The sequence below is a fragment of the Streptomyces sp. NPDC090022 genome (genome assembly GCF_044748145.1).
Classification (GTDB): Bacteria; Actinomycetota; Actinomycetes; order Streptomycetales; family Streptomycetaceae; genus Streptomyces.
The window spans coordinates 55938-100984 of record NZ_JBIVFN010000007.1; the positions used below are offsets into that span (position 1 = coordinate 55938).

Sequence of the window (45047 nt, forward strand, 5' to 3'; positions counted from 1 at the left end):
ACCAGGCCAGGCGGCTGAACGCGCGCGTGCACGTGCTGCACCTGTCCTCCTCCGACGCGCTGCCGCTGATCGCCGCGGCCAAGGCCGAGGGCGTGGCGGTCACCGTCGAGTCGTGCCCGCACTACCTCACCCTGACCGCCGAGGAAGTGCCCGACGGCGCCAGCGAGTTCAAGTGCTGCCCGCCCATCCGCGAGGCCGCCAACCAGGACCTCCTGTGGAACGCGCTCGCCGACGGCACCATCGACTGCATCGTCTCGGACCACTCGCCCTCCACCGCGGACCTCAAGACCAGCGACTTCTCCACCGCCTGGGGCGGCATCTCCTCCCTCCAGCTGGGCCTGCCGGCCATCTGGACCGAGGCCCGCCGCCGCGGCCACTCGCTGGAGGACGTCGTCCGCTGGATGTCCGCCGCCCCGGCCGCCCTCGCCGGGCTGGCCCGCAAGGGTGCGATCGAGGCCGGCCGGGACGCCGACTTCGCCGTGCTCGCCCCCGAAGAAACGTTCACCGTGGACCCGGCCGAGCTCCACCACCGCAACCAGGTCACGGCGTACGCGGGCAGGACCCTGCACGGCGTCGTGAAGTCCACCTGGCTGCGCGGCACGCGGATCGCCGACCACGGCACCCCCACCGAGCCCACCGGCCGACTCCTCGAAAGGCAGAACTGACTGTGACGGCGCTTCCCTCCTTCACCGGTAACGCGAACCCGTACGGAGGCGGCGACCCGTACGCCGACTACCGCACCGCGGACTTCCCGTTCACCCAGTACGCGAACCTCGCCGACCGTCAGCTCGGCGCCGGGGTCGTCGCCGCCAACGACGAGTTCTTCGCCCAGCGCGAGAACCTCCTGGTGCCCGAGGCCGCCCACTTCGACCCGGAGCACTTCGGGCACAAGGGCAAGGTCATGGACGGCTGGGAGACCCGCCGCCGCCGCGGTACCGGCGCCGACCAGCCCTGGCCCACGGCCGAGGACCACGACTGGGCGCTGGTACGCCTGGGCGCCCCCGGCGTGATCCGCGGCATCGTCGTCGACACCGCCCACTTCCGCGGCAACATGCCGCAGGCCGTCTCCGTCGAGGGCACCAACTGGGAGGGCGCCCTCGCGCCGACCCCCGAGGAGCTCCTCGGCGACGACGTGAAGTGGACGACCCTCGTCCCGCGCACCCCGGTCGGCGGCCACGCGGCCAACGGCTTCGAGGTGAGCGTGGAACAGCGCTTCACGCACCTGCGCGTCAACCAGCACCCGGACGGCGGCATCGCCCGGCTCCGCGTCTACGGCGAGGTCCTCCCGGACCCGAAGTGGCTGGCCGCCCTCGGCTCGTTCGACGTCGTCGCGCTGGAGAACGGCGGCGCCGTCCAGGACGCGTCCAACCGCTTCTACTCCCCGCCGACCAACACCATCAACCCGGGCCGCTCCCGCAAGATGGACGACGGCTGGGAGACCGCCCGCCGCCGCGACAACGGCAACGACTGGATCCGCTACCAGCTCGTCGCCGAGTCCGAGATCCGCGCCGTCGAGATCGACACCGCCTACCTCAAGGGCAACTCGGCCGGCTGGGCCTCGCTGTCGGTCAGGACCGGCGAGGAGGGCGAGTGGACCGAGTTCCTCCCGCGCACCCGCCTGCAGCCCGACACCAACCACCGGTTCGTCCTGGACGCCCCGGCCGTCGGCACCCACGTACGGATCGACATCTTCCCGGACGGCGGCTTCTCCCGCCTGCGCCTGTACGGCTCGCTGACCGAGGCCGGCGCCGCCGCCCTCACCGCCCGCCACCAGGAGCTGGGCGGCTGATCCGGCCGGCACCGAATTCCGCGCACAGCACACCGCGCACCGCCCCGGGGACCGGCACCCCCGGGGCGGTGGCCCGTTCACCGGCCGGACGAGACGGCCTACGCCGCGTGACCGCCGTCCACCGAGAACTCGGCGCCCGTGATGTACGCCGCCTCGTCACCCGCGAGGAAGGAGACCATCGCCGCGATCTCCTCCGCGGTGCCGAACCGGCCCAGCGCCGTCAGCGACACCTGGCCCGCGGCCATCGGGCCGCCGGCCGGGTTCATGTCGGTGTCGACGGGACCCGGGTGGACGAGGTTCGCGGTGATGCCCCGCCCGCCGAGCTCCCGCGCCAGCGCCTTGTTCAGGCCCGTCAGGGCGGCCTTGCTCATCGCGTAGAGGGTGCCGCCCGGGCCCGGCACCCGCTGGGTCATGCAGCTGCCGACGGTGATGATCCGCCCGCCGCGGCCCAGCTGGGCCGCGGCCGCCTGCGCGGTGAGGAACACCCCGCGCACGTTGACGTCCAGGACCCGGTCCACGTCGGCCGCGCCCAGGCTCTCCAGGGGGCCCAGGACGCCGATCCCCGCGTTGTTGACGAGCACGTCGAGCCGCCCGAAGGCCTCGACCGTACGGGCCACGGCCTCCGCCGGGGCCTGTGCGTCACCGGCGTCCGCGCGGACGGCGACCGCGCGCCGCCCGGTCGCCCCGATCTTGGCGACGACCTCGGCCGCGGCCCGCTCGTCGCTGACGTAGCTGATCGCCACGTCGGCCCCGTCCTGGGCCAGCCGCAGCGCGGTCGCCGCGCCGATGCCCCTGCTGCCGCCCGTGACCAGTGCCGCCCTGCCGTTCATGGCTCCTCCTTCATTGGTTGCGTGTTCAATGAAATCCCGTGGCGGGCGGACGTGCTGGCGGTAATCCGACCTCGCGTTCCGCGGGGCTCCCGTCGCGTGGCGGACCGATGAGTTCCGCGCGCTCCGGGAGTCTGAACCCGTGCAACGGCTCGGACACCGCACGCGTCACCTCCAAGGAGCGCAGAACCATGGGCAAGCTGACCCTGACCACCTTCGTGACCCTCGACGGCGTGATGCAGGCGCCGGGCGGCCGGGACGAGGACACCAGCGACGGCTTCGAGTACGGCGGCTGGACGGTCCCGCTCTGGGACGACGAGGCCGGGCAGTTCGTGACCGAGGTCTTCGAACGCGCCTCGGCCTTCCTGCTGGGGCGGCGCACCTACGACATCTTCGCGGCCTACTGGCCCGAGCACGACGACCCCGCGGACCCCGTCCCGCACAAGCTCAACACCCTGCCCAAGTACGTGGCCTCCACCACCCTCAAGGACCCCTCGTGGGCGCCGACGACCGTCCTGGACGGCGAGCTCCAGGCCGAGGTCACCCGGGTCAAGGACGCCATCGACGGGGAACTCCAGGTGCACGGCAGCGGCATGCTGGCGCAGTACCTGCTCGCCCGTGACCTGGTCGACGAGTTCAACCTGCTCGTCTTCCCGGTCTTCCTGGGCCGCGGCCGGCGCCTCTTCCCCACCGGGGGCCTGCCCACCACCTGCGACGTCGTGCAGTCGCGCACCACCGAGAGCGGCACGGCCATCCACACCTACCGCCCGGCGGGCCGCGCCACCTTCGGCACGTTCGGCGAGTAGGGGCGAGCGGGAACGGGCGGGAACGAGCGAGCGGGAACGGGCGGGAACGAGCGAGCGGGAACGAGCGGGAACGAGCGAGGGGGAGCCGGGCGGGAACGAGCGAGGGGGAGCCGGGCGGGGCCCTCCTGCCCGGCCGCGGGCAAACCCCTCGACCCCGCAAGATCGCCTCCGGTACGTTGACCCGCGACCCGTGTGAGCCGCCGCCGTCTCCACCCGCACCAGCCGCCGGAGATCGCCAGGTGTCCTCGCTCGCCACGCCCGCCCCCGCGCCCGCCCTCGTCAGCCGCCGGGCCCGGCTCGCCGATCTGCCCGTCCTGCTCGTCGCGGTCGTCTGGGGCGGCAGCTACCTCGCCGCCAAGGGGATCACCACCACCCACACCGTGATCGCCGTGCTCGTGCTGCGGTTCGCGGTGGTGCTCCCCGTCCTGGTGGCCGCCGGATGGCGGCGGCTGCGGGCGCTGCGCCCCGACCAGCTGCGCGGAGCCGGGCTGCTGGGACTCGTACTCGGCGGGATCTTCCTGCTGGAGACCTACGGCGTCGTCCACACCTCCGCCACCAACGCCGGTCTGATCATCAGCCTCACCATGATCCTCACGCCGCTCGCCGAGGCCGCGGTCCGCCGGGTGCGCCCCTCCGGGGCCTTCCTCGCCGCGGCCGGGCTCTCCGTCACCGGCGTGGCGCTGCTGACCCAGTCGGGCGGCTTCACCACACCCTCCCTCGGTGACCTGCTGATCCTCGGCGCCGCCTGCGCCCGGACGGTGAACGTGCTGCTCACGGCCCGGATGAAGGCCCTGAGGGACGCCGACGCGCTGTCGCTGACCACCGTGCAGCTCGGCGGCGCCGTCCTGGTCTTCGCCCTGCTCGCCGCCCTGCCCGGTACCGGGGCGAGCCCCTGGGAGGCCGCCCTCGGCTTCGGCCCCGCCCAGTGGGCCGGGCTGGCCTTCCTGTCCGTCTTCTGCACCCTGTTCGCCTTCTTCGTCCAGACGTGGGCCGTCCGCCGTACCTCGCCCTCCCGGGTCAGCCTGCTGCTCGGCACCGAACCCCTGTGGGCCGCGGCCGCCGGTATCGCGCTGGGCGGCGAGCGGCTGGGCGCCGTCGGCCTCGCGGGCGCGGCCCTGGTCCTCGCCGGCACCGCCTGGGGCCGCCGCGCCTGCCCTTGACCGCCGCCCCGCGGCCGCACACCGACCGGACCTGAACGCGTGTCCGGATCCCGACCCCGCCCGGTGACCGCCGTCCTACGCTGGCCGGAACGACGGGGGAATACGGGGAAGGGGCACGTCCCATGCCGGTCCTGGACATCAGCTCGTACGCGGAGGACTTCAACGCCGATCCGTATCCGTACTACGCGCGCCTGCGCGAGGCCGGACCGGTGCACCGGGTCACGCTCGTCGGAGAGGGCGGCGGCGACGTCTGGCTCGTCGTCGGCCACGAGGAGGCCCGCGCCGCCCTCAACCACCCCGGCCTGTCCAAGAACTGGCAGGCCTCGGAGTACTTCGAGCAGATCGCCGCCAGCGCGGTCAACAACCACATGCTGGAGGCGGACCCGCCCCGCCACACCCGGCTGCGCAAACTCGTCGCCCGCGAGTTCACCGCCCGCCGCGTCGAGGCGCTGCGCCCGCTCGTCCAGCGCGTCACCGACGAACGGCTCGACGCCATGGCGGCCGACGGGGCCCGCCGCGCCGATCTGATCCGGTCACTCGCCTTCCCGCTGCCGATGACCGTCATCTGCGAGCTGCTCGGCGTCCCCGACCTCGACCGCGAGGCCTTCCGTACCTGGTCCAACGAGGTCGTGGCGCCCACCACCGCGGCGAACTCCTCCTGGGCCCTGTCGGAGACGGCCCGCTACCTCACCGCGCTGATCGAGGACAAGCGCGCCCGCCCCGGCGAGGACCTGCTCAGCGGGCTCATCCGGGACAGCGACGAGGACGGCGACCGGCTCACCCAGGACGAGCTGATCGCCATGGCCTTCCTGCTGCTCGTCGCCGGCCACGAGACCACCGTCAACCTGATCTCCAACGGCGTACGGGCCCTGCTCGCCCATCCCGACCAGCTCGCCGCCCTGCGTGCCGACTGGAGCCTGCTCGACGGCGCGGTCGAGGAGATGCTGCGCTACGACGGCCCGGTCGAGGGCGCCACCTTCCGCTTCGCGAGCGAGGACCTGGAGATCGGCGGCGTGCCGATCGGCGCCGGCGAGGCCGTGCTGGTCTCGCTGGCGAGCGCGGACCGCGACCCGGAGCGCTTCCCCGACCCCGACACCTTCGACATCCGCCGCGCTCCGCAGGGCCACCTCGCGTTCGGGCACGGCATCCACTTCTGCCTGGGCGCGCCGCTGGCCCGGATGGAGGGCCGGATCGCCGTCCGCTCCCTCCTGGAGCGCTTCCCGGACCTCGCGGCGGACCCGGACGCCGGCCCCCACGAGTGGATCCCGGGCACGCTGATACGCGGGGTCAAGCAGCTGCCGGTCCGCTGGTAGCGGCCAGTGCCCCCACACGTCCCGGTGGCCTCACACGTCACGGTGCTTTCACGGGTCGCGGTGCCCTCACAGGTCCGGCACGGACGCGAGCGGCACCGCCCGGGCCTCGCGCCGGGACATCTCGCACGCCTCCGCGATCCGCAGCGCGGCCAGCGCCTCCCGGCCGTCGCACGGGTTCCCGCCCTCGCCGCGCACCAGGTGGATGAAGGCGGCCAGCTCCGCCTCGTAGGCGGGGCCGAACCGCTCCAGGAAACCCGGCCACGGCTTGCTCGCCGGGGGCGGGCCGTGCGGCTCGGTCGACGCGATCGGCGTACGGTCGTCCAGCCCGGCGGAGACCTGGTCCAGCTCCCCGGCCAGCTCCATGCGTACGTCGTACCCCGCGCCGTTGCACCGGGTGCCCGTGCAGGTGGCCAGCGTCCCGTCGGCCAGCGTCAGCACCGCCGCCGCCGTGTCGACGTCCCCGGCCCGGCGGAACTGCGCCGGACCCGCGTCCGAACCGGTGGCGTACACGTGCGTGACCTCCTGCCCGGTCACCCAGCGGACCATGTCGAAGTCGTGCACCAGACAGTCGCGGAAGAGGCCGCCCGAGGTCTCCAGGTACCCGGCGGGCGGCGGCGCGGGGTCGGCGGTCATGGTCCGCACCGTGTGCAGCCGGCCCAGCGCGCCGGAGCGCACCAGCTCGCGCGCCGTGCGGTAGCCGGCGTCGAAGCGCCGCATGAAGCCCAGCTGGAGCACCCCGCCCACGGCGCCCACCTCGCCCAGCACCCGCAGGGTTCCCGCCAGGTCCACGGCCAGGGGCTTCTCGCAGAACACCGGCAGCCCCGCCCGTACCGCCCGCACCACCAGCTCCGCGTGCCCGTTCGTGGCGCAGGCCACCACCACCGCGTCGACGCCCCAGGTGAACACCTGGTCCACCGACGGAGCGGCCGTCGCACCCAGCCGGTCGGCGACCAGCGCGGCGCGCGCGGGGTCGGCGTCGGCGAGCACCAGCGACCCCGCCTGCGGGTGGCGGCTGAGCGCCGCCGCATGGAACGAGCCGATCCGGCCGGTTCCGATGAGCCCGATGCGCATGCACTCAACGTGAACCCCTACGCGACCCCTGTCAATCCGCCCACGCCTGTCGACGATGGCCCCGATGACCGTCACTGGGACCGCCGTGGCGGATACTGGGCGGCTGGAACCGGAATGACCGGTTTTGATTTTCTGCTCTGGGAAGGGATGGCACACCGACGTGTCTAGGGTTGGGACAGGGGCGCGCTGGGCCGGCGCCGTGCTCGCGGCGGTGCTGGGAGCCTCCCTCGTGGGGTGCAGCGCCACGGGCGGCAAGCGCGCCGAGGAGCGGGCGAAGGCCGCCGAGGCGGGCCGCCCGGCCGTGTCCACCCCGCGCTGGACCTTCGCGATGGTCACGCACGCGGGCGACGGCGACACCTTCTGGGACATCGTCCAGAAGGGCGCCAAGGAGGCCGCGGCGAAGGACAACATCAACTTCCTCTACTCCCACGACGACCAGGCTCAGCAGCAGGCCCAGTTCGTCCAGAACGCCATCGACCAGCGCGTGGACGGCATCATCGTCAGCCTCGCCAAGCCCGAGGCCCTCAAGGACGTCCTCGGCAAGGCCGCCAAGGCGGGCATCCCGGTGATCACCGTCAACTCCGGATCCGCCCAGTCCAAGGAGTACGGCGCCCTGGCCCACATCGGGCAGGACGAGGAGATCGCGGGCGAGGCCGTCGGCACCGAGCTGACCGAGCGGGGCCGCAAGAAGGCGGTCTGCGTCCTGCACGAGCAGGGCAACGTGGGCCACGAGCAGCGCTGCGCCGGGGCGAAGAAGACCTTCGGCGGCACGATGGAGAACCTCTACGTCGAGGGCACGAACATGCCCTCCGTCCAGGCGGCCGTCCAGGCCAAGCTCCAGGCCGACCCCACGGTCGACGCCGTCGTCACCCTCGGTGCGCCCTTCGCGCCGACCGCGATCAAGGCCAAGGAGGCGGCCGGCAGCAAGGCCGAGATCGACACCTTCGACCTCAACGAGTCCGTGGCCCGTGACCTGAAGTCCGGCGCGCTCGGCTTCGCCGTCGACCAGCAGCCGTACCTCCAGGGCTACGAGGCCGTGGACCTGCTGTGGCTCTACCGCTACAACCTCAACACGCTCGGCGGCGGCCGCCCGGTCCTGACCGGACCGCAGATCGTCACCGCCGCCGAGGCGGCGAAACTGGAGGAGTTCATCAAGCGGGTGACCCGATGAGCGCCGCCACCGCCCCCGCGGACGAGCGCCTCGCGCCGGTCTCGCCGCTGCGGCGGCTGCTGGGCCGTCCCGAGCTCGGCGCGGTCGTCGGCGCCGCCGCCGTCTTCGTCTTCTTCTCCTTCGCCGCCGACAGCTTCCTGCGGGCCGCGAGCCTGTCGACCATCCTCTACTCGGCCTCCACCATCGGGATCATGGCCGTCCCCGTCGCGCTGCTGATGATCGGCGGCGAGTTCGACCTCTCGGCCGGAGTGATGGTCACCACCTCGGCGCTGGTCAGCTCGATGTTCAGCTACCAGATGACCGCCGACGTGTGGGTGGGCGTGGCGGTGTCGCTGCTGGTCACCCTGGCCATCGGCCTCTTCAACGGCGTCATGCTCATCCGTACCAAGCTGCCCAGCTTCATCATCACGCTCGGCACCTTCCTGATGCTGACCGGCCTGAACCTCGGCTTCACCAAGCTGATCAGCGGCTCGGTCTCCACCAAGAGCATCGCCGACATGGAGGGCTTCTCCTCCGCGCGGGCCCTGTTCGCCTCGCAGTGGAACATCGGCTCGGTCACCCTGAAGGTCACCATCCTGTGGTGGCTGGGGCTGGTGCTGCTGGCCACCTGGATCCTGCTGCGCACCCGCGCCGGGAACTGGATCTTCGCGGTGGGCGGTGACGCGGACGCGGCCCGCGCGGTGGGCGTGCCGGTCGTGCGGACCCGTATCGGCCTGTACATGGGCGTCGCGCTGTGCGCCTGGATCTCCGGCCAGCACATCCTGTTCTCGTTCGACGTCGTCCAGTCCGGCGAGGGCGTCGGCAACGAGTTCCTGTACATCATCGCGGCCGTCATCGGCGGCTGTCTGATGACCGGCGGCTACGGCTCGGCCGTCGGCGCGGCCGTGGGCGCCTTCATCTTCGGCATGACCATCAACGGCATCGTGTACGCCCAGTGGAACCCCGACTGGTTCAAGTTCTTCCTCGGCGCGATGCTGCTCCTCGCGACGCTGCTGAACGCATGGGTGCGCAAGCGGGCGGAGGCCAGCAAATGACGGCCCTGGTGAAGCTGACGGACGTCAGCAAGTACTACGGCAACATCCGCGCCCTCGAAGGGGTCTCCCTGGAGGTCGACGCGGGCGAGATCACCTGTGTCCTCGGCGACAACGGCGCGGGCAAGTCCACCCTCATCAAGATCATCTCGGGGCTGCACCGGCACGACGCCGGCAGCTTCGAGATCGAGGGCGAGGAGACCGTGCTGGCCAACCCCCGCGCGGCCCTCGACCGCGGGATCGCCACCGTGTACCAGGACCTCGCGGTGGTCCCGCTGATGCCGGTGTGGCGCAACTTCTTCCTCGGCTCCGAGCCCACCCGGGGCCGCGGCCCCTTCCGCCGCCTGGACGTCGATCTCATGCGCGCGACCACCCGCTCCGAGCTGCTGCGGATGGGCATCGACCTGCGCGACGTCGACCAGCCCATCGGCACCCTGTCCGGCGGCGAGCGCCAGTGCGTGGCCATCGCCCGCGCCGTGTACTTCGGCGCGAAGGTCCTCGTCCTGGACGAGCCGACCGCGGCGCTGGGCGTGAAGCAGTCCGGTGTGGTCCTCAAGTACGTCGCCGCCGCCCGCGACGCCGGGCTCGGAGTGGTCCTCATCACCCACAACCCGCACCACGCCTACCTGGTCGGCGACCGGTTCGTGCTGCTCAAGCGCGGTGCGATGGCCGGCAGCCACACCCGTGACTCGATCACCCTGGACGAACTCACCCGCCAGATGGCGGGCGGCTCCGAGCTCGACGAGCTGAGCCACGAGCTCGCCCGGGTGGCAGAATCGACGACGCGGACCGACCCGCAGGCCCCCACGACCACGGACAGGGACGGCACGACTCGATGAGCACGTACCGGGACTTCACGCTCGCCCACCGGGGCTCGGCGCGAGGCACCGTCCTGCGGACCATCGGCACCCGTGAGCGCCGGTCGCACCTGACCGCCCCGCGCGTCCCGACCGTCGGCATCGACATCGGCGGCACCAAGGTGATGGCCGGCGTCGTCGACGCCGACGGCGTCATCCTGGAGAAGATCCGTACCGAGACCCCCGACAAGTCCAAGAGCCCCAAGGTGGTCGAGGACACCATCGTGGAGCTGGTCCTGGACCTGTCCGACCGGCACGACGTGCACGCGGTGGGCATCGGCGCGGCCGGCTGGGTCGACGCCGACCGCTCGCGGGTCCTCTTCGCCCCGCACCTGGCCTGGCGCGACGAGCCGCTGCGGGACGCGCTGCAGTCCCGGCTCGCGGTGCCGGTCATGGTGGACAACGATGCCAACACCGCCGCCTGGGCCGAGTGGCGCTTCGGCGCCGGCCGCGGCGAGGACCACCTCGTCATGATCACGCTCGGTACCGGCATCGGCGGCGCGATCCTCGAGGGCGGCCAGGTCAAGCGCGGCAAGTTCGGCGTCGCGGGCGAGTTCGGCCATATGCAGGTCGTGCCCGGCGGGCACCGCTGCCCCTGCGGCAACCGCGGCTGCTGGGAGCAGTACAGCTCCGGCAACGCCCTGGTCCGCGAGGCCCGCGAGCTCGCCGCCGCCGACTCCCCGGTCGCGCACGACATCATCGCCCGGGTCGGCGGGAACGTCCACGAGATCACCGGGCCGCTGATCACCGAGCTGGCCCGCGAGGGCGACGCCATGTGCGTCGAGCTGCTCCAGGACATCGGCCAGTGGCTCGGCGTCGGCATCGCCAACCTCGCCGCCGCCCTCGACCCGTCCTGCTTCGTCATCGGCGGCGGCGTCAGCGCCGCCGACGACCTGCTGATCGGCCCGGCCCGGGACGCCTTCCGCCGCCACCTCACCGGCCGCGGCTACCGGCCCGAGGCGCGGATCGCGAAGGCGCAGCTCGGCCCGGAGGCGGGTATGGTCGGGGCCGCCGACCTCGCCCGGCTCGTCGCCCGGCGCTTCCGCCGCGCCAAGCGGCGGCGCGTCGAGCGGTACGAGCGCTACGCTCAGCTGGGCCGGCGCGACACCCCCGGCCCGAAGGACCAGGAACAGCAGTGAACCCGCCCCCCACCCTGCCCCGCCAGATGTCCGCCCCCGACGAGGGCGCGGCCCGCCCGCCCGAGGACCGGCGGCGCGTCGTCCTGCGCCGCTGGCTCACCGCGATCATCATCGTGCTGCTCATCGGCGTACCGGCGGGCTACCTCGTGATCTCCGCGCAGCAGAGCCGGGAGAGCGGCCGCGACAAGGCCGCCAAGGTCGGCGCGACGCACGTGCGCCCGGGCTGGCCCTCGCGCGTGCAGCGCAGCGTGTACGAGGTGCCGATCCCGGACAAGGCGTGGCGCGTGGGGTACCTGGAGACCAACAACTGGCGCACCAGCCGGCTCTTCGTGCAGTTCGCCGTCACCTCCGAGGACCTGGACGGCTTCCTCGCCGGGTACGGCGTCCAGCGCGACGACCTCACCCGCGGCGTGACCATCGGCCACCGCGACACCGAGACGGCCGGCTGGAACTGGAACCCGAAGAACGCCTGGTACGGCACCACCCACGACCAGACCGACCCGCGGCCCACCCAGGACATCACCGTCGACCTGTCGGACCCGGAGAAGCCGAAGGTCTACGTGGTCTCCACGGCCGTGCCGTAGGCCGTCTCCTCCTGGCCGGGCCCAGCGCCTAGCCTGGGGATCATGAAGCTCACCAAGAGGCTGCACTCCTGCGTCCAGTTGGAGAAGGACGGGCGCGTGCTCGTCATCGACCCGGGCGCCTTCAGCGAACCGGACGCGGGCCTGGGGGCCGAGGCCCTCCTCGTCACGCACGAGCACCCCGACCACTTCGACGAGGGGCGGCTGCGCGCCGCCCTGGACGCGAATCCGGCCGCCGCGCTGTGGACCCTGCGCAGCGTCGCCGAGCGGCTGGCCCCGGCCTACCCGGGCCGAGTCCACACCGTCGGCCACGGGGACACCTTCAGCGCCGCCGGATTCGAGGTCCAGGTGCACGGCGAGCTGCACGCCGTGATCCACCCCGACATCCCGCGGATCACCAATGTCGGCTACCTCGTGGACGGTTCGCTCTTCCACCCCGGCGACGCGCTGACCGTGCCGCAGGCCCCGGTGGACACCCTGATGGTCCCGGTGCACGCGCCCTGGAACAAGGTCGCCGAGGTGATCGACTACCTCCGCGAGGTCAAGCCGCGCCGGGCCATCGACATCCACGACGCCTACCTCGCGGACCTCGCCCGCCCGATCTACGACGCGGCGCTGGGCAACCTGGGCGGCACCGACCACGGCCGGCTGGCCGCGGGGGACGCCACCGACCTGTGACACCGGGTGGCTGTCGGTGCCGGGCGGTAGGTTGGGACGTATGCGTATCGCCACGTTCAACGTCAACTCGATCACCGCCCGGCTGCCCCGGCTGCTGGCCTGGCTGGAGAGCTCGGGCACGGATGTGCTCTGTGTCCAGGAGACCAAGTGCTCGGCCGAGCAGTTCCCCCACGAAGCGCTGCGCGAGCTGGGCTACGAGGCCGTGGTCAACGCCACCGGCCGGTGGAACGGGGTCGCGCTGGTCTCCCGGGTCGGCCTGGAGGACGTCGTGTCCGGCCTGCCCGGCGGCCCGGACTACGAGGGCGTGCAGGAGCCCCGCGCGATCTCGGCGACCTGCGGCGGAGTGCGCCTGTGGTCGGTCTACGTGCCCAACGGCCGCGAGGTCGAGCACGACCACTACGGCTACAAGCTGGACTGGTTCCGCGCGCTGGCCACCGCCGTCGCCGAAGACGCGGCCGGCCCGCGCCCGTTCGCCGTGCTCGGCGACTTCAACGTGGCGCCCACCGACGAGGACGTCTTCGACCCGGCCGTCTTCGCGGGCCTGACCCACGTCACCCCGGCCGAGCGGGCCGCGCTGGAGGCCCTGCGCGCCGCCGGACTGTCGGACGTCGTGCCGCGGCCCCTGAAGTACGACCGCCCGTACACGTACTGGGACTACCGCCAGCTGGCCTTCCCCAAGAACCGCGGCATGCGCATCGACCTGGTCTACGGCAACGAGCCGTTCGCCAAGGCGGTCAAGGACGCGTACGTCGACCGCGAGGAGCGCAAGGGCAAGGGAGCCTCGGACCACGCGCCGGTCGTTGTCGATCTGGACGTGTGATGCGACGCTGGACAGTATGAACATCCCTTTCCTGGGCAACTGGCTGAATCGGCACGAGACCGGACAGGGGGCGGCGCTGGCGACGGCCTTCGCGGAGGATCCCGAGGGCGTGACCGAGATGTTCTCGGAATGCGAGATGCTGCGCGTCCACGCGAGGGCGGCCGGGCTGGAACTCGACGAGAGCCCGGCGTCGTTGGAGGCCCTGGACCAGCTGATGCCGCGCTGGCGGCGGGACCCGGAAGCGGTCCCGTGGCTGGGCAACGACGCGGGTTTCTACCTCGGCACGGTGATCATCCGTACCGTGCCGGGGACCGGCTGGCAGATCTGGCCGAACGGGCAGCCGGTGATCGTGCTGCCCTCGGGGCGGGAGCTGAACGTGGTGGAGTCGGGGGTGTCCTGGGCGATGACGGGGTCCCCCGAGCTCTCCCAGGCCTACGCGGAGGCCTCCGAGGGCTGACCCGGGGGCGGTCGCGGGCCGGCCGAGCGGCCATCGCGGGCCGGGCAGGTGCCCATCGCGGGCCGGCCGCGTGCCCATCGTGGCGGATTGATACTTATGCCCTCTTTAGGCGTGTCGAGGTGAAGTGCCCTTCCCGGCTGGATAGTTTGCGCTGACTCGACACAGCTATAAGTGGGGCAGCGTATGGCCGTCGATCCGTTGATCGAGCTGCGGGACGTCAACAAGCACTACGGGCAACTGCACGTCCTCAAGGACATCAACCTCACCGTCGGTCGCGGCGAGGTGGTGGTGATCATCGGCCCCTCCGGCTCCGGGAAGTCGACCCTGTGCCGGACCATCAACCGCCTGGAGACCATCGAATCGGGCGAGATCTTCCTCGACGGCAAGCCGCTGCCCGCCGAGGGCAAGGAACTCGCCGCCCTGCGCGCCGAGGTCGGGATGGTCTTCCAGTCCTTCAACCTCTTCGCCCACAAGACCGTCCTGGCCAACGTCTCCCTGGCGCAGGTCAAGGTCAGGAAGCGCAAGAAGGACGAGGCCGACGGGCGCTCGCGCGAGCTGCTGGACCGGGTCGGTCTCGCCGACCAGGCCGCGAAGTACCCCGCCCAGCTCTCCGGCGGCCAGCAGCAGCGCGTCGCCATCGCCCGCGCGCTGGCCATGGACCCCAAGGCGCTGCTGTTCGACGAGCCCACCTCCGCCCTCGACCCGGAAATGATCAACGAGGTGCTGGAGGTCATGCAGCAGCTCGCCCGCGACGGCATGACCATGGTCGTCGTCACCCACGAGATGGGCTTCGCGCGCTCCGCCGCCAACCGCGTGGTGTTCATGGCCGACGGGCGGATCGTCGAGGACCGCAGCCCGGAGGCGTTCTTCACCGCCCCCGAGAGCGATCGGGCCAGGGACTTCCTCTCCAAGATCCTCAAGCACTGAGGGGCGCCGCGATGACCACGATCCCCGCGCGCCCGCGCGTGCTGCTGCGCCTCGTCCTGCGTCTTCTCCTGCGTCTCCTCCTGGGGGCGGCCCTGCTGCTGGCGGTCGCCGGCTGCGGCAAGGAGGGCAGCCCGCCGGTGAAGGGCCCGCAGCCCGAGGACCTGCCCGTCTACCAGGTCGACACCGCTTTCCAGCTGCCCGCCTCGCCCACCTGGGAGCGGGCCGAGCGGCGCGGCCACTTGGTGGTCGGGGTCAAGGAGGACCAGCCGTACATGGGGGAGAAGGACCCCTCCAGCGGCCGCTACTCCGGCTTCGACATCGAGATCGCCAAGATGATGTCCGCCGCGCTCGGTTTCGACCCCAAGACCATCGAGTTCAAGACCATCGCCTCGGCCAACCGCGAGACGGCCCTGCAGAACGGGCAGATCGACTACTACGTGGGCACGTACACGATCAACGACAACCGCAAGCGGCAGGTCGGCTTCGCCGGTCCCTACTTCATCGCCGGCCAGTCCCTCCTCGTGCGCAAGGACGAGAAGGACATCAACGGCCCCGAGGACCTGAAGGGCAAGAAGGTCTGCTCGGCCACCGGCTCCACCCCGTACCAGCGGCTGGAGAAGGAGTACCCCGAGGCGGACCTGGTCGCCTACGACACCTACTCGGTGTGCGTGGACAACCTGCTGACCTACCAGGTGGACGCGGTCTCCACCGACAACACGATCCTCATGGGGTACGCGGCCAAGGTCCCCGAGGAGCTCAAGGTCGTCGGCACACCGTTCTCCAAGGAGCCGTACGGCATCGGCGTGCCCCGCTCGGACAACGCGCTGCGCTTCGCCCTCGACGACGCGCTCGCCGCGATCGAGAAGAACGGCGACTGGAAGAGGGCCTACGACGCCACGCTCGGCCTGTCGGGCGTACCCGCCCCGCCGCCACCGCCCATCGACCGGTACCCGGCGAGCTGAAGGGGAGAGCGCACGCCATGGACGTACTCATCCAGAACTTCTCCCTCTACGCGCAGGGTTTCCTCGGCACCGTCGAACTCACCGTCTACTCCTCCCTGCTCGCCCTGGTCCTCGGCTTCGTCATGGCCTCCTTCCGGGTCGCGCCCGTCGGCTCCCTGCGGGTCTTCGGCACGGTGTGGGTGACGGTGCTGCGCAACACCCCGCTGACGCTGCTCTTCTTCGCGGTCCTGCTCGGGCTGCCGCGCTTCGGCGTGGTGCTGCCCTTCCAGGTCTTCGCCGTCCTCGCGCTCGGCTGCTACACCTCCGCCTTCATCTGCGAGGCGCTGCGCTCGGGCATCAACACCGTGCCCAAGGGGCAGGGCGAGGCGGCCCGCAGCCTGGGGATGACCTTCACGCAGACGCTGGGCACGGTGGTGCTGCCGCAGGCCTTCCGGTCCGTGATCCCGCCGATCGGCTCCACCCTGATCGCCCTGGCCAAGAACTCCGCCATCGCGGGCGCGTTCAGCGTCACCGAGCTGCTGGGGACGTACAAGACACTCAACGAGCTGGGCTACAGCATCATCTGGACCTTCGTCTGGATCGCCGTCGGCTACCTGATCATCACCCTGTCCATCAGCGCGCTGTTCACCGTGCTGGAGAAGCGCTGGGGAGTCGCCCGATGACCGCCCACTCCCTGTACGGGGACCTGGAGTCGACCGCGCTGTACGACGTGCCCGGCCCGCGGACGCGGCGCCGGCACCTGGTCTACGGCATCGTCTCGACCGTGCTGATCCTGGCGCTGGTGGTGTGGATCGTCTATCTGCTCTTCGACACGGAGCAGTTCACGGCCGCCAAGTGGAACCCCTTCACGTACGAGGGCATCCAGGAGCTGCTGCTGCGGGGCCTGGGCAACACGCTCAAGGCGTTCGCGTACGCCTCGGTGCTCTCGCTGCTGCTCGGCGCGGTGCTCGCCGCCGGCCGGCTCTCGGTGCACCGGCCGCTGCGCTGGCTGGCCACGCTGTTCGTGGAGTTCTTCCGGGCCATGCCGGTGCTGGTGATGATCTTCTTCATCTTCGTGGCGCTCAAGGCGCAGCCGCTGCCCGCGCTGGTGGCGGGCCTGACCCTGTACAACGGGTCGGTGCTGGCGGAGGTCTTCCGTACGGGCATCAACGCGGTGGACCGCGGGCAGCGCGAGGCCGCGTACGCGCTCGGCATGCGCAAGACCCAGGTGATGACCCACGTCCTCGCGCCGCAGGCGGTCCGGGCGATGCTGCCCACCATCATCAGCCAGCTGGTGGTGGCACTGAAGGACACCTCGCTGGGCTACCTGATCACGTACGAGGAGTTCCTGCACGCGGGCAAGCTGATCGCCTCCAACCTCGACTACGACCTGCCCTTCATCCCGGTGGTGATGATCATCTCGCCGATCTACATCGGGATGTGCATGCTGCTCTCCTGGTTCGCCACCTGGGTGGCCAGGCGCGAGCGCCGCAGCGTGAAGACCAGGGCCGTCGAGGTCGCTCCTGCCGAACCCGCGTCGCTGCTGCCGGGCCAGGGCGGGCCGGGATGAGCCAGCCCCGTCCGGCAGCAGTCGGTGATCACTGCTCGCGCAAGGGGACCGAGAGGTACGAGGGATCGGTCCTCGGCGAGGAGAAGGTCAGCTGCGCGCCGGTGGGGTTGTGCTCGATGTACAGCGGGTCGACGGTGTCGATCACCAGCGCCAGCCGGTGGCCCGCGGGCACGTCGTAGGCGGTGGAGAAGAGCTCCAGGTCCACCGCGAAGGGCCGGCCGGGGGTCTTGCCGTGGAAGGTGTACGGGGCGTTGCTGACGAGTCTGCCGATGCCGAGGGGGCCGACGTCGTAGAGGTAGGCGACGAAGGTGCCGTCGGACTTCGTGGGCGTGACCGTGGTGTGCAGCCTGGCGGTGCCGCGCACCCGCCGGTCCTCGGCGTAGCGCCCGGACTGCCACACCGCGGCGAAGGAGCGGGGCAGCAGCGGGATGGAGGCGGTGGGCGGCGCCTTGACGAACTGGTCCAGGACGCTGGAGAGGAACAGGACGCCGCCGTTGGCGCCGGAGTCGACGCCCGCGAAGACGTGCTCGGAATCGTTCAGCTCCAGCCGCTCGGTGCCCGCCGCGCCCACCGACTTCCAGTCGGCGTAGCCCTCGTAGCCCCCGGTGCTGCGGGACTTGATCTGGACCGGCCGCTCGCGGTCGATGCCGTTGTCGGTGCCCTTGAGGTAGCGGTCGAACCAGCGGTGCGCGCTGGTCCAGGTGTCGTTGGGCAGGCCCAGCAGGCCTGTGCCCTCGGCGGTGGCGTGGTCGCCGGGGCGGAACTCCAGCCGCTTGGGCCCGGTCAGCCGCTCGTAGAACGCGGCGTACTGGTTCGGCGGGAAGATGGTGTCGCCCCAGGCGTTGCCCAGCATGACGGCGGCACCGCCCGCGTTGATGCGCTCGACCTGGGCGGCGGGGGACCGCTTGCGTCCCCACTCGATCATGTCCGCCTCCTTGGCCAGGTTCGAGCCGAGGAAGTCCCCGAGGATCTGCTTCAGTTCGGGGCCGGGGCGGCCGGTGAGGTAGCCGGCGGCGCCCAGCATGCCGGCGGCCTGGAGGTGCTGGGTGCGGCCGGAGTAGATGGACTCGATCAGGTCGGCCCAGCCGCTGAGGGCGACCACGGCCTTGATACGGCTGTCGTACGCGGCGGCCAGCAGGCTGATGCCCGCGCCGTAGCTGACGCCGCCGACCCCGACGCGCGCGGCGTCGGCGGGGGTGCGGGCGAGGGCCCAGTCGATGACGGCGGAGACGTCGGCGATGTCGGGCGGGCCCGCGACCTCGATCTGTCCGCCGGAGAGCCAGAAGCCGCGGGAGGTGTAACTGACGACGACGTAGCCGGAGTCGGCGAGTTTTCTGGCCTGCGCGATGTATTCGATCTGGGGCATGCCCCAGCTGGTCGGCAGGACGATCAGCGGGTACGTCCGGCCGGGCTGGGCGCCGGCCGGTGTGAAGACATTGCCCTTGAGGGTGATCCCGCCGGAGCCCGGGATGTCGTGGAAGGTGACCGCCGGCGAACCGGTGGCGGAGGCTGCCGGGACGGCCGGCGTCGCAGCTTGGGCCTGGTGGGGGGCCAGGCCCAGCGCGGCGACGGCCAGCACGGCCGCCACGGCAGCGGCGGTGGTGGTGCGGTCCATCAATCGCTCCTCGTGTGCGCCGGGTTGTCAAAGTGACCCGACGGTAACGGGAGCGGGTTACTGAAGGTAACCCATCGGTAAGTTACGCGGTGGTAACGATTGGCCGAACGGAGGCCGTCCGAATCAGCCGTTCTGCGGGGTGCCGCCGAGGGCGCTCTTCGCCTTCCACTGCTCCCAGGTCAGGTTCCACTCGCCGTAGCCGTTGCCGATCTCGGCCTGGCCCTTGGAGCCGTCGCCGGTCACCTCCACCAGGTCACCGACCTGCGCCTCGGCGAACAGGGCCTTGGCGTCGGCGTCGCTCATGCCCACGCAGCCCGAGCTGGTGTTGGCCCGGCCGAAGACGCCCGCGTTCCAGGGCGCGGCGTGGATGTACATGCCCGACCAGGTCACCCGCATCGAGTAGTCGACCATCTTGTCGTAGGAGTCGCCCAGGCCCACCGTCTGGGAGTCCATCCGGATGGTGCCCTCCTTGGTCATCAGGACCATCTTCCCGGACCAGGAGGCCTTCTTCCCGCCCGGCGTGCCCGCCGAGACGGGGATCGTCTTCACCGTCCTGCCGTCCTCGGTCACCGTCATCTTCTTGGTGTCGAGGTCGACCGTCATCCGGCGGTCCTTCCCGATCTTGAACTCGGTGTTGTAGTCCCGGACGAAGTACCCGCCGCCGGGGCCGGAGTCGACACCGTTGAGGTTCATCTGCACCTTCACGTCGGTGCCGGACTTCCAGAACTCCTTGGGCCGCCAGTCCACCCGGTCCGCGCCGGTGTAGTCCTTGAACCAGCCCCACGAGCCCTCGGTGCCGTTCGAGGTGGTGACCTTGAGCTGCTTCTCCACCTCGGCCTTGTTCTTCACCGGGTTGTCGAACACCAGCGAGATCGGCTGGGCGATGCCCACCGTCCCGCCGCTGGCCTTGCCCGGGACGATGGTGACCTTGTTCACCTTGTCGGCCGCGGTGGTCTTGAACTGGGCCGTGGCGCTCTGGCTGTCGGTGTTCTGCGCCTCGACCTTGTAGTCCGTGCCCGGGGCGGCGTTGCGCTCGGAGGTCCACGTCCTGCCGTCGGCAGCTATCTGGCCCGGCAGTTCGCCGCCCTTGCCGTCGACCACCTTGACCAGCGAGAACTTCCCCTCGGCCAGCGACACCTTCACCGGCTCGCCCGCCTTGACCTGCTCCCCCGTCAGGTTCACGGAGATGGCCATGTCCTTCTTCTTCATCTCGCCCTTGGCGTCACCCGATCCGCCGGACCCGCCGGCACCGCCGGAACACGAGGCGGTCAGGGCGGCGGCCAGGAGTGCGGCCCCCGCGACGGCGGCCTGGCGTGCGGTGCGGCGTGTGCGGCTCAACGAAAACCCCTCCGAAGCAATGATGTTCCGCAAAGAAGGATGCGGACGCCCCGACTTTAGGTTGCGCATTCCTCGGAAAATATCGGCACATTCGGTTGTGACATGGACCGCAGCAAAACGGTCATCATCCGGTCACAATCGCCGCGCACACCGGTCACGGGCGGCTGTGAGAGTCCTTTGACGATCCGGAACCAGAGGAAGGCCGACAGCCGTGTGCGCTCTGCTCGTGACCCCCGCCCAGCAGCATCAGGACCCGCGCGAGGGCCAGGAGCTCGCCGTGCGCACCCTGCCGGTCCCGGAGTACCTCGCCCTGCTCGCGCGGCACGGCCGGGCGAGCTTTCTGCAGTACCCGTCCTGGGCCGGGGTAAAGGACCTCTGGCGCTCGGAAAGGGTCGGATGGCACGTGACGTCGGGGGAACTCGCCGGGGGCGCCCTCGTTCTCTATCGCCAATTCCCCGGCACCCGCAAATACTTCGCCTACCTTCCCGAAGGGCCCGTCGCCGACTGGACCGACCCGCACGTCGACCGCTGGCTGGACCCGCTGCTGCGCCACCTGCGCGCCGCCGGCGCCTTCGCCGTACGCATCGGTCCCACCCCCGCCTACCGGCGCTGGGACGCGGCCACCGTCAAGGCCGCCGCCGGGCCCGGGCGCCGGCTGGCCGACGTGCTCGCCAGCGAGGTGGACCCGCTCGGCAGCGCCGTCGCCGACCGGCTGCGCGCCCGCGGCTGGCAGCGCTGCGGCGGCGAGTCCGACGGCGACGCCCAGCCCCGCCACGTCTTCCGCGTCCCGCTCGCCGGCCGCACCGTGGACGGCCTGTGGACCGGACTGAACCAGGAGTGGCGCCGTAACGTCCGCAGGGCCGAGAAGGCCGGTGTCGAGACGGTCCTGGGCAGCGCCGCCGACCTGCCCGAGTTCTACCGGCTGCTGCGGATCACCGAGGAGCGCGACGGCTTCCGGCTCGGCCGCTCCCTGGGCTACTACCAGCAGCAGTACGAGGTCCTCAACGCCGAGGCGCCCGGCCGTATGCGGCTCTACCTGGCCAGGCACCAGGGCGAGATCCTCGCCGCGCACACCATGATCGTGGCCGGGAAGCGGGTCTGGTACCAGACCGGCGCCTCCGCCGACCACCGCCGCGAGGTCCGCCCCAGCAACGCCCTGCAGTGGCGCATGCTGTGCGACGCCCACGCGCTGGGCGCCGACGAGTACGACATGCGCGGGGTACCCTCCACCCTTGACCCCGACGAACGTTCATTCGGTTTGCTGCGCTGGAAGCTCGGCACCGGCGGGCAGGTCGTCGAGACGCTCGGAGAGTGGGAGACCCCGATGGACGGCTACGCCAACACGGCGCTCTACAGGGCCTTCCAGGCCTACCTCGCCCGCCGGTGACGGCCCCCGCCCCCGCCCCCGCCCGGTCCGCGGCCACTTCCGATTCCGCCGACGCCACCGACATCGCCCGCGCCACCGACACGGCCGGCGCGAGCCCGGCGAGGGCCCCGGCGAGGAGCTCGGTGCTGCGCAGCGGCGCCGTCATGGCGGCCGGCTCGATCGTCTCCCGCGCCACCGGATTCATCCGCTCCGCCGTCGTGGTCGCGGCCCTCGGCACCGGCCTGCTCGGCGACGGCTACGCCGTCGCCAACACGGTGCCCAACATCATCTACATGCTGCTCATCGGCGGCGCCCTCAACGCCGTCTTCGTCCCCGAACTGGTCCGGGCCGCCAAGGAGCACGCCGACGGCGGCGCCGCCTACACCGACCGGCTGCTGACCGCGTGCACGGTCGCCCTGGTGGCGCTCACCGCCGTCGCGGTCCTCGCGGCTCCGCTGATCGTCTCGGCGTACACCGACTACACCGGCGCCCAGGCGGACACCACCGTGGCGCTGGCCCGCTACTGCCTGCCGCAGATCCTCTTCTACGGCCTGTTCACCCTCCTCGGGCAGGTGCTGAACGCGCGCGGCCGGTTCGGCGCGATGATGTGGACGCCGGTCCTGAACAACCTGGTGATCATCAGCGTCTTCGGGCTGTTCCTCCTGCTCGCGCACGACACCGCCGACGGCCTGAGCGCGGCCGACACCCGGCTGCTCGGCTGGGGCACCACCGCCGGCATCGTCGTCCAGGCCCTCGCCCTGATCCCCTCGCTGCGCGCCGCCGGCTTCCGCTGGCGCCCCCGCTTCGACTGGCGCGGGAGCGGCCTGGCCCGCCCGCTGCGCAACGCCGGCTGGACGGTCCTGCTGGTCCTCACCAACCAGATCGCCTACTGGGTCGTCACCCGCCTGTCCACCACCACCGGCCGGGTGGCCGCCGAGACCGGGGTCGCGGGCGGCGCGGGCTACACCGCCTACAGCAACGCGTACCAGCTGTTGATCGTCCCCCAGGGCATCATCACCGTCTCCCTCGTCACCGCCCTCATGCCCCGCATGAGCGCCGCCGCCACCGACGGCGACCTGGGCGCCGTACGCCGCGACGTCTCCTCCGCGCTGCGCTCCAGCGCCGCCCTCGTCGTGCCCGCCGCCTGCGTCTTCGCGGTGCTGGCCCCCTGGGTGATCGGCAGCGTCTTCGAGTACGGGCGCACCGGCGCCGCCGACATCGAGGTCATGGCGGGCATCCTGGTCGCGTTCGCGCCCGGCCTGATCGCCTTCTCCGGCCAGTACGTGCTCTCGCGCGGCTTCTACGCCCTCTCCGACACCCGGACCCCGTTCCTCCTCAACCTGGTCATCGCAGGCTCGAACGCGGCGCTCTCGGCCGCCGCGTACGCCGTGCTGCCACCGCGCTGGGCGGTCACCGGCATGGCCGCCGCCTCCTCCGTCGCCTTCGCCGCCGGCATGGCCGTCACCGCGTACACCCTCGCCCGCCGCCTGGGCCCGCGCGGCGCCGCCCGCGCCGGGCGCCGGGCCACGGCCGTGGGCACCCACCTGCGGCTGCTGGCCGCCTGCCTGCCCGCCGGCGCCGCCGGGTACGCCGCCGCGCGCGCCGCCGCCGGCGGGGGCGACCTCGCCGCGGCCGGCGCGGGAACCGTGGTGATCGCCGCCGTCGTCGTACTCCTCGCCCGGCCCCTGAGGCTGGCCGAGATCACCGAACCGCTGGACTCCCTGCGCCGCCGTATCGGCCGACGGCGCCAGGAAACGCCATGACCACCTGGGGACACTGACCGGATGCCACGCGTACTGCTCATCGAGGACGACCCGTCCGTACGGGAAGGAGTGGGCCTGGGCCTGCGCCGCCGCGGCCACGACGTGAGCGCGGCCGAGACCGGCGAGGAGGGCCTGGCGCGGCTCGCCGCGTTCCGCCCCGAACTGGTCCTCCTCGACCTCATGCTCCCCGGGATCAACGGCGTCCAGGTCTGCCGCCGCATCCGCGAGACCAGCCAGGTGCCCATCATCATGCTGACCGCGCGCGGCGACGACTTCGACATCGTCGTCGGCCTGGAGGCCGGGGCCGACGACTACATCGTCAAGCCCGCCCGCACCGAGGTGATAGAGGCCCGGATCAAGGCGGTCCTGCGCCGCCTGTACGACCCGGCGGCCCGGCCCGGCATCGAGTTCCACGGCGAGCTCGCCGTCGACCGCGCCGGACTGACCGTCGCCAAGAACGGCGACCGGGTCGCCCTCGCTCCCAGCGAACTCAAGCTGCTCCTGCACCTGTCCGCCTCGCCCGAGCAGGTCTTCAGCCGCCAGCAGCTCCTCGAGTACGTGTGGGAGCACAGCTACCACGCCGACGCCCGGCTCGTCGACGCCTGCGTGCGGCGGCTGCGCCACAAGATCGAGGACAGTTCCGGCAGCCCCCGCTACATCCAGACGGTGCGCGGCTTCGGCTACCGCTTCGGACCGCTGTGAGGCGCCGCCCGTGCCCCGCATAGCCCCGCTCGGCCTGCGCACCCGCCTGGTCGCGGCGTTCCTGCTGGTCGCCGCGATCAGCGCGGTCACCACCGCCGCCCTGACCTACCGGGAGGCGCGGACCGCCATCCTCAAGCAGAGCCAGGACACCGCGGTGGGCACCCTGCGCGACCTGACCGGGAGCCTGTCGGTCCAGCTGCCGTTCGACCAGCAGTCGCTCCAGCGCGAGACCTCCGAGATCGGCCGGCGCGGCAAGCCCAATCCCTGGGTCGTCTACGGCGAGTACGGCGGCCTGCGGGCCACCTCCAACGTCGGCGGCCCGACCACCTCCCGGCACATCAGCGACGCCCTGCGCACCCAGGTGCTCACCCATCCGCACGGTGTCTTCCAGCGGGTGCGCAGCGACGCCGGAACCCCCGTGCTCGTCGTCGCCATGCCCGCCGTCTTCACCGTCGACGCCGGCACCCGGCCCACCGGACTCGTCTTCTACGCCGTCATGCCGATGCAGACCGAGAAGCGGACCGTCGACCTGATGGTCGACGCCGCCCGCACCGGGGCCCTGCCGGGCCTGGCCATCGCGCTCGTCCCCGCCCTGCTCGCCGCCCGCAGCGTGCTGCGCCCCGTCCGTGACCTGCGCAAGGCCGCGCAACGGCTGGGACTGGGCCGGCTGGACACCCGGATCGAGGTCCGCGGCGCCGACGAACTCGCCGGGCTCGCTCGTACCTTCAACGAGACCGCGGGCGCCCTGGAGACGTCCGTCGAGGACCTGCGGCAGGCCGAGGCCCGGGCCCGCCGGTTCGCCTCCGACGTCTCCCACGAACTGCGCACCCCGCTCGCCGGGATGCTCGCCGTCACCGAGGTCCTCGACGAGGAGGCCGACGCCCTCGGCCCCGACACCGCCAAGGCACTGCGGCTGATCAGCACCGAGACCGGCAAGCTGGCCGTCCTCGTCGAGGACCTGATGGAGATCTCCCGCTTCGACGCCCGGGCCGCCGAGCTCAACCTCGACGACGTGGACGTCGCCGAGGCGGTGGGCAAGACCCTGGAGCGGCGGCACTGGAACGACGGGCGGGTGGTGACCGACCTCCCGCAGGGGGTCCGGGCCCGGCTCGATCCGCGCCGCTTCGACGTGGTCCTCGCCAACCTCGTCGGCAACGCCCTCAAACACGGGGACGCCCCGGTACGGGTCTCCGCGCGCGCCGAGTTCCGGCCCGGCGGGCCCTGGCTGACCCTGCGGGTCGCCGACAGCGGCCCCGGGATCGCCGACTCGGTCCTGCCGCACATCTTCGACCGCTTCTACAAGGCCGACGCCGCCCGGACCCGGTCCGCCGGGTCCGGGCTGGGGCTGGCGATCACCAGGGAGAACATCCACCTGCACGGAGGCACCGTCCGCGCCGGCAACGCGCCGGCCGGGGGAGCGGTGTTCACCGTGGAGATGCCGCTGGAGGCCGGCCCATGACGAGCTTGCCCACGCGCACGCGCACGCGTCTCCGGAAGCGGGCGGCCGGCGAGCGCGGCGGGAGGGCCGCCGTGGCCGCCGCCGGTGCCGCCGCCGGTGCCACCGCCGGTGCCACCGCCGTGGCCGTCGCACTGGCCGGGGCACTGCTGTCCGGCTGCGGCATCAAGCCCACCAGCGCGGTCGAGGCCGGTGCCCCGGCCACCGTCAGCGTGCCCGTGGGCCCGGAGACCGCCTTCGTGTACTTCCTCTCGCCCGAGGGCCGGCTGATGCCCGCCGCACGCCGGAGCACGCTGCCGATGCCGGCCTCCGAGGTGCTGTACCGGCTGCTGCGCGGCCCCACGGACGAGGACCGGGCCGCCGGACTGCACACCGAACTGCCCCCGGTGGACACCGTGGCCGGTGCCTCCTGGGGCGTGGAGACCATCGACCCCGCCACCATGCGGGTGCGGCTGTACTTCCCGGTCGGGCCGCTGTCCTGGCCGGCCCGGCGCCAGCTGGTGTGCACGGTCGCCCACGCCGCACGGCCGGGTCAGGACACCGAGGTCGTGCTCACCGGCCCGGACGGCGATCTCGACGCCGAGCGCTGCCGGCTCTGAACGTCCCCGGCGTGCCGTCGGCGTGCCGTCTGCGTGCCGTCTGCGTGCCGTCGGCGTACGCGGCCTTGCGCGCGGTGCGTCCCGCGCCCCACCGTGGCCCCATGGATCACGTCGCACCGGATGCCGGGGCCCCCGCCGACGCCGTACCCGCCGCACCGCCCTTCGCCGCGGACGATGCCGACGATGCGGACGTGCCGGACGTCTTCGACCCGCGTCTGTACGCCGAGGGCCTCCCGCTCGCGCGCTACCGGCGGCTGCGCGAGCGGCACCCCGTCGCCCGGCAGGCCGAGCCGGAGGTGCTGGGCTGGCCGGCCGGGCCCGGGTTCTGGGCGGTGACCCGGCACGCCGATGTGGTCCGCGTCCTGCGCGACCACCGCACCTTCTCCTCCCACCTGGGCGCGACCCAGATCCGCGACCCCGACCCGGCCGACCTGCCCTTCATCCGGCGCACCATGCTCAACCAGGACCCTCCCGGCCACGGGCGGCTGCGCCGGCTGGTCTCCCGCGCCTTCACCCCCGCGCGCGTCGACGCCTTCGAGCACCGGGTGCGCGAACGGGCCCGTACCCTGCTGCGTGCCGCCCGCGACGGGGCCGAGGACGGCAGCGCCGACGTGGTGCGCACCGTCACCGACGAGTACGCCCTGCTCAACCTCGCCGACCTGATGGGCGTACCGCCCGCCGACCGGGGCCTGCTGCTGGAGTGGACCGTACGGATCATCGGCTACCAGGACCCCGAGGACGCGCCCGCGCCCCCGCTCGGCCCCGACGGCAAGCCGCTGAATCCGCGCTCACCCGCCCTGCTGGGCGAGATGTTCGGCTACGCCCGCGAACTGGCCGCCCACAAGCGGGACCACCCGGGCGACGACCTGATGACCGTGCTGGCCACGAGCGGGCTGGACGAGGCCGAACTGGAGATGTTCTTCTTCCTGCTCACCGTCGCGGGCAACGACACCGTGCGCAGCGCCGCCCCGGGCGGGCTGCTGGCGCTGGCCCGCCGTCCCGATGCCCACCGGCTGCTCGCCGACGGCCGGGTCCCCGTCGCACGCGCCGTCGAGGAACTCCTGCGGGTCCACCCGCCGGTGCTCAGCTTCCGCCGGACCGCCGCCGTCGACACCGAACTCGCCGGCCGGACCGTTCGCGCCGGGGACAAGGTGGTCGTCTTCCACGCCGCCGCCAACCACGACGAACGGGTCTTCGCCGACCCCGAACGCCTCGACCTGGCCCGCACCCCCAACCCGCACGTCTCCTTCGGCGACGGACCGCACGTCTGCCTCGGCGCACACTTCGCCCGGCTTCAGCTGCGCGTCCTGCACGAGGAGTGGACCGCCGCCATGCCCGCGCCGGAACTGGCGGGTCCGCCGCGCCGGCTGGTGTCCAACTTCATCAACGGGATCACACGGCTGCCGCTTCGGGTGTCCGGGCGGCCCGGGTGACGTCCGCGACCAGCTCGGTCACGTCCGGGCCGTACGCCTGCGAGTTGACCACCTTGAGCACCAGCGCGAAGGAGGCCCCCCGGTGGCGGTGGGCCAGCCGCTCGTGGTGGCGGGCCAGGTAGCGGGCGGCCGCCTGGTTGCTCACCGCGGTCTGCCCCGAGATCAGGAACACCGGGCGGGCGCCCTCCGTGTTCGTCAGCCGCGCCAGCAGCACGTGCTCCACCGTGCCCTTCTCCCAGCGGTACGTCTCCCCGCCCACGTGGATCGCGCCCCGGTCCGGCCCCGGCTCGGTGTCGAGGTTGACGCGCACGCCCGGCAGCATCGAGGCCAGGTGGGCGGTGGTGCGCGCGTTGGAGGCCGGGCCGCCGACGCAGAACTCGGCGCGCTCGCCGAAGCCCTGGCGCGCCCCGTCGTGCGTGACGATCTGCACGGTGGCCCCGCAGTCCTTGATCAGGGCCGATATCTCCAGCAGCGCGAACGCGTCGTGGCGGTGCACCGACCCCTCCGTGCCGCCCATCTGGCGGTTGACGACGAACAGGCAGTCCGACCCTGTCGGCAGCCCGAAGAAGGCCTGCTTGCGACGGAGCCCCCGGCGCCACAGATAGGTCCGGGCGAACCAGCCGAACCCGCCGCTGATCGCGGTGGCCACCACCCCGAGCACGATGTTGCGCACGTCGTCGTTCATGCGGCGGATGCTAGCCGCAACCACGCGCTCCTGACGCGGGGGGTGCGGTGAAGTTACAGTGCCGAGCCTAGGCCCCGGCTGTCGACTGGGAGGTACGGGATGCGTCGTCCCGCCGCACGTCAGTTAGCGCTCGTCGCCCTCGCCGGCGCGCTCGTCTCCACCGGGGCCGCCGCGCCGCCGTCCGCGGGCACCCCGCCCAAGGTGCCGGTCGCCGCCGGCTACGGCGGGGCCGTCGCCAGCGCCGACGCCGACGCGTCGGCGGCCGGGATCGCCGTCCTGCGGTCCGGCGGCAATGCCGTGGACGCGGCTGTCGCCACCGCCGCGGCGCTCGGCGTCACCGAGCCGTACTCGGCGGGCATCGGCGGAGGCGGCTACTTCGTCTACTACGACGCCTCCTCCCGCCGCGTGCACACCATCGACGGCCGCGAGACCGCCCCCGCCACGGCCACCGAGACCCTCTTCCAGGAGAACGGCGTCCCGATCCCCTTCGCGGAGGGCCAGACCAGCGGCCGTGCCGTCGGCGTCCCCGGCACGCCGGCCACCTGGAAGACGGCGCTGGAGGCCTGGGGCTCGCGGCCGCTGGCCCCGCTCCTGCGCCCCGCCGAGAAACTGGCCCGCGACGGCTTCACCGTGGACGCCACCTTCCGTGCCCAGACCGCGGCCAACGAGGCCCGCTTCCGGGACTTCCCGGACACGTCCCGGCTGTTCCTGCCCGGGGGTCAGCTTCCCGTCGTCGGCTCCACCTTCAAGAACCCCGACCTCGCCGCCACGTATGCCGAGATCGCCCGCAAGGGCACCGGCGCCATGTACCGCGGCCCGATCGCCGACGACATCGTCCGTACGGTCCGTACGCCGCCCGTCGACCCGGCCGCGACCCGCATCGTCCGCGCCGGTGACCTGACCGCCGGGGACCTGCGCGCCTACAGCACCAAGCGGCAGCAGCCGACGCGGATCCGCTACCGCGGCCTGGACGTGTACGGCATGGCTCCCTCCTCCTCGGGCGGCACCACCGTGGGCGAGGCGCTCAACATCCTGGAGCGTTCCGACCTCTCGCGGCTCTCCGAGACCCAGTACCTGCACCACTTCATCGAGGCCTCCCGGATCTCCTTCGCCGACCGCGGCCGCTGGGTCGGCGACCCGGCCTTCGAGGACGTGCCCACCCAGGCCCTGCTCTCCCAGCGGTACGCCGACACGCGCGCCTGCCTCATCTCGCCCGACCGGGCGCTGACCAGCCCGCTCGCGCCGGGCGATCCGCGCAACCCCGTCCCCTGCGCCACCGCCGGCCGGGCGGCCCCGACCACCTACGAGGGGGAGAACACCACCCACCTCACGGTCGCCGACCGCTGGGGCAACGTGGTCTCCTACACCCTCACCATCGAGTCCACCGGCGGCAGCGCCATCACCGTGCCCGGCCGCGGTTTCCTCCTGAACAACGAGCTGACCGACTTCTCCTTCGCCCCGGCCGCCCCCGGCGTGCCGGACCCCAACCTGCCCGGCCCCGGGAAGCGGCCTCGCTCCTCGATGTCCCCGACCATCGTCCTGGAGGACGGCCGCCCGCTCCTGGCCGTCGGCTCCCCGGGCGGCGCCACCATCATCACCACCGTCCTGCAGACCCTGACCGGCCATCTGGACCGCGGCCTGCCGCTGGTCGAGGCGATCGCCGCACCCCGCGCCAGCCAGCGCAACCAGACCACCACCGAACTGGAACCAGGCCTGTGGGACAGCCCGCTGCGCGCCGAACTGGAGGCCCTCGGGCAGGGCTTCCGGCAGAACCCGGAGATCGGGGCCGCCACCGGCGTCCAGCGCCTCCCGGACGGCCGCTGGCTGGCCGCCGCCGAGAAGACCCGCCGGGGCGGCGGTTCGGCGATGGTCGTCCATCCGTACGGAAAACCGTGACCGGCGGGCAGACCTGACCGCCCGTCGGCCGTGACCGTGGCCGGCCTGACCGTCCGTGAGGCCGGCCCGGCCGGTCACAGGGCGGTCAGGATCCGCGGACCGTCGGCGGTGATCGCGACCGTGTGCTCCGCGTGCGCGGCGCGGCTTCCGTCGACCGTCCGCAGGGTCCAGCCGTCCCCGTCGGTGCGGTAGTCGTCGGTGCCGCCCGCGATCACCATCGGTTCGATCGCGAGCACCATGCCGGCGCGCAGTCTCATACCGCGCCCCGCCGGCCCCTCGTTGGGGACGCCCGGGTCCTCGTGCATGCTGCGGCCGATCCCGTGTCCGCCGAAGCCGTCGGGTATGCCGTACCCCGCGGACCGGACGACCCTGCCGATGGCGTGCGCGATGTCCCCGATCCGCCGGCCGGGCCGGGCCTGCTCGATACCGGCCGTCAGGGCGGCCTCCGCCGTCCCGATCAGCCGCAGGTCGGCTGGGCGGGCCGTGCCGACGGTGAAGCTGACGGCGGCGTCACCCGCCCATCCGCGCAGCCGGGCGCCGCAGTCGACGCTGACCAGGTCGCCGTCGCGCAGCCGGTAGCCGTCCGGGACGCCGTGCACGATCGCGTCGTTGACGGAGGCGCACACGACCGCCGGGAAGGGGACGGGGGCGAACGACGGCCGGTAGCCGAGGAAGGGCGAGCTCGTGCCCGCCTCCCGCAGCACCGCGCGGGCCGTCCGGTCCAGGTCCAGCAGGGAGCTGCCGACCCGCGCGCTCGCGCGGACGGCTGCCAGGGCGCGCGCGACGACCCGGCCGGCCTCGCGCATCGCGTCGATCTCGTGATCCGTCTTGAGTTCCACCATGCCAATAACTATACCGGTATAAGAATCCCGGGCGACCCTTGTGGACAACCGGACCGGTATTAGAATGGGGCGCATGGTCCGTACCCCCCTGACTCCCGAGGAACGCGAGCGCGGCGAGCGGCTGGGCGCCCTGCTGCGCCAGGCGCGCGGCGGCCGCAGCATGGTCGAGGTCGCCGCGGCCGCCGGGCTCTCCGCCGAGACGCTCCGCAAGATCGAGACCGGCCGGGCGCCCACGCCCGCCTTCTTCACGGTGGCCGCCCTCGCCCAGGCCCTCGCCCTGTCGATGGACGAGATCGTGAGCCACTGCGCCTGCGCGCCCGCCTGACGGCCGCCCGGCCCGCCCGGACCGCCGGTAGGCCCAGCCCCCGGCCCGCCCGCCCCGGCCTCGCCGTCCCGCCGATCGGCCCAATCGGTGATCGGCGGGCCCCGGCGCGGGGCAGGGGTGAGGGGGTGTCAGCCAGGAACGCATCCCAGCAGCTCGGCATCGGCCTCCTCGGCGCGCTCCTCGCCGGCGGGCTGCTGCTCGCCACCTGCGCGGTGCCCGAGGGCCGCACCCCGCCCCGGGGCGGCACCCCGGGCGACGCCGGGGAACCCGCGGCCCGCCCCGAGCGGCCCCCGGCGCCCGCCCCCGGCCGCTCAACCCTTCCCGGGCTCGGCCCTTCCCGGACTCCGGGAGGCGTCGACCGGCGAGGGCTACCCTCGCGCCATGAGTCTTGAGAACCTGGGCCGGAGCCGTTACGTCAGCCTCACCACCTACCGCAAGGACGGCACACCCGTGGCCACCCCCGTGTGGGCGGTCGCCGAGGCGGGCGAGCTCTTCGTGTGGACCCGTACCCACACGTGGAAGGTCAAGCGGATCCGCAACAATCCCCGCGTCACCGTCGCCGCGTGCGACGTGCGCGGACGCCTCGATGAGGGCACCCCGGTGCTGGAGGGGCAGGCCCGGCTGCTGGACCAGGCGGGCCTGAAGCGGGTGCGGCGGATGATGTCGCGCAAGTACACGTGGCAGTACTGGATCGTCGACGTCCCGGCCACCATCGCCCGCGGTGGGAAGCGCCCGCACACCGCGATCGCCGTCAAGCTTTGAGGCTCTCGTAGTCCGCCCGTAACACGGATGGGATGCAATGCCGTCCATGGAGACGGCGATGAGTGAACTGGCCGCGTACATGCGCGGGTTGACGGCGCTGCTCGACCCGGCCGCAGGATGGTACGGCGAATTCCTGCGGCGGGACCCGGACGGAGTGCGGGCCTGTCTGGACGGCTCCGCGATCCCCCCGTGGGACGTCGTGGAGTCGCTGCTCCAGGACCTGGCGGCGACCCGCGGCACCGACCTCGCACAGCGGCACTCCCACCGGATCGCGGACCTGCGGCGGGCGGCGGTCACGGCCTTCGACCGCCGGCCGGGCGGCGCGGCGGACCTCCATGCGCTGCTCGCTTCGGCAGCCGCCGAGCGCGCGGCCGCCGAGGCCGCCGTCCGCACCCTGACCGCCCGGCTCTCGGCCGCCGCCCCCTCGGGCCCGGCCGGGCGGCCCCGCGCGGACCGGCCCGAGGCCGCGGACCAGGAGCTCCTGGCCCACGAACTGTCCTGGACCCGCGACGACCTGGCCCGCGCCGCCGCCCGCGTGGCGGACCTGTCGGACCGGCTGCGCGTGCTGGCCGCGGCGCCCGAACCCCCCGCCCGGACCCTCGCGGAAGCCGCCGCCCAGGCACCGGCCGACTCCGCGCAGCTGCCCGGCGTCCCCCGGCAGCGTGCGGCCGCCCCGGGCGAGGCCGTCGGCGTTCCCGAACCCGCGGTGCGTTCGCTGGGGGCCGCCCGGCGGCTGCGGGCCGGCCGCCGCTCCGGGGGAGCGCGGTACGCCGGCACCGACAGCCACGCACAGGCACCCACCGGCCCGCCCGCCGTCGTACCGCCACCGGCGACCGGACCGCGCGGCGCCCGCTTCGGCCACCCCGCCGCGGCAGCCGACCGTACCGGCCCCGGCCACTCCTCCGGCGCGTACCCGGAAGCGGGGCAGCCGGCACCGGATACCGCCCCGCAGCAGGCACCCCGGCATGCACCCCGGCAGGCGCCGCAGCCAACACCCCAGCAGGCTCAGCAGCAGGCACCGCAACCGGCACCGGAACTGGACGGTGCCGCCGCCCGGAGCACCGGCGAGCTCGTCGCCGAACTCATCGCCCTGCGCTCCCAGGGCCGCACCGGAGAGGCCCACGCCGTGCTCTGCGAGGCGGCGGCCTGGCCCGCCGGCCGGCTGCCGGGCCTGGCCGGGGAACTGGAGCGGGCCGGGCTCGGCGCGGACTGGGGACTGCTGCTGTGGGAGGCGGCCTCGCTGCCGCCCGAGCGGCTGGCCGCGGCCGCCGCCGCGCTCGGCGAGGCGGGCCGTCTGGACGACTGCGGGAGGCTGCTGCGCCAGGGCATCGCACGCCCGGCCGACGAGATCGCCGACGCCGCCCTCGCGCTGGCCGAGGCCGGCCGGGAACGGGAGGCCGGCCTGCTCCTGGACGCGTTCGTCCGCGTCCGCACCGCCGAGGAGGCCGCCCGCCTGGCCCGGCGCGACCCGCGGTGGTTCGCCCCGCGCCTGCTGAGCGCCGCGCGCGCGGTGTCCGACGTACGGCACCGCGACCTCCAGTACGCCCTGCGCGTGGTCAGAGACTGACCGCAACCCGGCGCAGCCGGACCTAACTTGATCGATTGCGCCATCCGTGCGCGGTGGTCTTGCCCGGAGGTGTGACGGGGCTTACGGTCTCGTACCTACGCAGATCGTCTACGTGCGTAGAGGCCGGCGTCCCGTCGCAAGGAGCAGCTCATGGCCCACATCGTCCGCGCCGCGCTCGTCCAGGCCACCTGGACCGGCGACACCGACTCGATGATCGCCAAACACGAGGAGCACGCCCGCACCGCTGCCGCCCAGGGCGCGCAGATCATCGGTTTCCAGGAGGTGTTCAACGCCCCCTACTTCTGCCAGGTCCAGGAGCCCGAGCACTACCGCTGGGCCGAGCCCGTCCCGGACGGCCCGACCGTCCGCCGGATGCAGGAGCTCGCCCGCGAGACCGGCATGGTGATCGTCGTCCCGGTCTTCGAGATCGAGAAGCAGGGCTTCTACTACAACACCGCCGCCGTCATCGACGCCGACGGAAGCTACCTCGGCAAGTACCGCAAGCACCACATCCCCCAGGTCAAGGGCTTCTGGGAGAAGTACTACTTCCGCCCGGGCAACCTCGGCTGGCCCGTCTTCGACACCGCCGTCGGCCGGATCGGGGTCTACATCTGCTACGACCGCCACTTCCCGGAGGGCTGGCGCCAGCTCGGGCTGGCCGGCGCGCAGCTCGTCTACAACCCCTCCGCCACCCACCGCGGCCTGTCCGCGTACCTGTGGCAGCTGGAGCAGCCCGCCGCGGCCGTCGCCAACGAGTACTTCATCGCGGCCATCAACCGCATCGGCCAGGAGGAGTACGGCGACAACGACTTCTACGGCACGAGCTACTTCGTCGACCCCCGCGGCCAGTTCGTCGGCGAGCCCGCCAGCGACAAGGAGGAGGAACTCCTCGTCCGCGACCTCGACTTCGACCTGATCGACGAGGTCCGCACCCAGTGGGCCTTCTACCGCGACCGCCGCCCCGACGCCTACGGAGGGCTCGTACAGCCGTGACCGACCCGATCCCGCTCCTCCACCGCCACCGGGCCGTCATGCCCGACTGGCTGGCCCTGTACTACGAACGCCCCCTCGAACTCACCCACGGCGAGGGCCGGCACGTCTGGGACGCCGACGGCAACCGCTACCTCGACTTCTTCGGCGGCATCCTCACCACCATGACCGCCCACGCGCTGCCGGAGGTCACCAAGGCCGTCGCCGAGCAGGCCGGCCGCATGATCCACTCCTCGACGCTCTACCTCAACCGGCCGATGATCGAGCTGGCCGAGCGGATCGCGGCGCTGTCCGGCATCCCCGACGCCCGGGTCTTCTTCACCACCTCCGGCACCGAGGCCAACGACACCGCCCTGCTGCTGGCCACCGCCCACCGCCGCTCCAACCAGGTCCTGGCGATGCGCAACAGCTACCACGGCCGCTCCTTCTCCACCGTCGCCGTCACCGGCAACCGCGGCTGGTCCCCGACCAGCCTCTCGCCGCTGCAGACGTACTACGTGCACGGCGCCGTCCGCGGCCGCGGCCCCTTCGCGCACCTGAGCGACGCCGAGTTCACCGCGGCCGCCGTCGCCGACCTCGAGGACGTGCTCGGCCAGGCCCGCGGCCAGGTCGCCGCGCTGATCGCCGAACCCGTCCAGGGCGTCGGCGGGTTCACCGCCCCGCCCGACGGCCTCTACGCCGCCTTCCGCGAGGTCCTCGCCCGGCACGGCATCCTGTGGATCAGCGACGAGGTGCAGACCGGCTGGGGCCGCACCGGTGAGCACTTCTGGGGCTGGCAGGCGCACGCCGAGAACGGCCCGCCCGACATCCTCACCTTCGCCAAGGGCATCGGCAACGGCATGTCCATCGGCGGAGTCGTCGCCCGCGCCGAGATCATGAACTGCGTCGACACCAACTCCATCTCCACCTTCGGCGGCTCCCCGGTCACCATGGCCGCGGGCAACGCCAACCTGGCCTACCTCCTCGAGCACGACCTCCAGGGCAACGCCCGCCGCGTCGGCGGCCTGCTGCTGGAGCGGCTGCGCGCCATCGCGGCCGGGCTGCCCGCCGTACGCGAGGTCCGCGGCCGCGGCCTGATGGCCGGCATCGAGCTGACCCGGCCCGGCACCGACCGGGCCGACCCGGACGCGGCCTCGGCCGTCCTGGAGGCGGCCCGCGAACGTGGCCTGCTGCTCGGCAAGGGCGGCGGCCACGACACCAGCGTGCTGCGCATCGCACCGCCGCTCACCCTCACCGTCGCCGAGGCCGACGAGGGCGCCGAGATCCTCGCCGGGGCCCTGCGTACCGCCACCGCCACCGTCACCTAGCCGGGGGGAGCCGCACCGTGACCTTCCGCACCCTGATCCGCGGCGGGCTCGTCATCACCGCCGCCGACGAGCTGCACGCGGACGTCCTGATCGAGGACGGCCGGATCGCCGCACTCGCGGCACACGGCACGGCCGCGGCCGAGTCCTGGACGGCCGACCGCACCCTCGACGCCGCCGGGAAGTACGTCACCCCGGGCGGCGTCGACGCCCACACCCGCATGGAGCTGCCCTTCGGCGGCCCTCCGACTCCGGCATTCTGACGGGAAGGGATTCCTCGGATATGACCAGAACTCTCATCACCGGTGGTCTCGTGATCACCGCTGCCGAAGAGCTGCACGCGGATGTTCTGATGGAGGACGGCCGCGTCGTGGCGATGGCGACCGCGGGCAGCCAGGACTGGACTGCCGACCGGGTGATCGACGCCTCCCATAAATACGTGATCCCGGGCGGGGTAGACGCGCACACGCACATGGAGCTGCCGTTCGGTGGCACTTTCGCGTCGGACACGTTCGAGACCGGGACGCGAGCTGCGGCCTGGGGTGGCACGACGACGATCATCGATTTCGCGGTTCAGTCGCAGGGGCAATCCCTGCGGGCCGGTCTGGACGCGTGGTACGACAAGGCTGATGGCACATGCGCGATCGACTACGCATTCCACATGATCGTGTCGGATGTAAACGAGCACACGCTCAAGGAAATGGACGGACTTGTTGAAGAAGGCGTGAGTTCGTTCAAATTGTTTATGGCATATCCGGGGGTCTTCTACTCGGATGACGGTCAGATCCTGCGCGCGATGCAGCGAGCCTCCGGCAACGGCGGGCTGATCATGATGCACGCCGAGAACGGCATCGCGATCGACGTTCTCATCGAGCAGGCCCTGGCCCGCGGGGAGACCGACCCACGCCACCACGGCGAGGTCCGCAAGGTCCTGCTGGAGGCGGAGGCCACGCACCGCGCCATCCAGCTCGCCCGGGTGGCCGGCTCTCCGCTGTACGTCGTCCATGTCTCCGCGGAAGAAGCGGTCGCCGAGCTCGCGGCCGCCCGTGACAAGGGTCTGCCGGTCTTCGGCGAGACCTGTCCGCAGTACCTCTTCCTGTCGACCGACAACCTGGCGGAGCCGGACTTCCAGGGCGCCAAGTACGTCTGCTCCACGCCGCTCAGGCCGCGCGAGCACCAGGCGGCGCTATGGCGGGGGCTGCGGACCAACGACCTCCAGGTGGTCTCCACCGACCACTGCCCGTTCTGCTTCCGGGGCCAGAAGGAGCTGGGCCGCGGGGACTTCTCGAAGATCCCGAACGGGCTGCCGGGGGTGGAGAACCGGATGGACCTCCTCCACCAGGCCGTCCTGGACGGGCACATCAGCCGCCGCCGCTGGATCGAGATCGCGTGTGCGACCCCGGCCCGGATGTTCGGCCTCTACCCGCAGAAGGGCACCATCGCGCCCGGTTCCGACGCCGACATCGTCCTCTACGATCCGCACGCCGAGCAGGTCATCTCCGCCGAGACGCACCACATGAACGTGGACTACTCGGCGTACGAGGGCAAGCGGATCACCGGACGCGTGGACACGGTCCTCTCGCGCGGCGAGGTCGTCATCGACCGGCGCGAGTACGTAGGCCGTGCCGGCCACGGTGCCTTCGTTCACCGTTCCACCTGCCAGTACCTCTAAGGGGCGTACGGGGCCCGCACGCCCCGGCGCCCGTACTCCCCAGCAAGGAGCGACGCATGGACTTCGGCCTCGTCCTGCAGACCGACCCGCCCGCCTCCCAGGTGATCAGCCTGATGAAGCGCGCCGAACGCAACGGCTTCCGCTACGGCTGGACCTTCGACTCGGCCGTGCTGTGGCAGGAACCCTTCGTCATCTACAGCCAGATCCTGGCCAACACCCAGAAACTCCACATCGGCCCGATGGTCACCAATCCCGGGACCCGCACCTGGGAGGTCACCGCCTCCACCTTCGCCACCCTCAACGACATGTACGGCAACCGCACCGTGTGCGGCATCGGCCGCGGCGACTCGGCGATGCGGGTCGCCGGCCGTGCCCCCAACACCCTGGCCCGCCTGGGCGAGGCCATCGACGTCATCCGCGACCTGGCCGAGGGCCGCGAGGCGGTCGTGGACGGCAACCGGATCCGCATCCCGTGGATCAAGGAGGGCAGGCTCCCCGTCTGGATGGCGGCGTACGGCCCCAAGGCGCTCGCCCTGACCGGCCAGAAGGCAGACGGCTTCATCCTCCAGCTCGCCGACCCGTTCCTCACGGAGTGGATGGTCAAGGCGGTCCGCGACGCGGCGAAGGCGGCCGGCCGGGACCCGGACTCGATCACCATCTGCGTCGCCGCCCCGGCGTACGTCACGGCCGACGACTCGCCGGCCGCCCTGGCCCACGCCCGGGACCAGTGCCGCTGGTTCGGCGGGATGGTCGGCAATCACGTCGCCGACCTGGTCTCCCGCTACGGGGAGCACTCGGGCATGGTCCCGGACGAGCTCACCGAGTACATCAAGTCCCGCCAGGGCTATGACTACAGCCACCACGGTCGCGCCGGCAACCCGTCCACCGACTTCGTCCCGGACGAGATCGTCGACCGCTTCTGCCTCCTCGGCCCGGCCGAGGCCCACCTCGAGAAGCTCCGAGCCCTGCGGGACCTCGGCGTCGACCAGTTCGCCGTCTACGACATGCACGACGCGAGGGAGGCCACCATCGATGCCTACGGCCAGCAGATCATCCCCGCCATCAACGGCTGAAGCGGCTGCGGAAGCTGACCGCCGAGCAGGCGAAGACGATCGAGATCCTGAAAAAGAGCGACTGCCTTCTCCATGAAGGAGAGCGACCGGTGAGCGAGCCGAACCGCGCCGGCAGGGGCAGCCGGTCGACCACAAGTGGGTGGCCCGGGTCATGCCAGAGCACGGCATCGCCGGGACGCGGGCTGTGGTCGGGGCCGCTGCGAACTGGCCGGCCAGCGGGTGCGCCGGATCCGCTGACGGGTACGGCCCGGGCATCGTTGGCCGCCGGTGGCACCACCAGGGGTAGACTTGCAGAGTTCTGCAATTTATTAGTTCCAGGGTGTGTGGACGGGGGTTGTGGTGTGGCCGGGTTCGCGGAGGCGGCGCTGGAGCGGGTCCGGGTGGCGCGGGCACGCCTGGCGGCTGCGCGAGAGGCTGATGACGCCTTCGAGGAGGCGCAGGCCGCCGAGGAACTGGAGGACGCGCTGCGTGTGGCCCGTGATCACGGCGTTGCGGTGGACGGGGCGGGTGGCCGGTGAGACGGGCGGGGAAGTCCGTTGCGCGGGCGGCCCGGTAGTGGGCCGTCACCCGAGCCGGCAGCCCGCGGCGCGGCTGGAGCCGCACTCACGCCGGGACGTGTGGGCGGTTCCGCTGGTGCCGGGCTCGGTACGGGCCGCGCGGGAGCGTACGGAGCGGGCGCTGCTGCTGTTCGGCCTGGCGCCCGGTTCCTCGCTGGGCGGGGCCGTGCTGCTGGTGGTCAGCGAGCTCGTCGCCAACGCCGTCCGCCATGCCCAGCAGTCCCCGGACGCCGAGGTGGCCCTGACCATGGCCGATCACCTGCTGGTCGTGGGCGTCGGGGACCTGGATCCCCGGCCTGTGACGCCGAGTGCCCGCTCCACGGGGCAGGGGCTGCGCACGGTGGCTGACCTGGCGCGCACGTACGGCGGTGATGTGCGCGTCGAGCCCGCTGCCGGCGGGCGCGGGAAGACGGTCGTGGTCCGCTTCGTCCTGCCCACAGGCACCCCGTGACCAGCACCGACGAAAGGCAGGCCCGAATGTACGACATCACCTGCGTGGGCGCGGCCGCCGAGCCTTCCACGGTAGCGGTGGCGGCCGGCGACGTGGCGGCCGTCATCGAGCAGGCCGACCGGGACGGCATCAGGGTTCTCGTCCGCCCGTACGCCCGTCGGCACGGCGAGCAGGAGACCGTCATGACCGGGAAGGGAGACCAGCAGCGATGAAGGACGGCAAGCCCGAGGAGACAGCCGCGGTGAGAGATTCCGAGAGGTGGAAGGAGAAGGGAGTCGCCCTGCGTGCCTTCTTCTACATCTTCGGCACGCACGTGTTCGCCGGGTTCGTCTACCTGCTGTTCTACCTGGGCCAGCACGCCCAGAAGTAACCGCGGTCCCTCCGGAGGCATCCCATGGCCGAGACGGGACCGGACACCCTCAACGGCGACCGGAAAAGGGGGAGCGGCCGTCTCCCGGTGTCAGAAGCGCCGGGTGAACCCGTGCTACGGGAGACGGCCGCCGATCAGGGGCGTGCGCCGGCTATCGGGGGCCGGTGGCGCGCAGGTCGGCCAGGAGTTCGGCCTGGCCTTGGAGGACGCCGGAGAGGATGCCGCGTGCGACGCGGAGCAGTTCGGCGATGTCGGGGCTGGTGAGCCGGTAGTACACGTTGGAGCCCTCGCGGCGGGTGGCGACGAGGTTGGCCTTGCGCAGGACGGCGAGCTGCTGGGACAGGCTGGCGGCCTCGATGCCGACCTCGGGCAGCAGCTCGGCGACGGCGTGCTCGCGCTCGCTGAGCAGTTCCAGGACGCGGATGCGGGCGGGGTGGCCGAGGGTTTTGAAGAAATCGGCCTTGAGCTGGTAGAGCGGGGTGCTCACCTGCGCGCTCGCGCTGTCGGCCGTGGCCGCGTTCTTCGCGCCTGTACGTGGCACCTCATCCACCCAAACTCTTCGACGTGGGGACTGCCGGGCTGTCCCCGCCAGTATCTCTGTGGCCTCCACAATTGCAGATTTCTGCAACTGATGGACACCTGTGCGGGCGGTTCGGGGCGTATGGCCCGCCCCAGGCGGGGCCATACGTCACCTACCGGCCGCGGCGCCGGGTCACGCCTTCTTGAGGAACTCGGTCTTGAGGACGAGGCCCTTGACCTTCTTGGTGTTGCACTCGATCTCGCCCGGGCGGGAGGTCAGGCGGATGTTCTTGACCAGGGTGCCGCGCTTGAGGGTCTCGGAGGTGCCCTTGACCTTCAGGTCCTTGATCAGGGTGACCGAGTCGCCGTCCGCCAGGACGGTTCCGTTGCTGTCCTTCACTACGACGTCGTTCATGGTGTCTTCCTTGCTGCTCGGAGGGGGTGGTGTTCAGATCAGGCCGGGTGCCGCCGCGGGCGTGCCGGCCGGCCAGTGGTCGCTGCACCACTGGCGCTGTTGTCCGTCCGGTGCCGCGTTGTGGGCGGCCAGGGCGGTGGTCAGATCGCAGTGGACGGGGATCGGAGGGCAGCTGCTGTCGGGGACGAGTGAGCCGTCGGCCGGGATCGAGGCGAGTTCCAGCGGTCGGCCCTCGGCGGCGAGCCGGCGGGCGGCCTGGGCGACGGCGAGCTGCCCGCCCACCGACCAGCCGAGCAGTCCGCTCAGGTCGAGGATGACCGGGCCGGTGCCGCGGGCCACAACCCAGCCGATCGCACCGGTGAACCGTGCGATCGCGTCGGAGCCGAGGTGTCCGGCCAGGGACAGTACGCCCAGGCCGGGGTGGGTGGTGTAGCGCCACTCGATCGTCATCATCGCTCTTTCATCGCTGAACTGCGTTCCTACAGGGGCAGGGTGATCCAGATGCTCTTGCCGCGGCCGTCCGGGTCGGGGCGGGCGACGGCTGTGCCGCCCAGTTCCATGGTCATCTCGATCACCGTGGCCAGCCCGCTGCCCCGGCCGGTGGCCAGGGCCCCGTTGAGGGCGGGCTGGTAGGGGTGGCGGTCGTGGACGGCGAACGCGAACACGCCGGGCCCGTGCGCGTAGGTGACCGTGACGGTCGGGGAGAGCGGGGCGGCGTGGCGGACGCAGTTGGTGACCAGCTCGGCCAGGATCAGCAGGGCCGGCCCCACGCTCGGGTGCCGCAGTCCGACGCCGCACTCGGCCAGCACCAGCTCGGTGGTCTCCCGCGCCAGGCGTACGGCCGCACCGGTCGTGGGCAGGGTCAGCACGTGCCGGTAGGGCAGGATCCGGGCCCGGACGGTCACCGGGGGCCGCCCTCCTGCCGGCGGGGGCGGGCGAGGCGGAACCCGGACACGGACTGGGGGTGCAGCCGTAGCAGGGTGTCGTGCGGGCCGTGGGCCCAGCCCGGGAGTGTGCGCCGGTAGTGGGCGGCTTCGTCGGGGTCGGTGAGGACGTCGGCGGGGCCGTGGGCGGTCACCGTCCACCCGGTCCCCGCCGGGTGGCGGATCTCGTCGACGTGGTAGGTCAGGAGTGCTCTGCCCTCGATCGCGGCGGCCTGGACGGGCGCGCGGACGACGAGACGGCCGTACTCCATCACGTGGGTGGCGGGCCGGACGACGGCCTGCTCGCGCTGGATGTAGACCAGCCGGCCCTGGGCGGAGCCCTCCAGCAACCACAGGGCCTCGGTCCCGGTGACGTCGAGCATACGGCGATCGGTGGGGGCGGTCATCGCGGGCCTTTCCGGTGCGGCAGGTGCGGCAGGTGCGGGTGAGGGCGGTGTCGGGTGGGCAGCAGCCCGGCCTGTTCCAGGTGTGTGCGGGCCCCGGCGATCGCCTCGGGGGTGGTGGCGTACTCGCGTCCCTCGTGCTGGAGCAGGGCCAGCGCGCCGACCGATTCCAGGGCCTGGCGCTGGCCGGGGCGGATGCCGGAGGTCAGCACGGTGATCCCGCGCCGGTTCAGCTTCTGAACCGCGTCCTTGAGTACGAGTGCGCCGGTGGCGTCCATGGTGGTGACCCGGGACATCCGAAGGATCACCACGCGCACGTCGGCGACCTCGGACAGCTCCAGCAGGAAGCGGTGGGCGCCGGCGAAGAAGAGCGGGCCGTCGATCCGGTAGGCGGCGATGTGCTCGGCCAGCAGTGCGTGTTCCTCCTCGCTGTGCTCGCCGGGCAGGTCGGGCCGGAAGTCGACTTGGTCCATCCGGGTCTGCGCCGCCACCGCCCGCAGCGCGAGCGCGCCGGCCACGACCAGCCCGGTGATCACCGCGTAGACCAGGTCCAGCGCCAGGGTGGCGCCGGCGGTCAGGACCAGCACCACCGCATCCGAGCGGGTGGCCTTGGCCATGGCGCGCAGGGAGCCGACCTCGACCATGCGTATCGCGGTCGCCAGCAGCACACCGGCCAGCGCGGCCAGCGGGATCTTCGACACCAGCGGGGCGGCGGCGAACACGATCACCCCGAGGATCACCGCGTGGGTGAGCGCGGCCAGGCGGGAGGAGGCTCCGGTGCGGACATTGACGGCGGTCCGGGCTATCGCCGCGGTCGCCGGCACACCACCGAACAGCGGGGCCGCCAGATTCGCGATCCCCTGCCCGAACAGCTCCTTGTCCGGATCGTGCTTCTGCCCCACCGTCATCCCGTCCGCGACCGTCGCCGACAGCAGCGACTCCAGCGCGGCCAGCGCCGCCACCGCCACCGCCGGGGCCAGCAGCGACCCGAACGCGGAGACGTCCAGGAAACCGAGTGAAGGGGCGGGCAGCCCGGACGGCAGCTCCCCGATCGGCGCCGCGCCCCGCAGACCGAAGACCTGGACGAGGACGGTGGCGGCGACGACCGCGACGATCGAGAACGGCACCGTCGGCCGCCACCGCGCCCCGGCCAGCATCACCGCCGCCACCCCGAGCGAGAGACCGATCGCGGTCCAGTTCGGGGCCTGAGTGAACTCCACCACGGCCCGCCAGGCCACGGCCAGGACCTTCTCGCCCTCGGGCTTGTCCACCCCCAGCGCGTTCGGGACCTGCTGGAGGCCGATCACACACGCGATGCCGAGGGTGAAACCCTCCACCACCGGCGCCGGCACATAACTCATGTACCGGCCGGCCCGCAGCAGCGCCAGTGCGACCAGCAGCACCCCGGCCATCAGACCGACCGTGAGGACGCCGCCGGGCCCGTACCGCGCGACGATCGGCACCAGCACCACCGTCATCGCCCCGGTCGGCCCCGACACCTGGAGGTTCGAGCCACCGAACAGCGCCGCCACCGCACCCGCCACCACAGCCGTGGCCAGACCCGCCTCCGCGCCCAGGCCGGAGGAGACACCGAAGCCGAGCGCCAGCGGAAGAGCGACGATGGCCACCGTCAGGCCGGCCAGCAGATCCCGCCGCGGATCACGGGCCATCACCGCGAAGTCGGCACGCGCGGGCAGAACCGCCCGCACCCGGCGCGCGGACCGGACCAGGACCTCGTTCACGACGCGGCCCCCTCGCCCTCGTGCAGCGTCTCCAGCAGCCCGGTCCGCTCGGACAGCACCTCGGTCAGGATCCGCCGTGCGGCCAGCATCAGCTGGGCCACATCCCCGCCCGCCAGCTCGTACACCACCGTCGTCCCGTCCCGGGACGAGGTCACGATCCCCGACCGGCGCAGCACCGCCAGCTGCTGAGACAACGCCGACGGCTCCACCTCGATCGCCGCCAGCAGCTCCCGCACCGGCAACGGCCCGTCCTGCAACAGCTCCAGCACCCGTATCCGCACCGGGTGCCCCAGCATCCGGAAGAACTCGGCCTTCGCCTGATACAGCGGAACCGGCACGACCTCGCACCCTTCTGCGCCACAGGAACCGACATCTGGCGCTGGGCCCGCGGATACCAGCGGGCACAGCACTCACAGCATCTATTGAATTGCAGATATTTGCAATTTGTGGATGCTGTGGGCCCGCTGCCCCGGGACGCTCGCCGGCCCGGTCGGCACGGCTACGAGCAGGGCCGGAGCTGCCAGGGCTCGCGGGTGGTGGCGGCCTCGCGGTCGGGCAGTACCCCGATCCGCTCGCCGGTCTCGGCGTCGACGATGATCGTGGCGTAGCTGTGCCGGCGCCGCAGGGCGAAGCCGGACGCCGCCCCGGCCGCCACCGTCCGGCCCGGTCCAGGCATCGGCCGAGACGGACCGGGCCAGTACGTGGCCGCGTGGGCCCGGGCGGCTGCCTCGAAACAGGGTCCGCTGCTGGTTCGGTGGGCGAGGGCCAAGGCCCGGCAGGGCTACGACCACAGCCACCACGGCCGCGCCGGGAACCCGGCCACGGAGTTCGTGCCCGACGAGATCGTCGACCGCTTCTGCCTGCTGGGCCCGCCGGCGGCGCACATCGAGAAGCTGCGCGCCCTGCGCGACCTCGGGATCGACCAGTGCGCCGTCTACGACATGCACGACGCGAGGGAGACGACGATCGACGCGTACGGCGCCGAGATCATCCCGGCGGTCGACGGCTGACGCCCGCGGGCCGTGGGGGGGGGCGCGGGGGGGGGGCCCCCCCCCCCCGGGGGGGCGGGGGGGGGGGGGGGCCGGCCGCGGGGGGGGGGGGGGCGGGGGGGGCGGGGGGCCCCCCCCCCCCGCCCCGCCT

At 72.5% G+C, this 45047-nt stretch carries 51 protein-coding genes (1 of these 51 only partly in view); 36 read left to right on the top strand and 15 right to left on the bottom strand.

The features are described from left to right. On the top strand, positions 1–665 hold the final stretch of the coding sequence (gene allB, locus ACIPXB_RS16150; RefSeq protein ID WP_401449752.1) for an allantoinase AllB. 694 nt of this gene lie to the left of the window's left edge; only the last 665 of its 1359 coding nucleotides appear in the window; its start codon lies beyond the left edge, outside the window; its stop codon occupies positions 663–665. Positions 666–667: 2 nt separating this feature from the next. Beyond that, positions 668–1789, top strand: coding sequence for an allantoicase (alc, locus tag ACIPXB_RS16155; protein ID WP_401449754.1), 1122 nt, complete (start codon positions 668–670; stop codon positions 1787–1789). 98 nt (positions 1790–1887) lie between these two features. Here the strand turns inward: alc and ACIPXB_RS16160 are convergent, their stop codons facing one another. Continuing rightward, positions 1888–2619, bottom strand: coding sequence for a 3-oxoacyl-ACP reductase family protein (locus ACIPXB_RS16160; protein ID WP_401449756.1), 732 nt, complete (start codon positions 2617–2619; stop codon positions 1888–1890). A gap of 188 nt (positions 2620–2807) precedes the next feature. Here ACIPXB_RS16160 and ACIPXB_RS16165 point away from each other — a divergent pair, with 188 nt between their 5' ends. From ACIPXB_RS16165 to ACIPXB_RS16175, 3 genes are all read left to right on the top strand, one after another. Then, entirely contained in the window at positions 2808–3422 is a 615-nt protein-coding gene (locus tag ACIPXB_RS16165; protein WP_401449758.1) for a dihydrofolate reductase family protein, read from the top strand. Positions 3423–3661: 239 nt separating this feature from the next. After that, complete coding sequence (locus ACIPXB_RS16170; RefSeq protein ID WP_401449759.1) at positions 3662–4582, top strand: DMT family transporter; 921 nt, start codon at positions 3662–3664, stop codon at positions 4580–4582. Positions 4583–4704: 122 nt separating this feature from the next. Continuing rightward, on the top strand, positions 4705–5895 hold the full coding sequence (locus ACIPXB_RS16175) for a cytochrome P450 (protein ID WP_401449761.1): 1191 nt from the start codon (positions 4705–4707) through the stop codon (positions 5893–5895). A 66-nt stretch (positions 5896–5961) separates the two neighbouring features. Here ACIPXB_RS16175 and ACIPXB_RS16180 read toward each other — a convergent pair whose 3' ends face one another. Beyond that, positions 5962–6966 (bottom strand): Gfo/Idh/MocA family oxidoreductase, encoded by a 1005-nt coding sequence (locus ACIPXB_RS16180; RefSeq protein ID WP_401449763.1) that lies wholly within the window; start codon positions 6964–6966, stop codon positions 5962–5964. A 160-nt stretch (positions 6967–7126) separates the two neighbouring features. Between ACIPXB_RS16180 and ACIPXB_RS16185 the strand changes: the two genes are divergently transcribed. The 12 genes from ACIPXB_RS16185 (at position 7127) to ACIPXB_RS16240 (ending at position 17138) form a co-directional block, all read left to right on the top strand. After that, on the top strand, positions 7127–8137 hold the full coding sequence (locus tag ACIPXB_RS16185) for a sugar ABC transporter substrate-binding protein (RefSeq protein WP_401449765.1): 1011 nt from the start codon (positions 7127–7129) through the stop codon (positions 8135–8137). Continuing rightward, on the top strand, positions 8134–9171 hold the full coding sequence (locus ACIPXB_RS16190) for an ABC transporter permease (RefSeq protein ID WP_401449767.1): 1038 nt from the start codon (positions 8134–8136) through the stop codon (positions 9169–9171). Before ACIPXB_RS16185 ends, ACIPXB_RS16190 begins: the two co-directional genes overlap by 4 nt. Next, positions 9168–10007: an ATP-binding cassette domain-containing protein gene (locus tag ACIPXB_RS16195; RefSeq protein ID WP_401449769.1), complete on the top strand. Its 840-nt coding sequence runs from the start codon at positions 9168–9170 to the stop codon at positions 10005–10007. Before ACIPXB_RS16190 ends, ACIPXB_RS16195 begins: the two co-directional genes overlap by 4 nt. After that, positions 10004–11164: an ROK family glucokinase gene (locus ACIPXB_RS16200; protein ID WP_401449771.1), complete on the top strand. Its 1161-nt coding sequence runs from the start codon at positions 10004–10006 to the stop codon at positions 11162–11164. The genes ACIPXB_RS16195 and ACIPXB_RS16200 overlap by 4 nt, the downstream gene beginning before the upstream one ends. Positions 11165–11190: 26 nt before the next feature. Next, on the top strand, positions 11191–11748 hold the full coding sequence (locus ACIPXB_RS16205; protein ID WP_401450189.1) for a hypothetical protein: 558 nt from the start codon (positions 11191–11193) through the stop codon (positions 11746–11748). A gap of 42 nt (positions 11749–11790) precedes the next feature. Continuing rightward, positions 11791–12423 carry an MBL fold metallo-hydrolase gene (locus ACIPXB_RS16210; RefSeq protein ID WP_401449773.1) on the top strand — a complete coding sequence of 211 codons (633 nt, stop codon included), beginning with the start codon at positions 11791–11793 and terminating at the stop codon, positions 12421–12423. 40 nt (positions 12424–12463) lie between these two features. Further along, the gene (locus ACIPXB_RS16215; protein ID WP_401449776.1) at positions 12464–13243 is read left to right on the top strand and encodes an exodeoxyribonuclease III; all 780 of its coding nucleotides are present in this window, start codon (positions 12464–12466) and stop codon (positions 13241–13243) included. A 16-nt stretch (positions 13244–13259) separates the two neighbouring features. Then, positions 13260–13700, top strand: coding sequence for a DUF6278 family protein (locus ACIPXB_RS16220; protein WP_401449778.1), 441 nt, complete (start codon positions 13260–13262; stop codon positions 13698–13700). A gap of 183 nt (positions 13701–13883) precedes the next feature. Further along, positions 13884–14627: an amino acid ABC transporter ATP-binding protein gene (locus ACIPXB_RS16225; protein WP_401450191.1), complete on the top strand. Its 744-nt coding sequence runs from the start codon at positions 13884–13886 to the stop codon at positions 14625–14627. An 11-nt stretch (positions 14628–14638) separates the two neighbouring features. Next, entirely contained in the window at positions 14639–15589 is a 951-nt protein-coding gene (locus ACIPXB_RS16230; protein ID WP_401449780.1) for a glutamate ABC transporter substrate-binding protein, read from the top strand. Positions 15590–15606: 17 nt separating this feature from the next. Continuing rightward, the gene (locus tag ACIPXB_RS16235) at positions 15607–16251 is read left to right on the top strand and encodes an amino acid ABC transporter permease (RefSeq protein ID WP_401449782.1); all 645 of its coding nucleotides are present in this window, start codon (positions 15607–15609) and stop codon (positions 16249–16251) included. Continuing rightward, complete coding sequence (locus ACIPXB_RS16240; RefSeq protein ID WP_401449784.1) at positions 16248–17138, top strand: amino acid ABC transporter permease; 891 nt, start codon at positions 16248–16250, stop codon at positions 17136–17138. The genes ACIPXB_RS16235 and ACIPXB_RS16240 overlap by 4 nt, the downstream gene beginning before the upstream one ends. Before the next feature lie 28 nt (positions 17139–17166). Here ACIPXB_RS16240 and ACIPXB_RS16245 read toward each other — a convergent pair whose 3' ends face one another. Then, complete coding sequence (locus ACIPXB_RS16245; protein WP_401449787.1) at positions 17167–18753, bottom strand: CocE/NonD family hydrolase; 1587 nt, start codon at positions 18751–18753, stop codon at positions 17167–17169. 123 nt (positions 18754–18876) lie between these two features. Next, entirely contained in the window at positions 18877–20091 is a 1215-nt protein-coding gene (locus ACIPXB_RS16250; RefSeq protein WP_401449789.1) for an Ig-like domain-containing protein, read from the bottom strand. A gap of 277 nt (positions 20092–20368) precedes the next feature. On the opposite strand from ACIPXB_RS16250, the gene ACIPXB_RS16255 reads away from it, so the two are divergent. The 6 genes from ACIPXB_RS16255 to ACIPXB_RS16280 all read left to right on the top strand — a co-directional run bounded on the left by ACIPXB_RS16255 (position 20369) and on the right by ACIPXB_RS16280 (position 27410). After that, positions 20369–21478, top strand: a complete 1110-nt coding sequence (locus ACIPXB_RS16255; protein WP_401450193.1) for a lipid II:glycine glycyltransferase FemX — start codon at positions 20369–20371, stop codon at positions 21476–21478. Between the two features lie 62 nt (positions 21479–21540). Then, on the top strand, positions 21541–23220 hold the full coding sequence (gene murJ, locus ACIPXB_RS16260) for a murein biosynthesis integral membrane protein MurJ (RefSeq protein WP_401450195.1): 1680 nt from the start codon (positions 21541–21543) through the stop codon (positions 23218–23220). 21 nt (positions 23221–23241) lie between these two features. After that, on the top strand, positions 23242–23922 hold the full coding sequence (locus ACIPXB_RS16265) for a response regulator (protein WP_401449792.1): 681 nt from the start codon (positions 23242–23244) through the stop codon (positions 23920–23922). 10 nt (positions 23923–23932) lie between these two features. Further along, on the top strand, positions 23933–25381 hold the full coding sequence (locus ACIPXB_RS16270; RefSeq protein WP_401449794.1) for an ATP-binding protein: 1449 nt from the start codon (positions 23933–23935) through the stop codon (positions 25379–25381). Continuing rightward, the gene (locus tag ACIPXB_RS16275) at positions 25378–25977 is read left to right on the top strand and encodes a hypothetical protein (protein WP_401449796.1); all 600 of its coding nucleotides are present in this window, start codon (positions 25378–25380) and stop codon (positions 25975–25977) included. The genes ACIPXB_RS16270 and ACIPXB_RS16275 overlap by 4 nt, the downstream gene beginning before the upstream one ends. A gap of 101 nt (positions 25978–26078) precedes the next feature. Then, entirely contained in the window at positions 26079–27410 is a 1332-nt protein-coding gene (locus ACIPXB_RS16280) for a cytochrome P450 (protein ID WP_401449799.1), read from the top strand. On the opposite strand, the gene ACIPXB_RS16285 is transcribed toward ACIPXB_RS16280, so the two are convergent. Next, the gene (locus ACIPXB_RS16285; protein WP_401449802.1) at positions 27370–28095 is read right to left on the bottom strand and encodes a hypothetical protein; all 726 of its coding nucleotides are present in this window, start codon (positions 28093–28095) and stop codon (positions 27370–27372) included. The two genes, ACIPXB_RS16280 and ACIPXB_RS16285, sit on opposite strands and share 41 nt — an antisense overlap. Positions 28096–28194: 99 nt before the next feature. On the opposite strand from ACIPXB_RS16285, the gene ggt reads away from it, so the two are divergent. Further along, complete coding sequence (gene ggt, locus ACIPXB_RS16290; RefSeq protein ID WP_401449805.1) at positions 28195–29991, top strand: gamma-glutamyltransferase; 1797 nt, start codon at positions 28195–28197, stop codon at positions 29989–29991. A 74-nt stretch (positions 29992–30065) separates the two neighbouring features. Here ggt and map read toward each other — a convergent pair whose 3' ends face one another. Next, positions 30066–30833: a type I methionyl aminopeptidase gene (gene map / locus ACIPXB_RS16295; protein ID WP_401449808.1), complete on the bottom strand. Its 768-nt coding sequence runs from the start codon at positions 30831–30833 to the stop codon at positions 30066–30068. 73 nt (positions 30834–30906) lie between these two features. On the opposite strand from map, the gene ACIPXB_RS16300 reads away from it, so the two are divergent. The 8 genes from ACIPXB_RS16300 to ACIPXB_RS16335 all read left to right on the top strand — a co-directional run bounded on the left by ACIPXB_RS16300 (position 30907) and on the right by ACIPXB_RS16335 (position 38526). Next, the gene (locus tag ACIPXB_RS16300) at positions 30907–31158 is read left to right on the top strand and encodes a helix-turn-helix domain-containing protein (RefSeq protein WP_401449811.1); all 252 of its coding nucleotides are present in this window, start codon (positions 30907–30909) and stop codon (positions 31156–31158) included. Positions 31159–31539: 381 nt separating this feature from the next. Next, a complete protein-coding gene (locus ACIPXB_RS16305) occupies positions 31540–31920 on the top strand; it encodes a PPOX class F420-dependent oxidoreductase (RefSeq protein WP_401449815.1) in 381 nt (126 codons plus the stop codon). A 58-nt stretch (positions 31921–31978) separates the two neighbouring features. Next, entirely contained in the window at positions 31979–33487 is a 1509-nt protein-coding gene (locus ACIPXB_RS16310) for a hypothetical protein (RefSeq protein WP_401449818.1), read from the top strand. Between the two features lie 150 nt (positions 33488–33637). After that, positions 33638–34480: a nitrilase-related carbon-nitrogen hydrolase gene (locus ACIPXB_RS16315; protein ID WP_401449821.1), complete on the top strand. Its 843-nt coding sequence runs from the start codon at positions 33638–33640 to the stop codon at positions 34478–34480. A 38-nt stretch (positions 34481–34518) separates the two neighbouring features. Then, positions 34519–35784 carry an aspartate aminotransferase family protein gene (locus ACIPXB_RS16320; protein WP_401450197.1) on the top strand — a complete coding sequence of 422 codons (1266 nt, stop codon included), beginning with the start codon at positions 34519–34521 and terminating at the stop codon, positions 35782–35784. Between the two features lie 17 nt (positions 35785–35801). After that, positions 35802–36044 carry a hypothetical protein gene (locus ACIPXB_RS16325; RefSeq protein WP_401449824.1) on the top strand — a complete coding sequence of 81 codons (243 nt, stop codon included), beginning with the start codon at positions 35802–35804 and terminating at the stop codon, positions 36042–36044. A gap of 20 nt (positions 36045–36064) precedes the next feature. Further along, positions 36065–37453, top strand: a complete 1389-nt coding sequence (gene hydA, locus ACIPXB_RS16330; RefSeq protein ID WP_401449827.1) for a dihydropyrimidinase — start codon at positions 36065–36067, stop codon at positions 37451–37453. 56 nt (positions 37454–37509) lie between these two features. Then, a complete protein-coding gene (locus ACIPXB_RS16335) occupies positions 37510–38526 on the top strand; it encodes a TIGR03842 family LLM class F420-dependent oxidoreductase (protein WP_401449830.1) in 1017 nt (338 codons plus the stop codon). Positions 38527–38834: 308 nt separating this feature from the next. Here the strand turns inward: ACIPXB_RS16335 and ACIPXB_RS16340 are convergent, their stop codons facing one another. Next, the gene (locus ACIPXB_RS16340) at positions 38835–39011 is read right to left on the bottom strand and encodes a hypothetical protein (RefSeq protein ID WP_401449832.1); all 177 of its coding nucleotides are present in this window, start codon (positions 39009–39011) and stop codon (positions 38835–38837) included. Between the two features lie 70 nt (positions 39012–39081). Here ACIPXB_RS16340 and ACIPXB_RS16345 point away from each other — a divergent pair, with 70 nt between their 5' ends. From ACIPXB_RS16345 to ACIPXB_RS16355, 3 genes are read left to right on the top strand one after another with little or no spacing between them, the layout of a single operon-like run. Then, positions 39082–39534 carry an ATP-binding protein gene (locus ACIPXB_RS16345; protein ID WP_401449835.1) on the top strand — a complete coding sequence of 151 codons (453 nt, stop codon included), beginning with the start codon at positions 39082–39084 and terminating at the stop codon, positions 39532–39534. Next, the gene (locus ACIPXB_RS16350) at positions 39531–39746 is read left to right on the top strand and encodes a hypothetical protein (protein ID WP_401449837.1); all 216 of its coding nucleotides are present in this window, start codon (positions 39531–39533) and stop codon (positions 39744–39746) included. Before ACIPXB_RS16345 ends, ACIPXB_RS16350 begins: the two co-directional genes overlap by 4 nt. Before the next feature lie 29 nt (positions 39747–39775). Beyond that, positions 39776–39904, top strand: a complete 129-nt coding sequence (locus ACIPXB_RS16355) for a DUF6126 family protein (protein ID WP_401449840.1) — start codon at positions 39776–39778, stop codon at positions 39902–39904. A gap of 151 nt (positions 39905–40055) precedes the next feature. Here the strand turns inward: ACIPXB_RS16355 and ACIPXB_RS16360 are convergent, their stop codons facing one another. The 8 genes from ACIPXB_RS16360 to ACIPXB_RS16395 form a co-directional block, all read right to left on the bottom strand. Then, positions 40056–40391 carry an ArsR/SmtB family transcription factor gene (locus tag ACIPXB_RS16360; RefSeq protein WP_401450200.1) on the bottom strand — a complete coding sequence of 112 codons (336 nt, stop codon included), beginning with the start codon at positions 40389–40391 and terminating at the stop codon, positions 40056–40058. A gap of 225 nt (positions 40392–40616) precedes the next feature. After that, positions 40617–40838: an alkylphosphonate utilization protein gene (locus ACIPXB_RS16365; RefSeq protein ID WP_401449842.1), complete on the bottom strand. Its 222-nt coding sequence runs from the start codon at positions 40836–40838 to the stop codon at positions 40617–40619. A 33-nt stretch (positions 40839–40871) separates the two neighbouring features. After that, positions 40872–41288, bottom strand: a complete 417-nt coding sequence (locus ACIPXB_RS16370) for an STAS domain-containing protein (RefSeq protein ID WP_401449844.1) — start codon at positions 41286–41288, stop codon at positions 40872–40874. A gap of 29 nt (positions 41289–41317) precedes the next feature. Beyond that, a complete protein-coding gene (locus ACIPXB_RS16375) occupies positions 41318–41743 on the bottom strand; it encodes an ATP-binding protein (protein WP_401449847.1) in 426 nt (141 codons plus the stop codon). Beyond that, positions 41740–42144: a pyridoxamine 5'-phosphate oxidase family protein gene (locus ACIPXB_RS16380; RefSeq protein WP_401449849.1), complete on the bottom strand. Its 405-nt coding sequence runs from the start codon at positions 42142–42144 to the stop codon at positions 41740–41742. Before ACIPXB_RS16380 ends, ACIPXB_RS16375 begins: the two co-directional genes overlap by 4 nt. A gap of 20 nt (positions 42145–42164) precedes the next feature. Continuing rightward, positions 42165–43907, bottom strand: a complete 1743-nt coding sequence (locus ACIPXB_RS16385) for a SulP family inorganic anion transporter (RefSeq protein WP_401449850.1) — start codon at positions 43905–43907, stop codon at positions 42165–42167. Further along, positions 43904–44245: an ArsR/SmtB family transcription factor gene (locus tag ACIPXB_RS16390; RefSeq protein ID WP_401449853.1), complete on the bottom strand. Its 342-nt coding sequence runs from the start codon at positions 44243–44245 to the stop codon at positions 43904–43906. The genes ACIPXB_RS16385 and ACIPXB_RS16390 overlap by 4 nt, the downstream gene beginning before the upstream one ends. A 161-nt stretch (positions 44246–44406) precedes the next feature. Continuing rightward, positions 44407–44583 (bottom strand): hypothetical protein, encoded by a 177-nt coding sequence (locus ACIPXB_RS16395; protein WP_401450225.1) that lies wholly within the window; start codon positions 44581–44583, stop codon positions 44407–44409. Between ACIPXB_RS16395 and ACIPXB_RS16400 the strand changes: the two genes are divergently transcribed. Then, on the top strand, positions 44582–44917 hold the full coding sequence (locus ACIPXB_RS16400; RefSeq protein WP_401450203.1) for an LLM class flavin-dependent oxidoreductase: 336 nt from the start codon (positions 44582–44584) through the stop codon (positions 44915–44917). The two genes, ACIPXB_RS16395 and ACIPXB_RS16400, sit on opposite strands and share 2 nt — an antisense overlap. The last annotated feature ends 130 nt before the right edge of the window (positions 44918–45047 follow it).

Coding starts and splice junctions, on each gene's coding strand:
- ACIPXB_RS16210 (WP_401449773.1), top strand. CDS start 11,791: ATGAAGCTCACCAAGAGGCTGCACTCCTGCGTCCAGTTGGAGAAGGAC.
- ACIPXB_RS16240 (WP_401449784.1), top strand. CDS start 16,248: ATGACCGCCCACTCCCTGTACGGGGACCTGGAGTCGACCGCGCTGTAC.
- ACIPXB_RS16300 (WP_401449811.1), top strand. CDS start 30,907: ATGGTCCGTACCCCCCTGACTCCCGAGGAACGCGAGCGCGGCGAGCGG.
- ACIPXB_RS16370 (WP_401449844.1), bottom strand. CDS start 41,288: ATGACGATCGAGTGGCGCTACACCACCCACCCCGGCCTGGGCGTACTG.
- ACIPXB_RS16275 (WP_401449796.1), top strand. CDS start 25,378: ATGACGAGCTTGCCCACGCGCACGCGCACGCGTCTCCGGAAGCGGGCG.
- ACIPXB_RS16225 (WP_401450191.1), top strand. CDS start 13,884: ATGGCCGTCGATCCGTTGATCGAGCTGCGGGACGTCAACAAGCACTAC.
- ACIPXB_RS16160 (WP_401449756.1), bottom strand. CDS start 2,619: ATGAACGGCAGGGCGGCACTGGTCACGGGCGGCAGCAGGGGCATCGGC.
- ACIPXB_RS16190 (WP_401449767.1), top strand. CDS start 8,134: ATGAGCGCCGCCACCGCCCCCGCGGACGAGCGCCTCGCGCCGGTCTCG.
- ACIPXB_RS16245 (WP_401449787.1), bottom strand. CDS start 18,753: ATGGACCGCACCACCACCGCCGCTGCCGTGGCGGCCGTGCTGGCCGTC.
- ACIPXB_RS16320 (WP_401450197.1), top strand. CDS start 34,519: ATGCCCGACTGGCTGGCCCTGTACTACGAACGCCCCCTCGAACTCACC.
- ACIPXB_RS16205 (WP_401450189.1), top strand. CDS start 11,191: ATGTCCGCCCCCGACGAGGGCGCGGCCCGCCCGCCCGAGGACCGGCGG.
- ACIPXB_RS16195 (WP_401449769.1), top strand. CDS start 9,168: ATGACGGCCCTGGTGAAGCTGACGGACGTCAGCAAGTACTACGGCAAC.
- ACIPXB_RS16180 (WP_401449763.1), bottom strand. CDS start 6,966: ATGCGCATCGGGCTCATCGGAACCGGCCGGATCGGCTCGTTCCATGCG.
- map (WP_401449808.1), bottom strand. CDS start 30,833: ATGGTGGAACTCAAGACGGATCACGAGATCGACGCGATGCGCGAGGCC.
- ACIPXB_RS16200 (WP_401449771.1), top strand. CDS start 10,004: ATGAGCACGTACCGGGACTTCACGCTCGCCCACCGGGGCTCGGCGCGA.
- ACIPXB_RS16235 (WP_401449782.1), top strand. CDS start 15,607: ATGGACGTACTCATCCAGAACTTCTCCCTCTACGCGCAGGGTTTCCTC.
- ACIPXB_RS16310 (WP_401449818.1), top strand. CDS start 31,979: ATGAGTGAACTGGCCGCGTACATGCGCGGGTTGACGGCGCTGCTCGAC.
- ggt (WP_401449805.1), top strand. CDS start 28,195: ATGCGTCGTCCCGCCGCACGTCAGTTAGCGCTCGTCGCCCTCGCCGGC.
- ACIPXB_RS16315 (WP_401449821.1), top strand. CDS start 33,638: ATGGCCCACATCGTCCGCGCCGCGCTCGTCCAGGCCACCTGGACCGGC.
- ACIPXB_RS16220 (WP_401449778.1), top strand. CDS start 13,260: ATGAACATCCCTTTCCTGGGCAACTGGCTGAATCGGCACGAGACCGGA.
- ACIPXB_RS16395 (WP_401450225.1), bottom strand. CDS start 44,583: ATGCCTGGACCGGGCCGGACGGTGGCGGCCGGGGCGGCGTCCGGCTTC.
- ACIPXB_RS16305 (WP_401449815.1), top strand. CDS start 31,540: ATGAGTCTTGAGAACCTGGGCCGGAGCCGTTACGTCAGCCTCACCACC.
- ACIPXB_RS16285 (WP_401449802.1), bottom strand. CDS start 28,095: ATGAACGACGACGTGCGCAACATCGTGCTCGGGGTGGTGGCCACCGCG.
- hydA (WP_401449827.1), top strand. CDS start 36,065: ATGACCAGAACTCTCATCACCGGTGGTCTCGTGATCACCGCTGCCGAA.
- ACIPXB_RS16215 (WP_401449776.1), top strand. CDS start 12,464: ATGCGTATCGCCACGTTCAACGTCAACTCGATCACCGCCCGGCTGCCC.
- ACIPXB_RS16365 (WP_401449842.1), bottom strand. CDS start 40,838: ATGAACGACGTCGTAGTGAAGGACAGCAACGGAACCGTCCTGGCGGAC.
- ACIPXB_RS16230 (WP_401449780.1), top strand. CDS start 14,639: ATGACCACGATCCCCGCGCGCCCGCGCGTGCTGCTGCGCCTCGTCCTG.
- ACIPXB_RS16335 (WP_401449830.1), top strand. CDS start 37,510: ATGGACTTCGGCCTCGTCCTGCAGACCGACCCGCCCGCCTCCCAGGTG.
- ACIPXB_RS16175 (WP_401449761.1), top strand. CDS start 4,705: ATGCCGGTCCTGGACATCAGCTCGTACGCGGAGGACTTCAACGCCGAT.
- ACIPXB_RS16265 (WP_401449792.1), top strand. CDS start 23,242: ATGCCACGCGTACTGCTCATCGAGGACGACCCGTCCGTACGGGAAGGA.
- ACIPXB_RS16280 (WP_401449799.1), top strand. CDS start 26,079: ATGGATCACGTCGCACCGGATGCCGGGGCCCCCGCCGACGCCGTACCC.
- ACIPXB_RS16165 (WP_401449758.1), top strand. CDS start 2,808: ATGGGCAAGCTGACCCTGACCACCTTCGTGACCCTCGACGGCGTGATG.
- ACIPXB_RS16380 (WP_401449849.1), bottom strand. CDS start 42,144: ATGCTCGACGTCACCGGGACCGAGGCCCTGTGGTTGCTGGAGGGCTCC.